This window comes from Roseovarius gahaiensis, from assembly GCF_011601345.1.
Classification (GTDB): domain Bacteria; phylum Pseudomonadota; class Alphaproteobacteria; order Rhodobacterales; family Rhodobacteraceae; genus Roseovarius; species Roseovarius gahaiensis.
Genome location: NZ_JAAORB010000003.1, coordinates 1 through 54,407, shown reverse-complemented (window position 1 = coordinate 54,407; position 54,407 = coordinate 1). Strand labels below are relative to the sequence as shown.

60 protein-coding genes (1 of these 60 running past the window's edge) are annotated in these 54,407 nt (G+C 60.1%); 32 read left to right on the top strand and 28 right to left on the bottom strand.

Features of this window, described 5'->3' with window-relative positions; genetic code table 11:
* Positions 1-568: the 5' portion of a hypothetical protein gene (locus HAT86_RS02670; protein WP_167193130.1), read on the bottom strand. The gene continues 11 nt to the left of window position 1, outside the view; only the first 568 of its 579 coding nucleotides appear in the window; the start codon lies at positions 566-568; the stop codon falls past the left edge of the window.
* Between the two features lie 128 nt (positions 569-696).
* Here HAT86_RS02670 and HAT86_RS02665 point away from each other — a divergent pair, with 128 nt between their 5' ends.
* The 4 genes from HAT86_RS02665 to HAT86_RS02650 are packed head-to-tail and all read left to right on the top strand — an operon-like array spanning position 697 to position 2,632.
* Positions 697-1,389: a hypothetical protein gene (locus HAT86_RS02665; RefSeq protein ID WP_167193128.1), complete on the top strand. Its 693-nt coding sequence runs from the start codon at positions 697-699 to the stop codon at positions 1,387-1,389.
* 30 nt (positions 1,390-1,419) lie between these two features.
* The gene (locus HAT86_RS02660) at positions 1,420-1,713 is read left to right on the top strand and encodes a DUF1330 domain-containing protein (RefSeq protein WP_167193126.1); all 294 of its coding nucleotides are present in this window, start codon (positions 1,420-1,422) and stop codon (positions 1,711-1,713) included.
* A 1-nt stretch (position 1,714) separates the two neighbouring features.
* A complete protein-coding gene (locus HAT86_RS02655; RefSeq protein ID WP_167193124.1) occupies positions 1,715-2,152 on the top strand; it encodes a tellurite resistance TerB family protein in 438 nt (145 codons plus the stop codon).
* A 39-nt stretch (positions 2,153-2,191) separates the two neighbouring features.
* Positions 2,192-2,632 carry a tellurite resistance TerB family protein gene (locus HAT86_RS02650; protein WP_167193122.1) on the top strand — a complete coding sequence of 147 codons (441 nt, stop codon included), beginning with the start codon at positions 2,192-2,194 and terminating at the stop codon, positions 2,630-2,632.
* 524 nt (positions 2,633-3,156) lie between these two features.
* On the opposite strand, the gene HAT86_RS02645 is transcribed toward HAT86_RS02650, so the two are convergent.
* From HAT86_RS02645 to HAT86_RS02630, 4 genes are all read right to left on the bottom strand, one after another.
* Positions 3,157-5,262 carry a N,N-dimethylformamidase beta subunit family domain-containing protein gene (locus HAT86_RS02645; protein ID WP_167193120.1) on the bottom strand — a complete coding sequence of 702 codons (2,106 nt, stop codon included), beginning with the start codon at positions 5,260-5,262 and terminating at the stop codon, positions 3,157-3,159.
* 4 nt (positions 5,263-5,266) lie between these two features.
* Positions 5,267-6,562 (bottom strand): TRAP transporter large permease, encoded by a 1,296-nt coding sequence (locus tag HAT86_RS02640; protein WP_167193118.1) that lies wholly within the window; start codon positions 6,560-6,562, stop codon positions 5,267-5,269.
* A complete protein-coding gene (locus HAT86_RS02635; RefSeq protein WP_167193116.1) occupies positions 6,559-7,041 on the bottom strand; it encodes a TRAP transporter small permease in 483 nt (160 codons plus the stop codon). The genes HAT86_RS02640 and HAT86_RS02635 overlap by 4 nt, the downstream gene beginning before the upstream one ends.
* Positions 7,042-7,112: 71 nt before the next feature.
* On the bottom strand, positions 7,113-8,111 hold the full coding sequence (locus HAT86_RS02630) for a TRAP transporter substrate-binding protein (RefSeq protein ID WP_167193114.1): 999 nt from the start codon (positions 8,109-8,111) through the stop codon (positions 7,113-7,115).
* 112 nt (positions 8,112-8,223) lie between these two features.
* On the opposite strand from HAT86_RS02630, the gene HAT86_RS02625 reads away from it, so the two are divergent.
* Positions 8,224-9,111, top strand: a complete 888-nt coding sequence (locus tag HAT86_RS02625) for a LysR family transcriptional regulator (RefSeq protein WP_167193111.1) — start codon at positions 8,224-8,226, stop codon at positions 9,109-9,111.
* A gap of 574 nt (positions 9,112-9,685) precedes the next feature.
* Here the strand turns inward: HAT86_RS02625 and HAT86_RS02620 are convergent.
* Genes HAT86_RS02620 through HAT86_RS02610 form a run of 3 tightly spaced genes read right to left on the bottom strand, consistent with a single transcriptional unit; the run spans position 9,686 to position 11,549 of the window.
* Complete coding sequence (locus tag HAT86_RS02620; protein ID WP_167193109.1) at positions 9,686-10,498, bottom strand: DUF4336 domain-containing protein; 813 nt, start codon at positions 10,496-10,498, stop codon at positions 9,686-9,688.
* Between the two features lie 3 nt (positions 10,499-10,501).
* Positions 10,502-11,050, bottom strand: coding sequence for a peptidylprolyl isomerase (locus tag HAT86_RS02615; RefSeq protein WP_167193107.1), 549 nt, complete (start codon positions 11,048-11,050; stop codon positions 10,502-10,504).
* Positions 11,043-11,549 carry a peptidylprolyl isomerase gene (locus tag HAT86_RS02610; RefSeq protein WP_167193105.1) on the bottom strand — a complete coding sequence of 169 codons (507 nt, stop codon included), beginning with the start codon at positions 11,547-11,549 and terminating at the stop codon, positions 11,043-11,045. Before HAT86_RS02610 ends, HAT86_RS02615 begins: the two co-directional genes overlap by 8 nt.
* A gap of 131 nt (positions 11,550-11,680) precedes the next feature.
* On the opposite strand from HAT86_RS02610, the gene HAT86_RS02605 reads away from it, so the two are divergent.
* From HAT86_RS02605 to HAT86_RS02570, 8 genes are all read left to right on the top strand, one after another.
* Positions 11,681-12,865, top strand: coding sequence for a phosphoglycerate kinase (locus HAT86_RS02605; protein ID WP_167193103.1), 1,185 nt, complete (start codon positions 11,681-11,683; stop codon positions 12,863-12,865).
* A 174-nt stretch (positions 12,866-13,039) separates the two neighbouring features.
* Entirely contained in the window at positions 13,040-13,933 is an 894-nt protein-coding gene (locus HAT86_RS02600; protein WP_167193101.1) for a fructose bisphosphate aldolase, read from the top strand.
* Positions 13,934-14,126: 193 nt separating this feature from the next.
* Positions 14,127-15,443: a glutamine synthetase family protein gene (locus HAT86_RS02595; protein WP_167193099.1), complete on the top strand. Its 1,317-nt coding sequence runs from the start codon at positions 14,127-14,129 to the stop codon at positions 15,441-15,443.
* Positions 15,444-15,528: 85 nt separating this feature from the next.
* Complete coding sequence (locus HAT86_RS02590; protein ID WP_167193097.1) at positions 15,529-16,206, top strand: type 1 glutamine amidotransferase; 678 nt, start codon at positions 15,529-15,531, stop codon at positions 16,204-16,206.
* A 1-nt stretch (position 16,207) separates the two neighbouring features.
* On the top strand, positions 16,208-17,566 hold the full coding sequence (locus tag HAT86_RS02585) for a glutamine synthetase family protein (protein ID WP_167193095.1): 1,359 nt from the start codon (positions 16,208-16,210) through the stop codon (positions 17,564-17,566).
* A gap of 14 nt (positions 17,567-17,580) precedes the next feature.
* Complete coding sequence (locus tag HAT86_RS02580; RefSeq protein WP_167193093.1) at positions 17,581-18,885, top strand: NAD(P)/FAD-dependent oxidoreductase; 1,305 nt, start codon at positions 17,581-17,583, stop codon at positions 18,883-18,885.
* A 359-nt stretch (positions 18,886-19,244) separates the two neighbouring features.
* Positions 19,245-19,607 (top strand): hypothetical protein, encoded by a 363-nt coding sequence (locus HAT86_RS02575; protein ID WP_167193091.1) that lies wholly within the window; start codon positions 19,245-19,247, stop codon positions 19,605-19,607.
* A gap of 160 nt (positions 19,608-19,767) precedes the next feature.
* Positions 19,768-20,976, top strand: coding sequence for a DegT/DnrJ/EryC1/StrS family aminotransferase (locus tag HAT86_RS02570; protein WP_167193089.1), 1,209 nt, complete (start codon positions 19,768-19,770; stop codon positions 20,974-20,976).
* A gap of 49 nt (positions 20,977-21,025) precedes the next feature.
* On the opposite strand, the gene HAT86_RS02565 is transcribed toward HAT86_RS02570, so the two are convergent.
* The 4 genes from HAT86_RS02565 to HAT86_RS02550 all read right to left on the bottom strand — a co-directional run bounded on the left by HAT86_RS02565 (position 21,026) and on the right by HAT86_RS02550 (position 25,115).
* Positions 21,026-21,991, bottom strand: a complete 966-nt coding sequence (locus HAT86_RS02565) for a LysR family transcriptional regulator (RefSeq protein WP_167193087.1) — start codon at positions 21,989-21,991, stop codon at positions 21,026-21,028.
* A gap of 12 nt (positions 21,992-22,003) precedes the next feature.
* The gene (gene phaR, locus HAT86_RS02560; RefSeq protein WP_167193085.1) at positions 22,004-22,567 is read right to left on the bottom strand and encodes a polyhydroxyalkanoate synthesis repressor PhaR; all 564 of its coding nucleotides are present in this window, start codon (positions 22,565-22,567) and stop codon (positions 22,004-22,006) included.
* Positions 22,568-22,714: 147 nt separating this feature from the next.
* Positions 22,715-23,164, bottom strand: coding sequence for a phasin family protein (locus HAT86_RS02555; RefSeq protein ID WP_167193083.1), 450 nt, complete (start codon positions 23,162-23,164; stop codon positions 22,715-22,717).
* Between the two features lie 133 nt (positions 23,165-23,297).
* The gene (locus tag HAT86_RS02550) at positions 23,298-25,115 is read right to left on the bottom strand and encodes a PHA/PHB synthase family protein (protein ID WP_167193081.1); all 1,818 of its coding nucleotides are present in this window, start codon (positions 25,113-25,115) and stop codon (positions 23,298-23,300) included.
* 104 nt (positions 25,116-25,219) lie between these two features.
* Here HAT86_RS02550 and phaZ point away from each other — a divergent pair, with 104 nt between their 5' ends.
* Complete coding sequence (gene phaZ, locus HAT86_RS02545; RefSeq protein ID WP_167193079.1) at positions 25,220-26,533, top strand: polyhydroxyalkanoate depolymerase; 1,314 nt, start codon at positions 25,220-25,222, stop codon at positions 26,531-26,533.
* Between the two features lie 105 nt (positions 26,534-26,638).
* Here the strand turns inward: phaZ and HAT86_RS02540 are convergent, their stop codons facing one another.
* From HAT86_RS02540 to HAT86_RS02520, 5 genes are all read right to left on the bottom strand, one after another.
* Positions 26,639-26,899 (bottom strand): hypothetical protein, encoded by a 261-nt coding sequence (locus tag HAT86_RS02540; RefSeq protein ID WP_167193077.1) that lies wholly within the window; start codon positions 26,897-26,899, stop codon positions 26,639-26,641.
* Positions 26,892-27,617, bottom strand: coding sequence for an alpha/beta fold hydrolase (locus HAT86_RS02535; protein ID WP_167193075.1), 726 nt, complete (start codon positions 27,615-27,617; stop codon positions 26,892-26,894). The genes HAT86_RS02540 and HAT86_RS02535 overlap by 8 nt, the downstream gene beginning before the upstream one ends.
* A 195-nt stretch (positions 27,618-27,812) precedes the next feature.
* Complete coding sequence (locus tag HAT86_RS02530; RefSeq protein ID WP_167193073.1) at positions 27,813-28,571, bottom strand: alpha/beta hydrolase; 759 nt, start codon at positions 28,569-28,571, stop codon at positions 27,813-27,815.
* A gap of 186 nt (positions 28,572-28,757) precedes the next feature.
* Positions 28,758-29,999: an MFS transporter gene (locus HAT86_RS02525; protein ID WP_167193071.1), complete on the bottom strand. Its 1,242-nt coding sequence runs from the start codon at positions 29,997-29,999 to the stop codon at positions 28,758-28,760.
* Between the two features lie 33 nt (positions 30,000-30,032).
* Entirely contained in the window at positions 30,033-30,269 is a 237-nt protein-coding gene (locus HAT86_RS02520) for a hypothetical protein (protein WP_167193069.1), read from the bottom strand.
* 370 nt (positions 30,270-30,639) lie between these two features.
* Between HAT86_RS02520 and thrS the strand changes: the two genes are divergently transcribed.
* The 5 genes from thrS (at position 30,640) to HAT86_RS02495 (ending at position 35,411) form a co-directional block, all read left to right on the top strand.
* Positions 30,640-32,586: a threonine--tRNA ligase gene (gene thrS, locus HAT86_RS02515; RefSeq protein WP_167193067.1), complete on the top strand. Its 1,947-nt coding sequence runs from the start codon at positions 30,640-30,642 to the stop codon at positions 32,584-32,586.
* Positions 32,587-32,816: 230 nt separating this feature from the next.
* Positions 32,817-33,122: a BufA1 family periplasmic bufferin-type metallophore gene (locus HAT86_RS02510; RefSeq protein WP_167193065.1), complete on the top strand. Its 306-nt coding sequence runs from the start codon at positions 32,817-32,819 to the stop codon at positions 33,120-33,122.
* A 73-nt stretch (positions 33,123-33,195) separates the two neighbouring features.
* On the top strand, positions 33,196-34,053 hold the full coding sequence (gene bufB, locus HAT86_RS02505; protein ID WP_167193063.1) for an MNIO family bufferin maturase: 858 nt from the start codon (positions 33,196-33,198) through the stop codon (positions 34,051-34,053).
* The gene (locus tag HAT86_RS02500; RefSeq protein ID WP_167193061.1) at positions 34,050-34,805 is read left to right on the top strand and encodes an HvfC/BufC N-terminal domain-containing protein; all 756 of its coding nucleotides are present in this window, start codon (positions 34,050-34,052) and stop codon (positions 34,803-34,805) included. Before bufB ends, HAT86_RS02500 begins: the two co-directional genes overlap by 4 nt.
* A gap of 3 nt (positions 34,806-34,808) precedes the next feature.
* On the top strand, positions 34,809-35,411 hold the full coding sequence (locus tag HAT86_RS02495) for a DoxX family protein (protein ID WP_167193060.1): 603 nt from the start codon (positions 34,809-34,811) through the stop codon (positions 35,409-35,411).
* Here HAT86_RS02495 and HAT86_RS02490 read toward each other — a convergent pair.
* Both HAT86_RS02490 and HAT86_RS02485 read right to left on the bottom strand, forming a co-directional pair.
* A complete protein-coding gene (locus tag HAT86_RS02490) occupies positions 35,344-35,712 on the bottom strand; it encodes a hypothetical protein (protein ID WP_167193058.1) in 369 nt (122 codons plus the stop codon). The two genes, HAT86_RS02495 and HAT86_RS02490, sit on opposite strands and share 68 nt — an antisense overlap.
* A gap of 47 nt (positions 35,713-35,759) precedes the next feature.
* On the bottom strand, positions 35,760-36,074 hold the full coding sequence (locus HAT86_RS02485) for an arsenate reductase family protein (protein WP_167193056.1): 315 nt from the start codon (positions 36,072-36,074) through the stop codon (positions 35,760-35,762).
* A gap of 216 nt (positions 36,075-36,290) precedes the next feature.
* Here HAT86_RS02485 and HAT86_RS02480 point away from each other — a divergent pair, with 216 nt between their 5' ends.
* A complete protein-coding gene (locus HAT86_RS02480; protein WP_167193054.1) occupies positions 36,291-36,497 on the top strand; it encodes a cold-shock protein in 207 nt (68 codons plus the stop codon).
* 62 nt (positions 36,498-36,559) lie between these two features.
* Here HAT86_RS02480 and HAT86_RS02475 read toward each other — a convergent pair whose 3' ends face one another.
* Both HAT86_RS02475 and thyX read right to left on the bottom strand, forming a co-directional pair.
* Positions 36,560-36,835 carry a hypothetical protein gene (locus HAT86_RS02475; RefSeq protein WP_196780486.1) on the bottom strand — a complete coding sequence of 92 codons (276 nt, stop codon included), beginning with the start codon at positions 36,833-36,835 and terminating at the stop codon, positions 36,560-36,562.
* A gap of 276 nt (positions 36,836-37,111) precedes the next feature.
* Positions 37,112-38,017 carry an FAD-dependent thymidylate synthase gene (gene thyX, locus HAT86_RS02470; RefSeq protein ID WP_167193053.1) on the bottom strand — a complete coding sequence of 302 codons (906 nt, stop codon included), beginning with the start codon at positions 38,015-38,017 and terminating at the stop codon, positions 37,112-37,114.
* 165 nt (positions 38,018-38,182) lie between these two features.
* On the opposite strand from thyX, the gene HAT86_RS02465 reads away from it, so the two are divergent.
* The 3 genes from HAT86_RS02465 to HAT86_RS02455 are packed head-to-tail and all read left to right on the top strand — an operon-like array spanning position 38,183 to position 40,043.
* On the top strand, positions 38,183-38,611 hold the full coding sequence (locus HAT86_RS02465; protein ID WP_167193051.1) for a VOC family protein: 429 nt from the start codon (positions 38,183-38,185) through the stop codon (positions 38,609-38,611).
* The gene (locus tag HAT86_RS02460) at positions 38,605-39,312 is read left to right on the top strand and encodes a DUF1194 domain-containing protein (RefSeq protein ID WP_231125794.1); all 708 of its coding nucleotides are present in this window, start codon (positions 38,605-38,607) and stop codon (positions 39,310-39,312) included. The genes HAT86_RS02465 and HAT86_RS02460 overlap by 7 nt, the downstream gene beginning before the upstream one ends.
* Positions 39,309-40,043, top strand: a complete 735-nt coding sequence (locus tag HAT86_RS02455; RefSeq protein ID WP_167193047.1) for a DUF1194 domain-containing protein — start codon at positions 39,309-39,311, stop codon at positions 40,041-40,043. The genes HAT86_RS02460 and HAT86_RS02455 overlap by 4 nt, the downstream gene beginning before the upstream one ends.
* On the opposite strand, the gene HAT86_RS02450 is transcribed toward HAT86_RS02455, so the two are convergent.
* The 3 genes from HAT86_RS02450 to HAT86_RS02440 all read right to left on the bottom strand — a co-directional run bounded on the left by HAT86_RS02450 (position 40,044) and on the right by HAT86_RS02440 (position 41,308).
* Positions 40,044-40,541 carry a MarR family winged helix-turn-helix transcriptional regulator gene (locus HAT86_RS02450; RefSeq protein WP_196780485.1) on the bottom strand — a complete coding sequence of 166 codons (498 nt, stop codon included), beginning with the start codon at positions 40,539-40,541 and terminating at the stop codon, positions 40,044-40,046. It lies immediately after the preceding gene.
* A 106-nt stretch (positions 40,542-40,647) separates the two neighbouring features.
* Positions 40,648-40,920 carry an FAD assembly factor SdhE gene (locus HAT86_RS02445; protein ID WP_167193043.1) on the bottom strand — a complete coding sequence of 91 codons (273 nt, stop codon included), beginning with the start codon at positions 40,918-40,920 and terminating at the stop codon, positions 40,648-40,650.
* Positions 40,904-41,308 carry a helix-turn-helix domain-containing protein gene (locus HAT86_RS02440; RefSeq protein WP_167193041.1) on the bottom strand — a complete coding sequence of 135 codons (405 nt, stop codon included), beginning with the start codon at positions 41,306-41,308 and terminating at the stop codon, positions 40,904-40,906. The genes HAT86_RS02445 and HAT86_RS02440 overlap by 17 nt, the downstream gene beginning before the upstream one ends.
* Before the next feature lie 95 nt (positions 41,309-41,403).
* On the opposite strand from HAT86_RS02440, the gene HAT86_RS02435 reads away from it, so the two are divergent.
* From HAT86_RS02435 to HAT86_RS02425, 3 genes are all read left to right on the top strand, one after another.
* Positions 41,404-42,606: a pyridoxal phosphate-dependent aminotransferase gene (locus HAT86_RS02435; RefSeq protein ID WP_167193039.1), complete on the top strand. Its 1,203-nt coding sequence runs from the start codon at positions 41,404-41,406 to the stop codon at positions 42,604-42,606.
* A 17-nt stretch (positions 42,607-42,623) separates the two neighbouring features.
* Positions 42,624-43,028, top strand: coding sequence for a hypothetical protein (locus HAT86_RS02430; protein ID WP_167193037.1), 405 nt, complete (start codon positions 42,624-42,626; stop codon positions 43,026-43,028).
* Positions 43,029-43,263: 235 nt separating this feature from the next.
* Positions 43,264-43,914: a helix-turn-helix domain-containing protein gene (locus tag HAT86_RS02425; RefSeq protein ID WP_167193035.1), complete on the top strand. Its 651-nt coding sequence runs from the start codon at positions 43,264-43,266 to the stop codon at positions 43,912-43,914.
* Between the two features lie 69 nt (positions 43,915-43,983).
* On the opposite strand, the gene HAT86_RS02420 is transcribed toward HAT86_RS02425, so the two are convergent.
* The 4 genes from HAT86_RS02420 to HAT86_RS02405 are packed head-to-tail and all read right to left on the bottom strand — an operon-like array spanning position 43,984 to position 47,875.
* On the bottom strand, positions 43,984-45,051 hold the full coding sequence (locus tag HAT86_RS02420; RefSeq protein ID WP_167193033.1) for a heme-dependent oxidative N-demethylase family protein: 1,068 nt from the start codon (positions 45,049-45,051) through the stop codon (positions 43,984-43,986).
* 11 nt (positions 45,052-45,062) lie between these two features.
* Positions 45,063-46,049 carry a PDR/VanB family oxidoreductase gene (locus HAT86_RS02415; RefSeq protein ID WP_167193031.1) on the bottom strand — a complete coding sequence of 329 codons (987 nt, stop codon included), beginning with the start codon at positions 46,047-46,049 and terminating at the stop codon, positions 45,063-45,065.
* Positions 46,046-46,672 (bottom strand): dimethylamine monooxygenase subunit DmmA, encoded by a 627-nt coding sequence (gene dmmA / locus HAT86_RS02410; protein ID WP_167193029.1) that lies wholly within the window; start codon positions 46,670-46,672, stop codon positions 46,046-46,048. Before dmmA ends, HAT86_RS02415 begins: the two co-directional genes overlap by 4 nt.
* Before the next feature lie 57 nt (positions 46,673-46,729).
* Complete coding sequence (locus HAT86_RS02405) at positions 46,730-47,875, bottom strand: aminomethyltransferase family protein (RefSeq protein ID WP_167193027.1); 1,146 nt, start codon at positions 47,873-47,875, stop codon at positions 46,730-46,732.
* Between the two features lie 262 nt (positions 47,876-48,137).
* Here HAT86_RS02405 and HAT86_RS02400 point away from each other — a divergent pair, with 262 nt between their 5' ends.
* From HAT86_RS02400 to glnT, 6 genes are all read left to right on the top strand, one after another.
* A complete protein-coding gene (locus HAT86_RS02400) occupies positions 48,138-49,511 on the top strand; it encodes an ammonium transporter (RefSeq protein ID WP_167193025.1) in 1,374 nt (457 codons plus the stop codon).
* Positions 49,512-49,523: 12 nt separating this feature from the next.
* Positions 49,524-49,742, top strand: coding sequence for a hypothetical protein (locus HAT86_RS02395; protein WP_167193024.1), 219 nt, complete (start codon positions 49,524-49,526; stop codon positions 49,740-49,742).
* Between the two features lie 138 nt (positions 49,743-49,880).
* A complete protein-coding gene (locus tag HAT86_RS02390; RefSeq protein ID WP_167193022.1) occupies positions 49,881-50,810 on the top strand; it encodes a class II glutamine amidotransferase in 930 nt (309 codons plus the stop codon).
* Positions 50,811-51,488 (top strand): GltB/FmdC/FwdC-like GXGXG domain-containing protein, encoded by a 678-nt coding sequence (locus HAT86_RS02385; RefSeq protein ID WP_167193020.1) that lies wholly within the window; start codon positions 50,811-50,813, stop codon positions 51,486-51,488.
* A gap of 7 nt (positions 51,489-51,495) precedes the next feature.
* On the top strand, positions 51,496-52,848 hold the full coding sequence (locus tag HAT86_RS02380) for an FMN-binding glutamate synthase family protein (RefSeq protein WP_196780484.1): 1,353 nt from the start codon (positions 51,496-51,498) through the stop codon (positions 52,846-52,848).
* A gap of 94 nt (positions 52,849-52,942) precedes the next feature.
* Complete coding sequence (glnT, locus tag HAT86_RS02375; RefSeq protein ID WP_167193017.1) at positions 52,943-54,271, top strand: type III glutamate--ammonia ligase; 1,329 nt, start codon at positions 52,943-52,945, stop codon at positions 54,269-54,271.
* Positions 54,272-54,407 lie beyond the last annotated feature (136 nt).

Genomic DNA, 54,407 nt, shown 5'->3' with positions numbered 1-54,407 from the left:
GCTTGAACCGCAACAGACGCCGCGAGACGCCCAATTCCAGCACCGGGCTGAACAAATCACGCAACAGGCTGGGCCGCGGGCTATACACCGCCGTTTCCGAACTGGGGTCCAGACGCAGCGCATCGTTGAGCAACGTCGTCAGTATGTCTTCGTTGAACGTATAGCGGCCCTGCCGTCCTTCGGCTTGATCGGCTTTCTGGTAGGTCACCCAATCAGCCAAACGCTTTCGGCTTGAAACATCGCGTTCCGGATGGGCAAGGTAAAAGCCGCTGTTCACCCGCAGACAGATATTGTCCAGCATCCGGGCAATATCACGGTAGTCTTGGGGAACGTGATGCTTGGGAATGTAGTTGAACCTTTCCGGCTCGCCGTTCAGAAAAACGGTCAGCGCGGTGCCCAGATCAACCGAGGTCTGCGCCATGACCCACCCTAGCACCGACACCGGATACATGCCCCAATCATAGCTGCGCGCCAATTGGCGCAATTGGTCGTCATTTGCCCGGCGTGCCATGGCAAGATGGTCATCCTCGGTACCGCGTGACCAATCAAATTCGTCAAAAGACTGCATGCAAGGCTCCGCCAAAGCAAATCTGCTGTTATGTTCAACTGTGTTATCGTGATTTTGATGCGGAAAACCGGAAAGAGTTAGGAACAATTGTGACCGACTTGCGGCGATTGCACAGTGCCTTGCATTTTATGTTTTTTTCACTCGCCCTTTCGGGGGCGTTGGGCGCCGGGCCAGTTTGGGCCGAGGCCGCCCTTCGGCCTGTTCCCTATGCCCACCTGCAGCATGATCTAGACGCTGTCGTAACCTTCGAAACCCTGCCACGGCGGGCCGAGCCGGGCATAAACCTTGACGCCCCGATGCGCGAGGGGCGCGTGTGGTTGGGCGAACGTCTCAGCGGGCAAACCGTTGCCACGGAAAACACGGCGCATGATGTGCTGGCGGGCCAACCCGCCGTGCCGCTTGCCGTAGCGCCCGGCGCACCGGGGGCCAACCTTTCGGTCGCATATCACCGCGGTTTTGGTTCCAACGCGGTGTTCCCGCTTGGGCGGGATGTCTTTCCCGCGCTGTCGGCGCGCGGCGAAGGCGCGCTGGCCATCCTGTTCGATCAGGACCAGCGGGCCATCGGCCTGCGCATCCACAGTGACTATGCCGCGCCGCTTGGGCAGGCGCGACCGCAGGGCAGTGTCACGCTGTCGTTCTACACCCGGCAGGGCCGCCTGATTGCCCGCCACGTGCAAAAGCTGGGGCGCGCGATCAACGAAATAGGCTTTGAGCGCAGCAATGATCTGCCCGATATTGCAGCGGTGACCGTAACCAATACTGATCCGGGTGGGATTGCGCTGGATGACATCCTCTATCAAACTGCCCCGGCCGCATTCTGAAAAATGATACAGCGATAAGGACCACTGAAAATGCCCAAAGGATACTGGGTGGCGCATGTCGATATCGACGACGCCGAAACCTATGAAAACTACAAGGCGGCCAATGCCGCGCCTTTTGCCGAATACGGGGCCCGGTTTTTGGTCCGGGGCGGGCCACGCGAAACCCGCGAAGGGGCCGCACGCGCCCGCACAGTGGTGATCGAGTTTCCCAGCTATCAGGCCGCGCTGGAGTGCTACGACTCAGCGGGTTACCAAGCCGCCAAAGCGTTGCGCGACCCGGTCTCGACCGGTGATCTGGTGATCGTCGAAGGCTACGGTGACTGACATGCTCAGCCGCATTTTGAACGCCTTGTCGTCGCCCGCCCCCGCACCATTGCCCAAGCCCGATGCCAATCTGGCCCTTGGCGCTTTGATGGTCCGGGTCGCCAAATCGGACCACCGCTATCGGTTCGAAGAGATCAGCCGCATCGACAAACTATTGGCCCGGCTGCACGGCATCGGGCCGATTGACGCCGCCAAAATGCGCGCCACCTGCGAAAAACTGGACCATCAAGCCGCCAGCACCGCCGATCTGGCGCAGCTTATCCGCGAAACGCTATCGCTTGAGGCGCGGCGCGATGCGCTTGAGGCCCTGTGGGAGGTGGTGCTGGCCGACGGTCAACGCCACCCCGAGGAAGTCGCGGTTGTCGATGCCGCGCAAGAGGCGCTTGGCCTGAGCAATCACGACAATGATTCCGCCCGTGCGCGCGCCCAAGCGCAATAGGGCTTTGCCCTGACACCGCGAACGACTATATCTGTCACCATGTTTGCTGATCTTCTAAAAAACCTGTTCCAGCCTCAACCCGACCCGCTGGACGAACTGGACGTCAAGCGCGCCCTGACCGCATTGCTTGTGCGCTTGGCGCGCTCGGACAACCATTATGCCGCCACCGAGATTATCCGCATCGACCGGATCATCAAGGCGCGCTTTGGGCTTGACGACGACGCTGCCGCAGATCTGCGCACCGAGGCCGAAACGCTTGAGGCCGAAGCCCCCGACACGGTGCGCTTTACCCGCGCGATCAAGGATGCCGTGCCCTACGAGGACCGGATCGGCGTGATCGAAGCGCTGTGGCAAGTGGCACTGGCCGACGGTGCGCGCGATCAGGACGAAGATGCACTGGTGCGACTGGTGGCCAACCTTCTGGGCGTCAATGATCGCGACAGCGCGCTGGCCCGTCAGCGCGTCGATATCCGATCCTAACGCCTCTGCGTCGCGGCTCTGAAGGATGCACTGGCCAAATATGGCCCGCCGGAGATCTTCAACACCGATAGTCATACGATTGGAGCCAGTTCTCGGATGGTTTGACTCAAACACTGATCGACCGTTCGCTGGGTTGGTGCCGCTTGGCGGTCGCTGAACCGCAGGTCCGCGAAGCGAAATACGAATGCGTTTACCTGCGCGCCTTCGAGACCGGGTCACAGGCCCGAGAAGGTATCGGCCAATAGCTGGCCTATTACAACGCCGAGCGGCCCCACTTGACCCACGGCATCTTGCCCCCTGACGAAGTCCATGCCAGCAGAATCGAACCCATGAGAATGGCAGCCTGATGTGAAACCCTGATCCACCTTAACTGGGCTGCATTCTGGTCGAAAAAGCAGGACCACCTCTCTTTACCGCAACCAAGCGCATGCGCGGGCGCTGGCCGTTTCGGCCATCGCCTCAGCCCAGCACGATCATTCTTCTGGCGCGCCCCGAACTGCCCCCGGTCGACAGGGTCATTTCGATCACACCCCCCTAGATAGTTTACGGCTCAGGTAATTTTCCAACAACCGCGAGACATCGTTGTCGAAATCATTCCACGGCAGGCTGCCGCAAAAGGTGATCGAACCAACCGAAAAGACCGAACCACCGTTTGGCAAATCGAAATAGATCAGATCCGCGTGTTTGGCGTCTTCCTCCGGCCCGCCGGTCAGGTTCGTCAGGTGGGTTAGCTGCTCTTCGGGGACCAGCATGAAGGCCCGGTTGTCGCCTGCCGAGCGCGCCAGCAAGACGTAATCCTGCGGCGAGCCGATGCGGTGATCGACATGATCAAGCTCGAACCCTGCCGCGCCGTTGCCGCTGAACCCGTAATCGCCAAAAAGATCTTCGGTCACCCCCTCGAAAAGCCAATCGAAGGCCGGATCAAAGCACATCCGCTGATACGGCGCGCCGTGAAACTCGCCCTGCGCGGCAAACCCAATCCCGACCAGCGCCTGCGGTGCCCGCCCGCTGCGCCGCCACAAACCGCCATAGGTGCCGTCAAAGGCGTTGTAATACTCGCCCGGCTCTGCCGCCCATGCGCGGATGCCGTCTTCGGCCCGGCGAATTTCAAGCAAGCTGTCATTCTCTGTGTGCCGGGCGATGCGCCAATAGAACCCGTTGCCCCCCAGATAGAGCAGATTGCCCCCCGCATCACGATAATCGCGCAGCGCGTCTAGCGTCTCGGCGGTGTGGTATTCCGGGTGGGTGGTTGTGGTAACGGCCTTGTATCCGGCCAGAACCTCGGCCCCTTCGGCATGCAACTCGTGGTCGGTGATGATGTCATAGTCGATGCCCTTGGCATGCAGCCAGCTGATCAGGTGGCTGTCAGCCGGAAAATGTCGCAGCCCCGAACAGCCCGTCGCCCCGAAGGTCAGAAATCCGGGCCGCAGATTGAACAAAGGCCGCCGGTGCGAGGCATGACAGATGCCCGACCCGTCGGAATGCGTGTTGTAGGTCGACAGGCCATAATCGCGGTAATCGGCCGGATTATACGGATAGGCCCCCCAGTCGCGCATACGGCCCTGCCAGGCCGGATCATAATCGGGGCGAGCATGGTTGCCATAGACCACGTAGGTGAAGGTTGGGATCAACACGCAAAGATCGGCGCGCCGCGTGCCACGGGGCGGGCAAACATAGAACGGCAGCGCGTCGCGGCCATCTTCGCCCTCGATATGCATGACATAGACGCCCGATGGCATGTCCTCAGGCACGGTCAGGGTAAAATCGGTCTGCCAGCCGAAATCGTAGATATCGTCCTCGTGGAAATGAATCGCGCCGTAATGCGCGGGTTTGTGTTGCCAGCACATTTCGGAGGCATCCCACTCTGAGCCGGTCATCGCGCGGGTGGGAAAGTTGACAAGTTGCAGAGCCGGTCCGATCTGGGCGGGTACGCTGGCCGTCGACATCGCGGTCGCCAGATCCCAGGCTGCAATCATCCCATCTGTGCCAGCGATGGACGGTGCCTCGATCTTGCCATTGAAGAAGTCCACCGCCCGGGCGCCTGCCAGACGTGCGGCAAGCGCGACGGGGGCCGTGATCGGGGCGCACTGCACCGCACCGCTTGTTTCATGTATCTCGCGGCGGTGGTGCCCCAGAACCGTCTGCATAAGCGTTGCACGGTCACCATTCAAACACAGCTCAATCTGCGTCCACCGATGGGGCGGCAGCGGCACAGGTGACGTGATGCGCGCCTCTTCCACGGTGACGAAAAGACAGCCCCTCGCATCCAGCCCCATGGTCAGCGGCCCGCACGACAAAACCGCCTGATCACAGCCATTAAAATGCGTGGGCAGGATCGTCGCGCCAAGGGTGACGGTCTTATGCGCGGGGAGCGTGATCGCGGCGTCGCTGTAACCATACGATCCGGGAAAGAACGGTTGATGCCGGGCAGGCAACTCGCGCGGTGTGAACCAAGCGCTTGCATCCTCTTCTGTGATGCCCATGCCCGACGGATTTGGATCGGCACAGATCGACCGGGCCAGCCGCGCGCGATAACGACCGCCACAGGTCGATGACACCTTGAAAGCGATATCTTCGCCCGGACGCGCCGACAGACGGTCAGTATAGCCGGTCAGGGGGACTTCGTTCATGTGCTTACCTCAGTTGCGGGCCATAGACGAGATCGGGGAGCCAAGTGACCCATCCCGAGAAAAAGACAAGAAGCAGGATCATCAGCATGTAGGGGATCAGCAGCGGCAGCACCCCGACCGAGATATCCTCGATGGTGATCCGGCTGATCCGGGCCGCAACGAAAAGGTTCACGCCGATGGGCGGGGTCAAAAAGCCAATCTCGCAGGTCATCACGGTGAAGATGCCGAACACCACCGGATCGACTCCGAGGCTGGTGACCAGCGGAAAGAACACGGCGGTAAAGATGATGATCTGTGGAATGCTTTCCAGCCACATGCCGACGAGGATGTAGAACATACCGATGAACAGCATGATCAGCCAGGGATAGGCGGCCAGCCCCTGAAAAAGCGCCAGGACGTCACTGGGAATGTCGAAGATCGTGACAAGCTGGCCGAACGCCTTGGTAGAGCCGAGGATGAACAGCACCGAGCCGATGACGATGGCGGTGAACTTGAACGCATGCAGAAGCTTGGCCCATGTCAGCCCCTTGTAGATGAACAGCCCGACGAAAAGACCATATGCCACCGCGACCGCCGCCGCCTCGGACGGGGTGAAAATGCCGGCATAGATGCCGCCAAGGATCAGGATCGGCGCGAAAACCGCCCATTTCCCGTCCAATAACGCCCAAAGTAGCGGGCCCCAGCGAAACCGATCCGCTGTGCCGCCATAGCCGTTCCTCCAAGAGATGACAAAAACCACGATCATCAACATCACCCCCAGAACAAGGCCCGGCAGGATGCCCGCCAGAAAGAGCCGCGGGATCGAGACATCGGTGACCAGCGCAAAGATGATCAACAGGTTGGACGGCGGGATCATGCTGCCGAGCGCGCCCGCCGAGGCCGCGATGGCCCCGGCAAAGCGCGAGCGATAGCCCTCTTTTTGCATGGCGGGGATGGTGATCGAGCCGATCGCGGCAGTGGTGGCGGGGCCCGAGCCCGAGAGCGCGGCAAAGAACATGCAAGCCACCACCGTCACCAGCCCCATGCCACCTTTGTAGGCACCCACGAGGCGTTTCGCGATTGTGACCAGTTTTTCGGACATGCCGCCCTGTTCCATCAACTGCCCGGCAAGGATGAACAGCGGGATGGTCACCAGCGGAAACGGCTCGAACGCCGTCCAAGCCGCTTGCGCCATCAGGGTCAGCGGGATGTCAGCGATCAAGAGGCCCGCGACCGTGGCCAGCCCGGCGGCGAAAGGAATGGGCACGCCGATGGCCATCGCAAAGACGAAGGCCGCGGCCATGACAAGAGGACCGTTCATAGTGGTAAATCCTTCCAGCCGTCCCGTCCCCACCGCCAATAGACCTGCAGGATGCGAAAGAGCATCAGCGAAAACGCCATGGGGATGATCATCTGAACCCATCGCTGCTCGATCCCCAGACCGGGGGTCATGTAGGTGACATTGAACAAAAGCTGCGTGTAGATCGTGGTCTGCACGATCATGAAGATCACGAACCCGGCCCAGAGTGCGTCGGCCAGCATCACGGCACCGACTTGCAAGACACGTGGCAGACGTCTGACAAGTAGCGTGATGCGGATATGTGCGCGCTCGCGCACCGCCATCGTGGCCCCGAGATAGACCGCGAAGATCATCCCGTAGACGGCCGTTTCCTCGGCCCAAGCGGCGGCGGTAGAGAAGAAGTAGCGCAGAATGACCTGCAGAAGCACGGAGCCCACGACGACCGTCAGGCAGATCGTGCAGATCACCTCTTCAAAGTATCTGTCGATTTTGGACAACATTTCCCTGCCTCTGCCCTGAAGGTGCCGATCGGCATGGGGGCGCTTTGCCCCCATGCGGTGTGCCGGAAGAGTTACTCGGCTTCGGCCCGGATCGCCTCGACCAAGGTGATGAACGCGTCGCCCTTGTCGGCGGCGTAGCGGTCCTGCACCCTCAGCCCTGCCTCGATAAAGCCAGAGCGGTCGAACTCCGCCGTCTCCATGCCGCCCTCTGCGGTCAGGAAGCTGCGGATGTCGTCGATCCGGGCGGCCATTTCCTCACGGTGATAGATGCCTGCCTCGGCGGCGGCGCGCATCACCGCGTCGCGCTGCGTCTCATCCAGCTTGCTCATCACGCGGTCGCTTGCGAAAAGCGGTGAGAAATAGCTGAAATGTTCAAGCACCGTGAAATAGGGCATGATCTCGTAGAATTTCTGCGACTTGATGAAGGAGGTGCCATTGTCCGCGCCTTCGACCGTGCCGGTCTGGAGCGCCGTGGGCGTATCGGCCCATGGCAGCGGGATGGGGGCAGCGCCGAATTCCTCGTAAGTGTCGATCATCACCTGGTTCTTGGGGACACGGACCTTGAGACCATCCATATCCTCGACCGAGGTGATCGGGCTTCTGGAATTATAGAAATCACGGTCGCCGACAAAGCCGTAGGTCAGCAGATGCACGTTTGTCGCCGCCTGAAGCTGAGCGGCAAAGTCACGACCGACCTCGCCTTCCAACACGCGGTAGGCATGGTCCTTGTTCTGGAAGATATAAGGAAGCACGAACGCATCCATGAGCGGGAAATGCGGCGAGACGTTGTTGCCGGTGATGACAAACATGTCCACCGTGCCCAGTTGCATGGCCTTGAACGCCTCGTCCTCGCCCATCAGTTGCCCGCAGCAGCGCACCTTCACATCGACGCTGCCGTCGGTATAGTCCTCGACCAGTTCCTCGAACTTGTCGGCAAGCACGGCATAGGTGCTGGTCTCAGAGGCCGCATACCCGAGGTTAATGGTGACGTCCTGTGCCGAGGCCGTACCCGCGGCAAGGGTCAGGGCCGCAAGAGGCCCGGCGAAATACTGAAATTTTGAGTGTGACATGATTGCTCCCGGCTGTGTGTTGGATTTCTTTTTTTGTTATCGGGCCAGGGTAGCCAGGCGCGACCTGCAAGTATAATATCAATTGATTGGTTTCCGATGCATAAAAGGTATCATGAAAGTAGGTCTTCGCCATATCCGCTACTTTCTGGTCCTCGCTGAGGATTTGAATTTTCGGCGTGCCTCGGAACATCTGCACATCTCGCAACCGGCGCTGACCCGCACGATTCAACAGCTTGAGGCGGAGTTGCAGGTTACGCTTTTCGACCGCGCGCAGAACTTCGTGCGCCTGACCGATGCGGGCCGTGCCTTTCGCGAGGGCGGTCAACGCGTGCTCAACGGCATGGAGGCCACAATCGACCTGACGCGCCGGGTCAGCATTGGCGAGGCCGGTGCGCTGCGGGTAGGGTATACTGATTTCGCGATCGCCGATGTGCTGCCAGAATTGCTCAAGCAGTTTCACCAAAGGCATCCCGGCATCACCGTGCGTCCGCATCACGGGGTGACAACGTCACAGCTGCAGGAGTTGCGGGACGACAAGCTTGATATCGGATTTGTCACCGGGCCAGTGCGCCAGCCGGGGTTTCACAGCCGGGTCGTTCAGACCGACCGTCCGATCTGCATCGTGCCGGAAGGCCATCGGCTGGCATCACGACGCGCGGTTGCGCTGGCCGATCTGGCCGATGAGGATTTCGTGCACGGGCCCGCCGAGGCATGGGCACATTTCTACGATTACCTTTTTCCAATGTGCCGAAAGGCCGGCTTTCAGCCACGCATCGTGCAGGAGGCGTTCAATTCCGTCGGCATTCTTGGTCTGGTTTCCTGTGGCATGGGCATCACCATCCTGACCGAAAGCATCTACAATTTCGCCACAGGTCGGCTGGTGCCCTTGCCGATCAGCGACATCGGCGAGGACATGGTGACAGAGGCGGTCTGGGCCTCCGAGAACCTACGCCTCCCAACACAACATTTCGTCGATTTTCTGGACGGCAGACACCTATGACACGGCGATGACCAGCCATCAGAGGTTTTGCACGTTGGCAACTGCGCGCGAGTGCCTAGAAAAGCGTGCAGGCCCGGTTTTTCTGATCAAGCGTTGATGTCGGGCTGAGGTGAACGCCAAATGGCGTGCGGCATCCAGATGCCGGCAGGCGGGCGATTGACCTTACAAAAAATTTTAGTTGCAGAGTAGGATTTGAACCTACGACCGTCCGGCTATGAGGCGGATAGGAGTAGGGAAACCACGGCGTTGTGCGTTTGAAAGTTAGACGTGGACAGAAAGCAGGATGTATTAGGCTGTTTCAATCTATGCATCTGGCACAAAATACTGTTTTCGCTTGATATTATTCCCGCCGAAGGCGACCCACCCCAACCACAAGATGCTAGCGCCTTTATCCGCAATCCCCCCAAGGCGCAAATGCCCGAGACGGCGGCCAAAGGCCGACGACGAGATATCCAGCACGCGCGATAGCGCGTTCCTTTGGGTCGGTGGACCAACCTCAATCGCCGGGCACACCAGACTAGGCCAACGCAAAACGGCTGCGCAAATTGCTGTCAGTGGCAAGCCCGGATGCGTTTTACGCGTTTCGGTCGCCCCCCGCCGCCCGCGACTTGCGCGCCTTCATGTCGCCCAATGCCCGGTCCCACAAACGCGGCTGCAACAGTTTTCGAAAGGCGCGTTCCAGTTCGGCCACGCCGTTGGCCCGATACCACCGTCCATGGGCCAAGATGATACGTTCGGGGGCCCAGTCGATCATTCGTTCCACGTCTTCGGCCAGCGCGACCTTGTCCCGAAAGGTCCAGCGCATGTCAGGCGGCATCTTGCCGTCACTGTCGTCAATCCCGGCAAGCCAGACGATGGGCCGCATCCAGACGGGCAGTTTTTCCGTCTCGAACGCCTCGATCAGATCGGTCAGGATCAACGTATTGCTGGCGCGGTGGAAAAACACCGCCTCACGATGCGTTTTGCTTCCGCGCACGATCATCTGGTCGATCTGGCCGTCCCAAGGGGCGTCTGCCGTGTCCCATTGCAAATCATGGTCAATGGGCAGGGTCAGGCCCTTTTTTGCCGCCCGTTCGGCCACACCCGGCGCGGCCCAGACAGTGGCCTCGGGCCATGCGGCCTGCCAATCGGCGATATGCGCGTAATGTATCCAGTTGGGCGCGATCAGATGCCGAACCGGGCCCAATGCCTGCACCTCCAAGCGCAGGCTGTCGGTCAACCGCGTGGGCGAATGCACCCAAAGATCGCCATTGGCCAACCGCACAACCGTCGCGCGGGTTGAAAATGGCAGCCCCATGAACCGGATCGCCGGCCCATCGACCAACCATAGCCCATCGGCCACGGGTTTGAGCGCATTAAGCGGCTCGTATCCCGTGGCCTCTGGCATCGCTTACTCGGTGACCGTGACGCTGGTCATGACATCGGGCTGGCCGACGACTTCGCCATTGCGGCCCGAACCGCGCTTGATTGCGTCAACCACGTCCATCCCCTCGGTCACTTCGCCGACAACGGTGTATTGGCCGTTCAGATTGGCCGCCGAGGCGAACATGATGAAAAACTGGCTGTTGGCGCTGTCGGGGTTCTGGCTGCGCGCCATGCCCACGATCCCACGTTCAAACGGCACATCCGAAAACTCGGCCTTCAGGTTGGGCCGGTCGCTGCCGCCCATGCCCGCGCGGCGCATGTCGCCGCCCTCAAGCTTGCCGAATTCCACATCGCCGGTTTGCGCCATGAACCCGTCGATCACCCGGTGAAAGACGATCCCGTCATAGGCCCCCGATTGGGCCAGTGCGGTGATCTGCTCGACATGGCCGGGGGCCACATCTTCGAACAGGTCGATGGTGACGGTTCCATTGGCTTCGCCCGCAACCTCGATTTGCAAGCCGGTGGCCAAGGCCGGACCGGCCAGCAGGCTGAAAAGAACTGCCAGTTTACGCATCGCTTGCCACCTTCACGCTGATCATCCGGTCGGGGTTCGCAGGCGGCTCGCCGCGCGTGATGGCATCCACATGCTCCATCCCCGAGATCACCCGGCCATAAACCGTGTACTGACCGTTCAGGAAATGATTGTCGCTGAAACTGATGAAGAACTGGCTGTTGGCGCTGTCGGGGTTCTGACTGCGGGCCGCGCCGATGGTGCCGCGATCATGCGGAATGCGGCTGAACTCGGCCTTGAGGTTGGGCAGATCGCTACCGCCGGTCCCTGCAGCGCGCGGGTTGTAATCTTTTTCCATGTTGGCATTGGCCACATCGCCCGTCTGGGCCATGAAACCGTCAATCACCCGGTGGAAAGCCACGTTGTCATACTGGCCGCTGCGCGCCAGTTCCTTCATGCGCGCGCAATGATTGGGGGCGATGTCGGGCATCAACTCAATGGTAACGATGCCATCCTTCAGTTCCAGCAGAATGGTGTTCTCGGGGTCCTTGATCTCGGCCATCGGGCGCTCCTTCGTGTGATCTGTCGCCAACTACCTAAGACGCCACGCCGCGAATGCCAAGCACAGTGCTTGACGCCCTGCCCGCCAGACGCCATGACAGGCGCGCATTTGACCCAAGCGGAGACAGTGGCATGAGCTGGAAACCCCTCGATGACATGGACCTTAACGGCAAGACGGTGCTGACCCGCGTCGACATCAATGTCCCCATCGAAAACGGCCGCGTCACCGACGCCACCCGCATCACCCGCATCGTGCCGACGATCGAAGCGATTCTCGCCGCAGGCGGCAAACCGATGCTGCTCGCGCATTTCGGCCGCCCCAAGGGCAAAGTGGTTGACGAGATGTCGCTGCGCCCGGTGGTGCCCGCACTGGAACAGGCGCTTGGCCGCAAAGTCAATTTCATCGAAACGCTTGAAGGGGCCGAAAACCCGACCGCCGAGGCGGATGATGCGCAGGTTCTGCTGCTGGAAAACATCCGCTTTCACCCCGGCGAAGAGGCCAACGATCCCGCGTTCGCCAAACGTCTGGCCGGGCTTGGCGACATCTATTGCAACGATGCCTTTTCCGCCGCGCATCGCGCCCATGCCTCGACCGAAGGTGTGGCGCATCACCTGCCCTCATGCGCGGGGCGTTTGATGCAGGCCGAGCTTGAGGCGCTGGAAGCCGCGCTTGGCCAGCCCAAGCGCCCGGTCGTTGCCGTGGTGGGCGGCGCGAAGGTGTCCAGCAAGTTGGATTTGCTGGGCAACCTTGTCGAAAAGGTCGACCATCTGGTGATCGGCGGCGGCATGGCCAACACCTTTCTGGCCGCACAGGGCCTGAGCGTCGGCACATCGCTGTGCGAGCACGACATGGCCGACACCGCTCGCGCCATCCTGTCCAAGGCAGGGGCTGCGGGCTGTGAAATTTTGCTGCCGGCGGATGTGGTTGTGGCACGCGAATTTGCCGCCGGGGCCGCGCATGACACCGTGCCTGCCCATGCCTGCCCTGCCGATGCGATGATCCTTGATGCCGGGCCGCAATCCGTGGCGCGGATCACCGCCGCCATCGACGCGGCCAAGACCCTGATCTGGAACGGCCCCCTTGGTGCCTTCGAGATCGAGCCGTTTGACACCGCCACCAACGCAGCCGCCGCCCATGCCGCGGCCCGCAGCAAAGCGGGCGATCTGATCTCGGTCGCAGGCGGTGGCGATACCGTGGCCGCGCTCAACAAATCGGGCGCGGCGCAGGATTTCACCTATATCTCAACCGCTGGCGGCGCATTTCTGGAGTGGATGGAAGGCAAAACCCTACCCGGCGTGGCCGCGCTTGGCGGCTAAATTGTGGGCGTTGGCCAGTCTGCAGGTTGCGATCCAAAACCGTTGATGCGCTGTTAGCGCGACCACGATTGCAACCCTGCCGCCCCTCGCCTAGAAGCAAGCCAATCGCGCGGGTCGCACGTGGCGCCCGTCTGTGTCACCAGTCAAATCATATGTCGAAAACGGGGAATGAAGATGTCCAAGGAACGTCAGGCAGAGCAGATGCGCAACGGGCAGGGCTTTATCGCTGCTTTGGATCAATCCGGCGGTTCTACCCCCAAGGCGCTGCGTCTGTATGGTGTTGAAGAAACCCAATACGGCACCGATGCCGAGATGTTCGATCTGGTCCACGCCATGCGCACCCGTATTGCACAGGCCCCGGCCTTTGCCGGCGACAAGGTTCTGGGCGCGATCCTGTTCGAGATGACCATGGACCGCGAGATGGGCGGCAAACCCGCCGCCACTTACCTTTGGGAAGATCGCGGCGTCGTGCCTTTTCTGAAGGTCGACAAGGGTTTGGCAGACGAAGACAACGGCGTGCAGATGATGAAACCGATGCCCGATCTTGACGCGCTGCTGGAGCGCGCGGTGAAGGCCGGGATTTTCGGCACCAAGATGCGCTCGGTGATCAATGCCGCCAACCCGGCGGGGATCAAAGCGGTCGTCGCTCAGCAATTCGAGGTCGCCAAGCAAATCCTTGGCCACGGCCTGATCCCGATTATCGAACCCGAAGTGACGATTTCCATCAGCGACAAGGCCGAGGCCGAGGATATGCTGCTGGCTGAAATCACCGCCCAACTGGACGCGTTGGAGGCCGACAGTCAGGTGATGCTGAAACTGACCCTGCCGGAAACCGACAACCTGTATCAACCGCTGGTCAACCATCCCCGCGTGATGCGCGTGGTGGCCTTGTCAGGCGGCTATAGCCGGGAAGAGGCCAACGCCCGCCTGTCGCGCAACACCGGCATGATCGCCAGCTTCAGCCGGGCGCTGACCGAAGGCCTGTCAGCGCAGCAGTCAGATGATGAGTTCAACACCACGATCGCCGCCTCGATCGCCAGCATTCGCGCAGCGTCTGTCGCGGGCTGACACGCCACGCCATAGGCACGGCACCGGCACATTTGAGGCAACACGTAAGCAGGGGTCCGCGCCCCTGCTTTTTCCGTCGGGGGCTATCGGCCAACACGACTGGCGTAGGCTGAATTATTTTGATCAAATTTTTGTGGCGTCCGACCACACTTGCCGCTAGCCTTGGCGCGATCCACGATCTGGAGCCGCCGAAATGGACTTGTCACAGTTTTCTACAATCCGCGTTGCCGCCTGCGACTTGAATGGCCAGATGCGCGGCAAACGCGTGCCGGGTGACTATGCCGAAAAACTGGACCGCGGGGCCGTGCGGATGCCGCTATCGGTGCTGAACCTTGATATTTTCGGGGCCGATATCGAAGGATCGCCTTTGGTTTTCGAGTCTGGCGATGCCGATGGCATGCTACGGCCCACCGGGCGCAACCCGGCGCCACTGCCATGGCTCAGCGCGCCACAGCCGCTGGTGCCGATGGCGATGTATCACGACGACGGAACGCCGTTTGACGGGGATCCGCGCCACGCTTTGGTGGCGGTGCTTGAGCGGTATGCCGCGCGCGGCTGGCAAGTGATGGCCGCGACCGAGTTGGAATTCACGCTAGTCGATGACAGCGGCGATGCCCTTAAACCCGTGCGCAGCCCTCGGTCGGGGCGACGACTGAACGCGCCGGGGATCCTGTCGATGTGGCAGATGGATGCCTTCGACGAGTTTCTGACCGCGCTTTACGACGGCTGCGCGGCGATGGATATCCCCGCGCAGACCGCCACGATCGAGGCCGGGGTCGGCCAGTTCGAAGTCACGCTCAACCACCGCGACGCCCTGAGCGCCGCCGATGACACATGGCTTTTCAAGGCGCTGATCAAGGGATTGGCCCGGCGTCATGGCTTTGCCGCAACATTCATGGCCAAGCCGTTCGACGACGACGCGGGCAATGGCATGCATATGCATTTCTCGGTGCTGGATGCCGAGGGGCGCAACGTGTTCGACAACGGTGGCCCTGAAGGCACCGACACCCTGCGCGCCGCCGTGGCGGGATGTATCGAAGGGATGTCGCCCTCAACCCTGATCTTTGCACCCCATGCCAACAGCTATGACCGTCTGGTGCCCGGTGCCCATGCCCCAACCAGCGCGACATGGGCCTATGAAAACCGCACTGCCGCCCTGCGCATTCCCGGCGGGCCGCCGGTGGCGCGACGGATCGAACACCGGGTGCCGGGCGGCGATATCAACCCCTATCTCAGCTTTGCCGCGATCCTTGGTGCGGCGATGATCGGGATCGAGGATGACATGACACCCCCGGCCCCGATCACCGGCAACGCTTATGAACACGACGCGCCGGGCCTTGCCGCCGACTGGCGCACCGCGATCGAACGCTTTGGCGCCTCCGAGATGATGGCCCGGATTTTCCCCGAAGGACTGATCCGGAACCTGATGATGACCAAACGTCAGGAACTGGATCAGATGTCGCGCATCCCGCATGAGGCATGGTGGAAAACCTATCTTGAAACGGTATGATGCCCCCAAACATGCCTTTGCGACGGGGCTTGCCCCGTGGCAAAGGCTGCGATAGCCTTAATTTGATCAAATTATGGAGCCCCCCATGAAGATCGGTATTCTTCAAACCGGCCACGCCCCCGACGTCGTTCTCGACGAGTTGGGCGATTACGACGCCATGTTCGCCCGCCTTATTGACGGGCACGGCTTTGATTTTCAGACGTGGAACGTTGTCGATGATGACTTTCCCGGTGCCGTGGACGCCGCCGATGGCTGGCTGGTTACGGGGTCCAAACACGGGGCCTACGAAAACCACCCATGGATCCCCCCGCTGGAGGAATTCATTCGGGCCGTTTATGCAGATGGGCGGCCCATGGTCGGCGTGTGCTTTGGCCATCAGATCATCGCGCAGGCGCTTGGCGGCACGGTAGTCAAATTCCCCGGCGGCTGGTCGGTGGGGCGCACCGATTACAAGATCGGTGGCGAAAGCCTGCCGCTGAACGCATGGCATCAAGATCAGGTCGTGGCCCTGCCCGACGGCGCGCAGGTGGTTGGCCAATCTGATTTTTGCGAAAACGCCGCGCTACTTTATGACAACAGGATCTGGACGATTCAGCCACACCCCGAATTTCCGGCCCGCGTGATCGAACAGTTGATCACTCATCGCGGCCGTGGCGTGGTGCCCGATGCCCAACTTGAGGCCGCGCAACAGCGCCTGCCGGAAACCACAGCAAATCAGGCCATTGCCGATCACATGGCCGCCTTTTTCAAGCGGGAAACATAATATGTCCAACTGGATCAGCACCCTGGCCGACGCGGCCAAAACCTATCTTGAAGGCCGCCGCCTTGACGAGGTGGAATGCATCATCGCCGATCTGCCCGGCATCGCACGCGGCAAGGCCGTGCCCGCCAGCAAATTTGCTCGGCAAGAGCATTTCCACCTGCCCGATTCCATCTTTTACCAGACCATCACCGGCGATTGGGGCGAAGCCGCGGGCGAAGACGGGTTCATCGAACGCGACATGATCCTGACGCCCGATATGTCCACCACCACCGCCGCGCCGTGGACCGGCGATTGGACCTTGCAGGTGATCCATGACGCGTTTGATCGGGACGGACATCCAATTCCCTTTGCGCCGCGCAATGTGCTCAAGCGCGTGGTCGAGATGTATCATGCCCGCGGCATGACGCCCGTGGTTGCGCCCGAGATGGAGTTTTTCCTTGTCGCGCGCAATCTGGACCCGGCCAAGGAAATCGAACCGATGATGGGTCGCTCGGGCCGTCCCGCCGCTGCACGGCAGGCCTATTCTATGACCGCTGTCGATGAATTTGGCCCGGTGATCGACGATATCTACGATTTCGCCGAGGCGCAGGGCTTTGAGATCGACGGCATCACCCAAGAAGGCGGCGCCGGTCAGCTGGAAATCAACTTGCTGCATGGCGACCCGGTGAAACTGGCCGATGAGGTATTCTACTTCAAACGCCTGATCCGCGAGGCGGCGTTGAAACACGATTGCTTTGCCACCTTCATGGCCAAACCGATCGAGGACGAGCCCGGAAGCTCGATGCATATCCACCATTCGATTCTGGATGCGAAAACCGGTGAAAACCTGTTCTCCGACAGCGATGGTAACGAAACCGAGTTGTTCCAGACCTTCATCGGGGGCTTGCAAAAGCACCTGCCCGACGCGATTGCCGTGCTGGCACCTTATGTCAATTCCTATCGGCGCTATGTCAAGGATCACGCCGCCCCGATCAATCTGGCTTGGGCACGCGACAACCGCACCACCGGCATTCGGGTGCCGCTGGCCCCGCCGTCGGCGCGGCGTGTGGAAAACCGTCTGGCGGGTATGGATTGCAATCCCTATCTGGGCATCGCCGCCAGTCTGGCCTGCGGGTTGCTGGGGATGATCAACAAGGAGCATCCCGAAGCCGAATTCAAGGGTGATGCCTATGCCGGCGAAGCCGATATCCCCCGTGTTCTGGGCAATGCGCTGACCATGTTCGATGCCGCAACCGATTTGCACGATATTCTGGGCCCGGAGTTTGCCCGCGTCTACAGCATCGTCAAACGTGCGGAATACGAAGAATTCCTGCAAGTCATCAGCCCGTGGGAACGCGAACACCTGCTGATGAACGTCTAAGGCCGGGCCCCTGCATGAACCTGCTTTTCACCAATGACCGTCCGGGCCAGTATCCCGCCAGTTGGTATGCCGCCACCGCCACACCGCTGGAGCCTTTTGCGCCCCTGCGCGGGCAGGAGAGGGCCGATGTCTGCATCGTCGGCGCGGGCTATACGGGTCTGTCGGCGGCGCTGCATCTGGCGGAACGCGGCTATGACGTGGTGCTGCTTGAGGCGCATCGCGCGGGCTTTGGCGCATCGGGGCGCAATGGCGGGCAGCTTGGTTCGGGCCAACGGATGGAACAGGACGCGCTGGAACGGGTGGTGGGCCGCGACGATGCCGCAAAATTGTGGGATCTGGCCGAAGACGCCAAGGCGTTGGTCAAAGGGCTGATCGCCAAGCATTCGATCGATTGTGACCTGAAACCGGGCATCGCGCATATGTGCTTTACCCCGTCCGAGGTGTCGGCCGAGCACGCCTATGCCGATCATCTGGCCGCGCGTTATGGTTACACCGCGCTTGAAAAGCTGGATCGTGACGCAGCGCAGGCGATCTGCCCCTCGCCGCGCTATGTGGGCGGCACATTGGACATGACGGCGGGCCATCTGCACCCGCTGAACTATGCGCTTGGGCTGGCCCGCGCGGCGCGTGATGCGGGCGTGCGCATCTATGAAAACACGTTGGTGGCGCAGGTCCACAAGGGCCAGCCCGCGCGCGTTCAGACCGACAAGGGCGCTGTGACCGCAGATCATGTGATCCTTGCCTGCAACGGCTATCTGGGCGGTCTGGACAGGCGCGTGGCCGCGCGCGTCATGCCGATCAACAATTTCATCGCCGCGACCGAACCGCTTGGGCCGGAGGCCGCCAAGGTTCTGGCCCGTGACATCGCGGTGGCCGATACCAAATTCGTTGTCAATTATTTTCGCCTCAGTTCGGATAATCGCCTGCTGTTCGGCGGCGGCGAAAGCTATGGCTATCGCTTTCCGGCCGATATCGGGGCGACCGTGCGCAAACCGATGGCGCAGATTTTCCCGCATCTGGCGGACGTGCGGTTTGACTATACGTGGGGCGGCACCTTGGGCATCACCATGAAACGCATGCCCTATCTGGCGCGACTTGGCCCCAACATGCTGTCGGCCTCGGGCTATTCCGGGCACGGTGTTGGCACCGCCACCCATGCGGGCAAGCTGATGGCGGACGCTATCGCCGGTCAGGCCGAAGGCTTTGACACGCTGTCACGCGTGCCTGCGCCGCGTTTTCCGGGTGGCAGCGCGCTACGCTCGCCGCTCTTGGTGCTGGCGATGACATGGTATGCGATGCGCGACCGACTCGGCGTGTAAGCTTTTTTTGCCGCGCGGATGGTCGAACCCCCGCCAAACACCCCCCAAAACGCCCGCGGAACGTGTTAACAAAGACCTCACCGCGACGTGTCAGACATGTGATCCAAAGTCCCCCAAACCGCCTTGTGCAGCACCAAAGACGGGCCACGCCATGCGCCGGGCTGCGTAATTTTGCAGCCCCGTAAGGAGATTTGCGCAGCTCGCCCGATCACGGCCAGATCGCAGACCCTTCACGCCCCAGAGAGCGCGTTCTCGATCACGCGCCACCTCACCAGTCCGTGTAAAACTTGTGTTTTGCAACAGGTGCTTAGCGCCCGCATCTTCAGGTCATCGCAACCGAAACTGAAAGAGAAAACAACATGACCAAATCTGCAAACACCCCCGCCCGCCGCGTTCTGCCCCTTGTGATCGGTGCCGCCCTGACGGCAACCGCCCTGCCCGCCACTGCCGGAGAGCGCACCGTGATCGAGCAACTGCCGACTCAAATCAGCAAGAGCGCATTTCAATCACTCAGCGGACCAGAGCTGTATCAGATAGATATCGCCCACAAGCGCGGTCAGCGCGTTCAGATCGGCGATTACAGCCCCTCGCAAAGCCGCGCGGCTGTGGACAAGGCGCTGACCAGCGGCGAGACCAACGGCGTGTCCCGCAACACGCTTGGGACGTCCGGCAACAAGACGGGATCGCCCCATTTCCCCGGCACCACTCCTAACCCGCGGTGATCCATGGCCCTTGTGGCCAAGCATCATGCAAGATTGGCTCGGGCGCCCCCTGTGGGCGCCCGTTTTTGTGCGCGCGGCAGCCTGTCACAGAAATTTCGCTTGGGAGAACTTCTCATATCGTTTAGGTTTCCCGAAACATAACTTCAGGATTTCCGAACACATGACCCTGCCGCCTAACGTCTACGACGCCGAGCCAATCCCCGACACCGCCCGCGCCGAGATCGACCGGATGCTGCAATCCGGCGATCTGTTCCGCTATACCGCACCTGAAAACGCACCTGTTGCTTTGCTGGAGCAAGAATTTGCCGCCCATCTGGGCAGCCGCTATGCGCTGGCCGTTTCCTCCTGCTCGGCGGCGTTGTTCCTGTCGCTCAAGGCGCTTGGCCTGCCCCGCGATGCGCGGGTGCTGATCCCCGGCTTTACCTTTGCCGCTGTTCCGTCATCTGTGGTGCATGCCGATTGCGTGCCTGTCTTGTGCGAGGTCGGCGACAATTACCGCATCGACATTGCCGATTTCACCGCCAAGCTGGACAATGTGCAAGCCGTCATCATCAGCCATATGCGCGGCCATACCAGCGACATGGACGCCATCATGGAGCTGTGCACCGCCCGCGATATTCCGGTGATCGAAGATGCCGCGCATTCGCTTGGCACAACATGGGCGGGCCGCAACATCGGCACGATCGGGCGCGTGGGGTGCTTCAGCTTTCAATCCTACAAGCTGGTCAATGCCGGCGAAGGCGGGATCATGGTCACCGACGATGCCGATCTGGTCGCCCGCGCCGTCATCATGTCGGGGGCCTATGAACATAACTGGGCCAAGCATATTGATGGGGACGATACCGCCCTGCGCGATGCCTTCGCCAAATGGCAAAACCGCCTGCCGCTGTATAACCTGCGGATGAGCAACCTCAGCGCGGCCATTATCCGCCCGCAAATTGCCGAAATCCCGCGCCGCGTGCGCGATGGACGCACCAATCACGATCATGTCGCGGCGCTGTTGAACACCTCGCCCTGGATCAACGTTCCGCAACCGCTTGGCCCAGAACAGCGCGCGCCGGATTCGATCCAGTTCAACCTTGTGAACATGAGCGATGACGACACCCGCGCCTTTGCACAGGCTGCCGCCGCGCGTGGCGTCAAGGTGCAGGTATTCGGGCTGTCCGCCGACAATGCGCGCGCGTTCTGGAACTGGCAATTCCTGCCCGAAGCCCCCGGCGACTTGCCGCGCACACGCGCCATGCTGATGCGCGCCTGCGATGCCCGCCTGCCCGCGCGGCTGACACGCCCGGAACTGGATGTGATCGCCGATGCCTTGCTACAGGCCGCCACCGATGTGATGGGCGAGGCGCGCGCCTACGGCACCTGATGCCAAAACCATTGCGCGCAAAGGCCCGTTTCGCAACGGAAACGGGCCGCTACAACACCGTTAAAGACGTCGCAAGGAACGGGTGTTCGGCGATTGCTGGGGTGACGATCCGGTCTTGCAGGATCGGGCGCAAACTGGCCGCCACCTGCAAGGGCATTTCCCCCAGAATATCCTTGCGCGCCATAAGGCTGATGGTGCGCGACAGCGGCTCGAACGGCAAATTCATCACGTCGATCTGATCGGCAAACCGCCGCGCGCGCATCAAGGCCAGTGGCGGCAGAATGGTCCAGCCCGCCCCCTGCCCAACCAGCGCCAGAATGGCGTGATAGCTGTCAATCTCGAACCGGTGGCGCAGGGTCAGGTTTTGCCGGGTCAAATGTGCGCTGACCAGACGGCCCATGTAATGGCGTTGCGTGTATTGCACCAATGTCAGGCGTTTAAGCTGGCGCAGGATATCCTTGTTCGGGTCTATCGCGCCCTTGGGCGCCGCCACCACGAAGCCTTCGCGCAGCAGCGCATGCACCTCGGCCCAATCCGCGCCACCGCCCAGATCCGCTGCCACGATCACATCCAATGCGCGCTGATCCAGCAGATCGAACAGGTAATGGCTGGCCCCGGTTTCCAACAAAAACTGACAGCCGCGCAACTCATCTGCCATATGGGTCAGTAGCTGCGGTGTCACATCGGCTTCGAAATCCTCGATCATGCCAAGGCGAAACCGCGTCAACATCGACATGTCCGACATCGCCAGTTCGGCACGGGCTTGCGTGGCCTCGTTCAGGATCACTTGCGCATGGCGCTTCATGATTTCGCCTGCGGGCGTCAGCCGCACGGGCCGCGCGTTGCGTTGCAGCAGGGTCGCGCCAACCGCGCTTTCAAGATTGGTCAATTGCTGGCTTACCGCCGAAGGGCTGGCCCCAAGGCGCTTGGCCGCCGCCGAGATCGAGCGTTCGTCGGCCGCCGCCATGAACACTTCTATCCCCCATAGGGTGATGCGGCCCGGACTATCGACCACCTTGGCCCACCCCTATTTGTTCAGCTTGGAAAGTTTATCCTGCAATTCTGACAGCTGTTTGCGAATATCGTCCAGATCTTCGTCGCTGTCTTTGTCAGTGCTATCATCGGTGCTGCGAGAGGGTGTGGTCGCCATCCCCCCTAAGCCACCCGTCATCGCCTTGAGAAACGCCTCTTGCTGGACGCGCATGGCATCCATGCCCGGCATCGTGGCCAACGGGTTGCCCTTGGTCATGTTTTCAACCATGGCCGATTGGCTATCGCGCAGCATCTCGAAACTGGCGGCCAGAAATTCGGGCACCACGCTGGTGGCCTGATTGGTGTAGCTGCGCACCAAATCGTTGAGCACGTTGACCGGCAACACGTTATCACCGCGGCTTTCATGCTCGGCGATGATCTGCAACAGGTATTGTCGGGTCAGGTCGTCGCCGGATTTCAAATCAATGATCTGAACCTCGCGGCCTTTCTGGATAAACTCGGCTATATCTTCCAGCGTCACATAATCCGACGTCTCGGTATTATACAAACGTCGGCTGGCATAGCGTTTGATCAGCAACGGCTTGTCAGTTTCGGCCACGTCGCGACCCTCCCATATATCGGTGCTGCAGCGCAGTTTATGCCAGCGCAGAGCAAAAAGAAAGGGCAGACCGCAATGGGCCTGCCCTTGTCAGTCCGGCCGATCCGGGAGGATGGATCGCACCGAATGTCATCTGGCGATGCGCGCTTACTTGGCGGCGGTCGCTTTCTTGGCAGCCGCTGTCGCGTCGTCAGTGGCTTTCTTGACGGCGCTGGCTGCGTCTTCCTGCATGCCTTTGCCGGCCGCCATCATCAGTTCAACGGTGTCAGTCTGAACTTTCTTGGCGATTTCGGCAAAAGCCGCCATGTTTTCGGCAGCCACTTCGGCGTTGGCCGATGCGAAATCGGTCATCGCTTTGGCGTAATCGGCAGGCTCTGCCTTGGCTTTGCTCATGTCCGACAGTTTGGCCAGAGTCTCTTTGGTCCATTTGCTGGACAGCTCAGCCGACTTTTCAGCCGCGTCCAAGGCAACGCCCGACAGCTTTTCGCTGAGGTCGGCTTGGTTCTTGAAAACATCTTCCATCGCTTTGGTGTCGACGGGGAATGCGCCCATAACGTCTTTCATGACGGTGGTGAAATCTTGTGCTTTAGCAGCCATTGGTAAATCCTCACTTGGTTTGATCCGCGGGACGATCCCGCTGTTCTGCAACTCCAAGTAATATGAATGCTGCACTGCAGAAAATCAACTGCTTTTTCTGCGGTGCAGAAATTTTTCTCAAAGTGCTTTCAAATCAGGCACTTGCTTTTACCCGCACATAGGTGCCCGGCGCGGGCGATAGCGGCGGATGCGCCGAATCGCCGGGGTCTCTGGCGGCAACCTTCTTGCCGGACCGCTTGCGCAGCCATGCCTCCCACCGCGGCCACCATGACCCGTCATGGAACGTGGCCCCCGCGCGCCAAGTCTCGGCGTCACCGCTGAGGTCGTCATTTGTGTAATGGCCGTATTTCTTTTTGCTGGGCGGGTTCACGATCCCTGCGATATGGCCGGATTCCGACAAAACAAAAGTCCGATCCTTGGACCCTGTTTGCTGAAACCCACGATAGCAGTCTTTCCAAGCCGCGATGTGATCGGTCTCGCAGGTGACGGACATCAGCGGCACTTTGACATCGCTGATGTGCAATGTCTCGCCGCACATCTGGATGCCATCGCCGACAAACTCGTTTTTCTGGCACAGATCGCGCAGGTATTCGACCGTCATGCGCCCCGGAAGGTTGGCCCCGTCGCCGTTCCAATACAACAAATCAAATGCCGGCGGTGCCTCGCCCATCATATAGCTGCGCACGGCGGGCTGGTAAATCAAATCGTTCGAGCGCAGAAACGACATTGTTCGCGACATGATGAACGAGCGCAAGATGCCCTGCTCGGTCACCTCTTTTTCGATCCCATCGACAAAATCGTCCTGTAGAAACGGGGTGAATTCGCCCTGCTCGGAAAAATCTGTAAGCGAGGTAAAGAACGTGGCGCTTTTCACCGATGTGTCGCCCCGCTTGGCCATCAGCGCCAAGCTAAGATGCAGCGTCGTGCCCGCGATGCAATATCCTACCGCATTGACCTTCTTGACCCCGCAAATCGCCTTGGCTTCGCGAATGGCGGTCAGGAACCCGTCTTCGATGTAATCCTCCATGCCCACATCGGCATAGGACGCATCGGGGTTGACCCAGCTGACGACAAACAGGGTGTAGCCCTGCTCGGTGATCCATTTGATCAGGCTGTTTTGTTGCTTGAGGTCGAGGATGTAAAACTTGTTGATCCACGGCGGAAAGATCACCAGCGGGGTTTCGTAAACCTGATCGGTGGCAGGCGCGTATTGCACCAGCTCGAACATTTTGTTGCGAAACACCACCTCGCCCGGCGTGGTGGCGATGTTGCCGCCCAACTCGAACGCGTCCTCATCCGTCAGACGCACCAGCAATTCGCCCTTGTTGGCCTCAAGATCGTCGACAAGGTTTTCCAACCCGCGCACAAGGCTTTCGCCTTCGGTCTCCACGGCTTTTTCCAAGGCATCGGGATTGGTGCCCAGAAAATTCGTGGGGCTCATCATGTCGATGATCTGATGTGCGAAATAATCCAGCCGTTGCTTTTCCGTCCGATCCAGATCGTCCACCTGTTGTACCGCCTCTTCGATCGCGGCGGCGTTCAGGGCGTATTGGTGCTTGATGTAGCGAAAATAAGGGTGCGTGTTCCACATCGGATTGGAAAACCGTTTATCGCCTTTCAAAGGGTCGTCTTCTTCGCCCGCGTCATCTGCGGCGACCACAGCGGCGTGCCCCTGCAGCAATTGATGTTGCGCCTCCATGAAATGGCGCACGGATTTCCCCCAGTATTCGACCTGCCTTTCATAAAGACGCCCGGGATTTTCCAGAATCTCGGACCAATACGAACTGGCCGCCTTGGCGAACAAATCCTGTGAGGGGCCGCTTAAACTGGGGTTGGCGGGGTTGCGCGCCGACAAAGCCGTGATCAGCCGTTGCGACAACTCTTCGACACGCGCCAAATTCTCGGTCATTTTTTCGAGATTTTCGCCCATTGCGTCCTCTTTTGTTGCCATTGGTAGAAATTCCTCTTAAGTTTCTGCTATGCAGCATTGCGCACCCCACCCGGGAAAATTGCGCCGTATGCGACCGGAACAGCCCGGACAGCAAGGAGACGACGATGCGCTACATGATGACTTATGACTGGATGGAAACCCTCCGGAATACCAATCAATGGATGGGCGCATCGGCCCTTGCGATTGCATCTTATCCGGTTTTTTCACTGACGCCAAACCCTGCGTTGCAATGGATGGCCGCATGGGGCGAGGTGACCGAGCGCACCTTCCAACGGACCGTGACGAAACCCGATTGGGGCATCGAATCGATCACCGGCGAAGATGGCCGCGACCACCTGATCAATGTCGAAACCGTTGTCGAACGCCCGTTCGGCGACCTGATCCACTTTGATGTCATGGGCCGCGACGAAATGGACCGCCGCGTTCTGCTGGTCGCGCCGATGTCGGGCCACTATGCCACGCTGTTGCGATCAACCGTGCGATCGCTGTTGCCCGACTGCGAGGTCTATGTGACCGATTGGCACAATGCCCGCGATATCCCCGTCTCGGCCGGGAAATTCGATGTCGAGGACTACACGCTTTACCTGATGGATTTCATGCGCGAGTTGGGAAGCGACCTGCACGTGATCGCCGTTTGCCAGCCCGCGCCGCTGACACTGGCCGCTACCGCCTATCTGGCCGAGATTGAACCCGATGCGCAGCCGCGCTCCCTGACCCTGATCGGTGGCCCGATCAACCCCGACGCAACGCCCACCGACGTGACCGATTTTGGCCGCCGCGTGACCATGGGCCAGCTGGAAGAAACCATGATCCAACGTGTGGGGTTCAAACACAAAGGCGTCGGGCGCATGGTCTATCCGGGCCTGTTGCAATTGTCGTCCTTCATGTCGATGAACGCCGACCGCCACGCCAAGGCGTTTTCCGATCAGATCCTGCGCGTGTCGCGCGGCGAGGCCAGCGATCACGACCCGCATAACAAATTCTACGATGAATATCTGGCCGTTATGGACATGCCCGCCGAATTCTACCTGTCCACGGTTGAACGCATCTTCAAAGGGCTTGAAATTGCCAAGAACGAGTTTGTCGTCAATGGTCACAAGGTCGATATCGGGGCGATCACCAATGTCGCGGTCAAAACCGTCGAGGGGGCCAAGGATGATATCTCGGCCCCCGGCCAATGTGTTGCGGCCCTTGATCTGCTGACCGGCCTGCCCGATGACAAAAAAGCCAACCACCTTGAACCCGGCGCGGGCCATTACGGCATCTTCGCGGGGCGCAGTTGGCGCAACAATATCCGGCCTCTCGTGCTGGATTTCATCGATGCCAATTCCGAAGCCCCCGCCGAACGCAACCGGACCAAACCGCGCAAGGCCAAAAAGGCCCAACCGAAAGCGGCCAACAAAAACGCGGTGGCTTGAACCGGCGGTGTGGGCTGAGGCGCGGGCCGGTTTAGGGGGCGCTGCCCCCGTCGCCGCAAGCGGCGACTCCCCCGGAGTATTTGTGGAACAATGAAGGGCTTGGCGTTAGCGCTTGTCCTTAGGCGGGTTGTCTTGGCGGCCCCTGATCCAGCGGACAATCGGGACGAGGTCGAGCGCCGCCACCGCCACACCGAGCGGAAACATCCAAAATCCGATCACCGGTAGAAAGCCAAAAACACCGCCCAACATCAGCAACAGCCCGGCGACCAGACGCAAGCCCGGCGGCAAATGACGTTTCGACCAGACCTGCACCTGGCGACGCATGCGGCGCAACCGGGCGGTCCAACCGGGGCGGCGATCAGGCATCGGTTCGGGTTTGCAAGACGTAGGGTTGTTGCAACCAGCCCAGTAGCGCGTCGGTGGTGGCCTGCGGGGCCTCCAGCGTTGGCAAATGACCCGAATCCTCGATCACCTGAAGTTCTGCGTAGGGGATCAGATCGGCCATGAAGCTATGCCGCTTGACCGGGGTCAGACCGTCCTGCGCACCGCACAGGACCAAGGCTGGCACCTTGCAGCGACGCAAAACCGATTGGTAATCCCGGCGGCGCTGCAGCGCGCGAATCTGACGGATGACCGCCGTTTCCCCCAGATGGGCTGCCATATCCAGCACCATCGCCATGATTTCAGACCGTTGCGGACCGGAGGCCAAGGCATCGGGGGGCAACAGAACCTCGGCGGCCTCCTGAAACCGGCCGGCGCGCAACTTGATGATGGCAGGCTCGTATTCGGTGGCCGATTGCGGCGTTTCAGCAAGCGAATTGGTGTCCATCAGGGCAATCCGGCTGACACGCTCGGGCGCGCGGCGCAGAAGTTCCATCGCTACGATCCCCCCCATCGACAGCCCGGCAAGCGCAAACTTGCGCGGCAACAGGTCCAGCAACCCCGACGCGATCTCTTCGATCCGCTCACCTTGGGTCACGGGCGCGACTGTCACCGCGTGCTCGCGGCTGAGGGCCGCAATCTGCGGGCCAAACACCCGCGCATCGCACATCATACCCGGCAAAAACACCAACGGGTCACGCATATCACTTTTGTCCTTTACCGCACAGCGGGGCCGCCCGCCGGCGCACCTTGCCACAGCGCGGCACAGGGTCAAGCATTGCGCACCGCCAAGTGGCTGTCGGGTCACGCATTCGGCGAACAGCCGCCTTTGTGCCGCCGGGCCGCGCCTTTCCTCAGGTGTTTGCGTGGCCTTGGGGGGTCATATGGCATCCCCGAATCATGCCGTTCCACACCGCTCCAAAACCTCTTCGAGCGAGGTTTCGATCAACGCCAAACAATCGTCATCGGAAAAGCGGTGATCGGCGCCGTCCACCAAGGTCAGCCGCATATCGGGGCCCTGCGCGTGATCCAAAAGGCGCAGCGCCACGGCGGTCTCCACATCCGCGTCGGCGTTGCCCTGCAAGAACCGCACCGGACAGGGCAAATCCAGTGGGGCGCGCAGAACCAGATGATTCCGGCCATCTTCGATCAGCCTGCGGGTGATGATATAGGGCGCGCCATAGTCACTGGGCAGCGCGACTTCGCCGTTTTCCTGCAAGGCGGCGCGCTGTGCGGCGTCAAACCCGGCCCACATCGAATCTTCGGTGAAATCGGGGGCCGCGGCTATGGTGACCAAACCGGCCAGCTTGTCGGCCATGCCGCGGGCACATAATAGCGAAATCCAGCCGCCCATCGACGAGCCGACCAAGACCTGCGGGCCGTCGGTGAGCGCGCGAATTGCTGTCATTGCATCTTGGGCCCAATCCCCGATGCAGCCATCGGAAAACGCGCCCGACGATTGCCCATGCCCGGAATAGTCGAACCGCAAGAACGCCCGGCCCGTGCGCTGTGCCCATGCCTCAAGATGCACGGCCTTGGTGCCCTGCATGTCGGATTTGAACCCGCCAAGGAACACCACACCGGGGCCGGTGCCCTCGGTCTTGTGATAGGCCAAGCTGCGGCCCTGTGCGGTTGTCAGAATTTCGGCCTGCGGCATGCTTGTCTCCCGTCGATGGTCTTGCGAGGGTGAGACTTGCCAAACCGGCGCGCAGATGCAAGGCGCGATTGCGGCCAAGGCGACCGACCCGATGAACTGCCGCACTGGCCGGTTCGCTTTGCTGTAGGGACTGCGAGCATGATGGTGTCACTCTGCAGGCTGTGGCCCATATCTATGTGGCCAGCCTCAGCCCGCAGACACGTCGCGCAACCTCAGCGCCAGCAAACCACCAGCCAGCGCCATCACGGCAAAGCCGGTCAGGGCCGCCAGCGGCCCCAGCCATGTCAGCGCGCCGCCAAAGGCCCCGCTGACCAGCAAGATCCCCCCGATGGCGGTATTGGCCACCGCCGCGTTGACCGAGCGCCGATCCTCGGGCGAGATATCCACCAGATAGGTCGAGCGCGCCTGACGCACCCCGTGGTAGGCGACCATCAAAACGAACAACACGCAGGGAATGGCCCAAACCGTTCCGGCCAACCCGGCCAGATGCAACGCCATGGCCCCGGCCATCGCCAAAGCACCAAAGGTGCCAGATAGCAAAAGCATCACCCGCGCTGAGCGGTCCGCAAGCCACCCCCAAAGGTATGAACTCAGAAAGCCCGCCAAAGATGAGGCCACAACAAGCGCGCCCAAACTGCCAGTGGCCGTGGCCCCCGCCTGCGTGCCCAGCACCACCATGTAAGGCGGTGCCAGCGCGGTTGAGACCAACAGACCACGCACCACGATGAACCGCCGCAGGTTTTGATCGTCGCGTAGAATGTGCCAATACTCGATTGCGCCACTTGGGGCGTCTGGCGCGCTGTCGTCTTCGTGCAGCCCGGCCAGCGTGACCGACGCCGCCAGCCACAGCGCCCCGGCCACGGCGATGGCTGCGACCACGGCGGTTTGGGATTTCAAGACGCCGCTGACCAGTAGCAAGGCGAACACGAAAACCAATCCCGATGACACGGACCCGGCCGTGCCCGTCACCGTGCCGCGCCGCGACTGGCCCACGGTTTTGCCCAGAATGTCCTTGTAAGACACCGAACAGGCCGCCCGCGAGACGGCCAGCCCGGCCAATAGCCCACAGATGACCGCCCCGGCCCACCACCCGGCAAGGGTCCAAGCCGCTAGTGCAATCAACATAGCGGCAACGCCCTGCCCCGCACTGCCAACAACCCAGACCCAGCGGCGCTGGCGCATCTGCTGCAACCGTCCGGCCATGACCACTTGGGGCAACAACGCCCCAGCCTCGCGGATCGGCACCAGCATCCCGATAAAGGCCGCCGGAACGCCTATGGTCGCCAGCAGCCAACTGAGAACAAGTTTCGGGTCAATCAACCCATCCGACAGTTTCGACAAGCTTAATGAAACGATATGGCGCAGGCCGTTGCGCGCCTCGGTTTCATCGGTGGTCTGACCAGTCAGCCGGTCGAACAGGTAGGGCAAACCAAGCCTTTCATTGCCGGGGTGTTTTGAACGTCACCCGCTGACATAGGGCTGTTGCCGAGGACGGTAAAAGACTTTTTGGTTGTGCAAGCGGCCCAACAGATCGTGAATCTGGCGCACAGATTGATCCACGGCCCGAAGTTCGGCGTCATCCGAGGCGTCCGCCTCAACCAATTTGCCCGCCAGCTCGCGCTTGGACTGGTGCAGCGCCTCTTCGATCAGATCAATATCCTCAACCGACAATTCGAAATTTTCATTGTAACGCGGCATGTTGTCTCCTCGGATTTGGTTTGATGAGAGATTACCTCATGTGATGATAAGCGACAATACAGCTATCGTTTGCGACAGGCCATATATTTAATCGTTCTGCGTCAATATGTTACGACGCGCGCCCGCATACAATTGCACACCACGGCCATACACCTTGGGGCGCGGCAAGATAGGTGCAGGGCGTTGCGGACATGATCGGCGGAATTTTTCGCGCGCCATGTTCGTCGAACACCGGCCCCGATGATTTGTTTCGTTGCGCATAAAAGCCTGCGCTTGACTTGGGCCAAGGTGCAGGGCAGAAGGCAGGCCGAACCATATACCCGCAACCGGGCGTTCCGTGGGCGCCAAACTGACGAGGAGCGACAGGCCAATGGCCCAGATTTCCCTTACATTCCCCGATGGTAACGCACGTCACTACGCGGCTGGCATCACCGCCGCCGACATGGCTGCCGATATTTCCACATCGCTTGCCAAAAAGGCGATCTCGGCCAATGTGAACGGCCAGCACTGGGATCTCCAGTGGCCGATTGAGGCTGATTCCGCCATCGCCATCAACACAATGAAAGATGAAGGCCCGGCGCTGGAACTGATCCGGCACGATCTGGCCCATATCATGGCCCGCGCCGTGCAAGAGCTGTATCCCGGCGTCAAAGTGACCATCGGCCCGGTGATCGAAAACGGCTGGTACTACGACTTTGATCGCGCCGAACCCTTCACGCCCGAAGACCTTGGCGCGATTGAAAAAAAGATGAAAGAGATCATCAATCTGCGCGATCCCGTCCGCACCGAAATCTGGGACCGCGCCCGCGCCATCAAGCATTACGAAGACCAGAACGAGCCGTTCAAGGTTGAACTGATCGAAGCCATCCCCGGCGATGAGCCGCTGCGCATGTATTGGCACGGCCCGTGGCAAGATCTCTGCCGTGGTCCGCACCTGCAACACACCGGGCAAGTGCCCGCCGATGCCTTCAAGCTGATGTCGGTGGCGGGCGCCTATTGGCGCGGCGATTCCGACCGTCCGATGTTGCAGCGCATCTATGGCGTGGCCTTTGCGAACAAGGAAAAGCTTAAGGATTACCTGCACTTCCTTGAAGAAGCCGAAAAGCGCGATCACCGCAAACTGGGCCGCGAGATGAACCTGTTCCACATGCAAGAAGAGGCCCCGGGCCAAATCTTCTGGCATCCCAACGGCTGGAGCATCTACACCACCTTGCAAGATTACATGCGCCGCCAGCAACGCCGCGGTGGCTATGTCGAGGTGAACACCCCGCAAGTTGTTGACCGCAAACTGTGGGAGGCATCGGGCCATTGGGATAAGTATCAGGAAAACATGTTCATCGTTGAAGTCGACGAAGAGCATGCCCGCGAAAAAGCGGTTAACGCGCTGAAACCCATGAACTGCCCGTGTCACGTGCAGATTTTCAATCAGGGTCTGAAATCTTATCGTGACCTTCCGTTGCGCATGGCCGAATTCGGCAGCTGCAACCGCTATGAGCCTTCGGGCGCGCTGCATGGCATCATGCGCGTGCGCGGGTTTACGCAAGACGACGCACATATTTTCTGCCGCGAAGATCAGATTGCCGCCGAAACCGAGAAGTTCATCGGCTTCCTGTCAGAAATCTACCGCGATCTGGGGTTTGAGAAATTTGCCGTCAAATTCTCGGACCGTCCTGAGAAACGCGCCGGCAGTGACGAGGTGTGGGACAAATCCGAAGAGGCGCTGAAATCGGCCACCGAGGCCGCGGGTTGCGAGTTTGACCTCAACCCCGGCGAAGGCGCATTCTATGGCCCCAAACTGGAGTTTGTGCTGACCGACGCCATTGGCCGCGACTGGCAATGCGGCACCTTGCAGGTGGATTTCGTGCTGCCCGAGCGGCTGGACGCCACCTATATCGCTGAAGACGGCGCAAAGCATCGCCCGGTGATGCTGCACCGCGCCGTATTGGGCAGCTTTGAGCGGTTCATCGGCATTCTGATCGAAGAACATGCCGGGAAACTGCCCTTCTGGATGGCCCCACGTCAGGTTGTCGTGGCGTCGATTGTGTCGGAAGCGAATGACTACGTGCATCAAGTGGTTGATCAACTGCGCGCCGCTGGTGTGCGGGCCGAGGCCGATATCCGCAACGAAAAAATCAACTACAAAGTCCGCGAACATTCGGTCGGCAAAGTTCCGGTGATCCTGGCCTGCGGTCTGCGTGAGGTCGAAGAAAACACCGTATCCCTGCGCCGACTGGGTGAAAAACAGACCAGCGTTCAGGCCTTGGATGATGTGATCCCGGCCCTGTCGCACGAGGCAACACCGCCGGATTTACTGTAACAATCCGGCCTTTTTTGACGGGGCGGCGCATGGCAAACCAAAATGCGCCGCCCCGCAATTTTTGAATTTCCCTTCGTTTTCTTTGTCTTGTGAAACTTTCACAAAATTCACGCGCTTTAACGCCTGCGTGTTTGACGGTCTCGTGAATAGCGTGTGTTCTGACAGCCCCGCTACCCTCAACATGTCGCGAATTGACGCGACTTGATTTCAAAAGTTGAGGGAGACACCCGATGTCGAACACCATGAAGACCCTTGCCATCGCTGGCGCCATGACCGCAGCCCTTGGCGCGCATGCCACGACAGCCACGGCCGAAGGCGCCAAGGAAAAGTGCTATGGCGTATCGCTTGCTGGTCAAAACGACTGCAAAGCAGGCGCAGGCACGACATGTGCCGGTAGCTCGACCGTGGATTATCAGGGCAACGCCTGGACACTGGTCGACAAAGGCACATGCGCCGAAATCGACCTGCCCGATATGGCCGACGGCACAGCGCGTCAGGGCAGCCTTGAAGAATTGAACCGCGACCTGCCGTCCTGAGCGAAATCAGGGTGTGCGGCAGATACCGCGCATCCTGTTTCCCTGCCCGTCCCCCGAGTTCCCGAGGTTTGCTATGTTGGATATGTCCCGCCCCTTGTCGCATTTGCCCGCCGCGCCCGGCGTTGGCTACAAGCCACAGCATTTCAACGATATTCTTGCCAACGCGCAGCCTGTCGAATGGTTGGAAATTCATGCTGAAAACTACATGGGCGATGGGGGCCGCCCCTTGGCGCAACTGCGCCATCTGGCCGAACGCTTTGCCATATCGGTTCACGGCGTGGGCCTGTCGATCGGCGGTGAAGGCCGCCTTGACGCCGCTCACTTGGCGCGTCTCAAGACACTGTGCGACTGGCTGCAACCGGCTAGTTTTTCCGAACATCTGGCATGGTCCACCCATGACAGCCATTTCCTGAATGATCTTTTACCCCTGCCCTATACAGATGCCACACTGACACGCGTCGCCGACCATATCGACGAGGTCCAGAATACACTGGGTCGGCCCATGCTTTTGGAAAACCCCTCAAGCTATCTGGCCTTCGACGAAAGCACCTATTGCGAAACCGAGTTTTTGGCTGAGTTGACCCGGCGCACTGCCTGTGGGCTGTTGCTGGATGTGAACAACGTGTTCATTTCCGCCACCAATCTGCGCCTTGACCCGCGTGCCTATATTGATGCGTTCCCATTGGACCGCGTCGGTGAAATTCACCTTGGCGGCCATGACGAGGATCACGACGATCACGGCGCGCCCTTGCTGATCGACAGCCACGGGCGCGAGGTGGCCGATCCGGTCTGGGCGCTGCTGGATTATACGCTGGCGCAGACCGGCCCGCGCCCTGTGTTGATCGAATGGGATGCCAATGTGCCAAACTGGCCGCTTTTGGCCGCCGAAGCGCGGCGCGCGGCGAAGGCTTTGGCCAAGGTGCCAGCATGAGCGTGACCCAAGACAGCTTCCATGCCGCGCTTCTTGGCGCGACACAGCCGGTTCCCAAAGGCCTGAGCGACGGTGCAGGACATCCGGCAGGGCGGCGTTTCGATGTGTACCGCAACAACGTGGCCGCTAGCCTGACAGACGCGCTTGAGGTTGGCTTTCCCGCAGTGCAAAGCCTGATCGGACACGACAGGTTCAAAACCGTGGCCGGGCAGTTTTTGCGCACCCATCCGCCTGACACACCGATGCTGATGCAGTACGGCGGGGCGTTTCCTGCATTTCTGGAGGGGTTTCAACCGCTTGCGCATATCGGATATTTGGCCGATGTCGCACGGCTAGAGCAAGCACAGCGCCAAGCCTACCACGCCGCCGATGCGGCACCGGTGCGCCCCGACCAGATTGCCACCATCCCACCCAAGGCATTGGGCGACGCGATAATCACGCTGGCCCCGGCGCTGCAAGTGATCCAATCCGCATGGCCTGTGCATGCGATCTGGCGCTACGCCACCGAACAGGGCGCACCCAAGCCGCCCGCAGTCGCGCAAGACGTGCTGATCACCCGGCCCGAGTTTGACCCGGTGCTGACGGTTCTGCCCGCAGGCGGCGCGGCATTCATCGCAGCCCTGCACAGCGGGGCTCCATTTGCCACAGCCCTAGAGAAAGCCAGCTACGCGGCCCCCGGTTTTGCCCTGCAAACCATGCTGGCGGTTTTGCTGCACCAAAACGCCATCACCGACATCATCACGACGGAGTAAGCCATGACCACGATCCTATCCACATATTACAGATGGTCCGCCTATCTAGGCCACGCCGATGGCTTGCTGCCCCTAATCGCGCGGGCGATTTTTGCGGCGGTTTTCTTGGCGTATTTCTGGGTCTCGGCGCTGACAAAACTGGGCGACGGTTTGTTTGGCCTGTTCACCCCAAGTGCCGGAGCCTATGCGCAGATATTTCCTCGCGCGATGGAGGCGGCGGGCTATGATCCCTCACAACTCAACCTGTTTCACACGCTGATCGTGTTGGCGGGCACTTGGGCCGAGTTTACCTTGCCCGCGCTGATCGTAATCGGGCTGCTGACTCGCTTTGCCGCGCTTGGCATGATTGGCTTTGTCGTTGTGCAAACCCTGACCGATCTTTACGGACACGGCGCGATTGCCGAGCCTGCCACCGTGGGCGCGTGGTTTGACAAAGTGCCAGACGCGCTGATCCTTGATCAACGCGCCTTGTGGGTATTTCTTCTATTGGTGCCGATGGTGAAAGGTGCCGGCGCGCTGTCGGTGGACCGGCTGTTGGTCAGAAATGCGCCTTCGGCTCATCCGGTTTCCCCGCAGCAAGGGCAAAAACACCACCAAGCGCCGTAAACCCAATGGGAAACATGGTGAACACGCCAAAATCGAAGGCATAGAGCATGGCGGCGGCAGAAATCAGCATCAGGACACCCCCCCAAAGCGCCCGGACCTTGGCCATGCCCGCCCCGGCGATGGCCAAAAGCGGGGCCAGAAAGCTGACAGCGCGGATCAGGCCGACACGGTCCACTTGTTGGGCCAGGCCCTCTACCTCTCCAAACTCATTGATAAATTCCGTGTAGCCAAAACTGAAAAACCCGATCAGCATGGCAAACAAGCCGCCGATCAGTCCAAGGGTTAAAGCTGCGTTACGCATGACACCTCCGGGGTTGCGACAAGACCGACATAGGGATGATCGCCGCCTTATCCAAGCAAGGCCGCCTGCACATCCTTGCCCCACCCCAAATAAAGCTGGCCCTGCGATTCGATCAGCGGGCGCTTCATCAATGTTGGGTGATCCGCCAACAAATCCAACGGGTTACGCTGTCGCTGCTGCGCATCCAGACCACGCCATGTGGTTGACCGTGTGTTGAGCAGCGCCACACCGAACTGCGCATGCGCGGCCTGCAACACATCTTGCGGCACACCATCGGCGCGGACATCGACGAATGTCGCATCTGGCAGTGATTTCAAAGCCTTGCGGCAGGTGTCACAGGTTTTCAAACCATACAGAATCATGGCGCACTCCCTTTCGCGTGCTTGATTAACGGGCAGAGCGTTGGCCGTCACGGGGGTTTTGCTTGCTTTTTACATGGCCCGTGTAATCATTATTTGCGCTGCAGTGGTCAAACGCCGATCTGCCTTGGATTTTCCAACGCCGGATCAAGGACTTGAACAGGGCAGCACATGGCCCGGCATACATCCGGGGACGCGAAGTGAAGAAGGAGAAACGGCATGCCAACAGGCACCGTGAAATGGTTTAACACCACCAAGGGATATGGTTTTATCGAACCGGACCAAGGCGATAAGGACGTTTTCGTTCATATTTCGGCGGTCGAACGGTCGGGGCTGACGGGCCTCGCGGATAATCAAAAGGTCGGGTACGAATTACAAGAAGGCCGCGACGGTCGGGAAATGGCTTCAGACCTCAGGCTTTTGTAACCCAAGCACTTTTCACAAATATCCGTGGCGGCGCGATGACGCCGCCACTTTATGTGCTGCGCTCAGTAGCAGCCCTTCACACCCTCGGCGCAGGTGCCAACGCTGCGATGATGGCGCATGTGGTGACGGGCCTTGGGAACCGGGTGCTGCATCACCTGTTGATACGTCTGGCTTTGGTTGGGTTTGCCGCAGCAGATGACCCCGTTCATCGTGATCGGCTGCAACCCGGACGGGCAATAATTTGTATGCGACGGGACGGCGCAGGTTTTTGGCCCTTGGGCGGCAGCCGGAGCCGCGATGACAGCGGCCAGAAGGGCGGCGGAGAGGGGAAAACGCATAGGGAACCTCTTGAAAACACTCGGACAAAATCGGGACACTGATTATAATGGTACCCGGTCCCCCGCTTCTGTCAAACCTTTTGCGGCCGGACAGGCGCGAGGGCGAAACAATCTGAGCGTGTGGGGCTAATTGACCACGCTTACCCAAATGCGCGGACGCGAGGGCCGCAGGCCCGCCGCGCCAAAGCCGACGCGCCCCCACGCGGCGGCTTTGGCGCGGATTGTCGAGGGTGAGCGGTGCGCATGAATGCGCACCCTACGGGTCGTCGATGGGCCCTAGCCCACCAACTCCTGAAACTCGCGCCACTCGCCCTTGCTCATGCCCGAGCTTTCTTGGGTCACCTCTTCGCCCTTCAGCATCCGGCGGATGCAGTCGAGGCCCTTGGCCGACAGGTTTGCACCACCCATGCGGTAATCTTCGAAGGCGCGATAGGCGGCGGGCACCCAATCGGCGACGATTTTGCAGATTTCATCGGCATAAACGCGGATTTCGTATTGGGCGTGGGTATCGGCGCGCAGGCGCAGGAAATGCAACAGGTTGTGCAGATCGACCTTCCAATACCATTGCGTATAGATATTGGCGGGCAGGTTCATGCGGGCCAGTTCGCGCGCCAGCCCCTGTTGCCCGTCCTCGGAGATCATCGCCTCGTAATTGTCATAGCAGCGCATCGCGTCGTCTTGCAGGATGCGCAGCACGCGGTCGGCTTCCTCGCCCTCAAGCGCGGCGCCCCGCCCCTGATTGTTGGTGGTCGATTGCGCGGCCAGTGCATCGGGGGCCGGAATATAGAATTCACGATCAAGGATCGAATACCGCGCCGAGTATTCATTGACGTTGGCGGTGCGGTGGCGGATCCATTGGCGGGCCACGAATACCGGCAGTTTGACGTGCAGCTTGATCTCGCACATCTCGAACGGGGTCGAATGCCAGTGGCGCATAAGGTAGCGGATCAGCCCCTCGTCATTGCTGACCGATTTGGTGCCCTTGCCGTAACTGACGCGCGCGGCCTGACAGATGGCAGCATCGTCGCCCATGTAATCGACCACCCGCACAAACCCGTGGTCCAGCACCGGATACGCGGTGTATAGATGGCGTTCCATCCCTGGCGACACGGCGCGCAGGGTGTCTTGCGGCTGGCTGCGCAGGGTGTCGATTTCGGCCTGTTGGTCAGGGGTCAGGGGCATGGCGAATCCTTTCGATGCGACGCGAGTCGGAGGTCACTATATCTTGCGGGGCATCCGAGTGGAAACGGCAATATCGGGTGCGGCACACGCAGATTCGCGCGCGCGGCTCGACATGTGGCGGCGCGGGTCTATTGTGACAGGGAACTATATGAACGGAGGCATATAATGCGCATCAGGTATCTGCATACGATGGTCCGAGTGAAGGACCTTGACGAAAGCATGAAATTCTACGCCCTTCTGGGTCTGAAAGAGACCCGGCGCATCGACGTCGAGGCGGGGCGCTTCACTTTGGTGTTCATGGCCCCCGAGGGCCAAGAAGAATGCCCGGTGGAGCTGACATGGAACTGGGATGGCGATGAGGGGCTGCCCTCGGACAGCCGCCATTTCGGGCATCTGGCCTATGAGGTCGAGGATATCTATGCCATGTGCCAGCATTTGCAGGACAATGGCGTGACCATCAATCGCCCCCCCCGCGACGGGCGCATGGCCTTTGTGCGCAGCCCCGACAATATCTCGATCGAGCTGTTGCAACAGGGCGATGCGCAAGAGCCGCAAGAGCCATGGGCCAGCATGGAAAACACGGGCCATTGGTAAGACTGGCCGCCCTGTCCGGGCTGGTCTGGGCCGTCTGGGCGGGGTTTGCCGGGGCGGCCTGTCGTCTTGCGTTGGTATTGGCGGTGGATATGTCGTCATCGGTGGATGACGTGGAATACCGCCTGCAACGCACCGGGTTGGCGGTGGCGTTGAACGCGCCGGACGTGCGGCATGCAATTTTGCAGGGCGGTCAGGGGTATGTGGCGCTGGCCGCGTATGAATGGAGTGGGCGCTACAAGCAGCGGGTTCTGCTGGATTGGCTGGCACTGCGCGGCCCGGATGATATCGACCGGGCGGTGGCGGCACTGGCCCGGGGGGACAGGGCCGAGCGGATGCACCCGACGGCTATGGGCTATGGTTTGGGTTACGGCGCGCAGATGTTGCAGCGCGGCCCAGACTGCGCGCGCCGGGTGATTGATGTATCGGGCGACGGGGTGAACAACGAAGGGTTCGGCCCGCGTCTGGCCTACAAGCATTTCCCACTGTCGGGCGTCACGGTGAATGGCCTGGTCATTTTGGGGCATGACCCCGAGGTTCTGGATTTCTACCGCAGCCAAGTGATCCGAGGGCGCAATGCCTTTGTTGAGGTGGCCACCGGCTTTGAGGATTTCGAAGCCGCCATGGCCCGCAAATTATATCGTGAGATCAACGATATGGTTCTGGGCGCAGGTCCGAGGCCTGCAGAAGGCGCACCGGGATGACGGGGCGGGGCCTGATTGCGCTGATCGCTTTTGCGCTTGGGCTAAGCGTTTCGGCCGCGCAGGCGCAGTGCCGTCAGGCGCTGGCGCTTGGGGTGGATGTTTCAGGCTCGGTCGATGGGCGCGAATACCGGTTGCAACTGGATGGTGTGGCATCGGCGTTGCGCGATCCCGACGTCAGGCGGGCGTTTCTGGCGATGCCACAGGTGCCCGTGCGCCTGCTGGTCTACGAGTGGGCCGGACAGGGACAACAACGGATATTGGCGGGCTGGCAAGCCATTGAAAACGCCGATGATCTGGACCGGATCGCACAGCGGCTTGAGACCACGACCAGCCTGTATGATGACCCCGCCACGGCAATTGGAACGGCAATGCTGCACGGGGCCGAGCTGTTGGCGCGGCAGCCCGACTGTTGGCAAAAAACGCTGGATATCTCGGGCGATGGCCCGGCCAATCGCGGGCCGCATCCCCGCGATATCGCCGATGCCGATCTGGGCGACATCACGATCAACGCTTTGGTGATCGGGCCGAATAGCCGGGCCAACACAACTAAGGATCTGAGCAACGTGAAAACGCTTGAGGCGTATTTTCAAGCGCATGTCATCCGTGGGCGCGGCGCGTTTGTGGAAACGGCGCAGGACTTTGACGATGTCGCGCGTGCCATGCGCCGCAAGCTACTGCGCGAAGTGGCCAGCCCGGCACTATCGGATGCGGGCCGGGCCGCTGGACGATGATCAGTAGATATATCGGATTTGATCGGTCCAGTAACGTTCCACTCGGCGCAGCGCGGCGGTGATCTGATCAATTCCATCAGTGCCCAGAACCCCCTTGCCTTGCAAACCGTCGGCATGCCGCTCGAACAGATCGGCGACGACATCGCGCACCTCGCGGCCACGCGCCGTCAGCCGCACCCGCACGGACCGGCGGTCAATCTCGCAGCGCTGGTGGTGCATATACCCCATGTCCACCAGTTTCTTGAGGTTATAGCTGACGTTGCTGCCCTGATAATATCCGCGTGTCTTGAGTTCACCGGCGGTCACTTCGTTATCGCCGATATTGAACATCAACAGCGCCTGAACCGCGTTCACCTCCAGAACACCGACCCGTTCGAATTCATCCTTGATCACATCCAGCAACAGCCGGTGCAGCCGTTCCACCAGCGATAGCGCCTCAAGATACCCAGCCATGAACCCCTGAAGATCAGGGGACTTCATCGGTGTTTGCAAAGTCATTTTCATCTCCGTGCGGTGCATGTTGGCACAGACACTGAGTGAAAATGGCGAAAAATCCGTAAACCGCAGCAAAGACGGCTAAAATGCGATTTATTTTGACGCGGGATTACCGGGAGGCATCCGAGACTTCGGCGATCTCGGCGATCAGGGCCGCAAAAGGATCGGGGGCCGTCACCTGCCCCGTCACCCATTGATAAAGATCTTGATCGTTTTCCGACAACAACTGATCATAAATGTCCAATTGCGCCTCGGGCAACGCGTCAAGACGGGCGTCCGCATAGCGGCGCAGGATGATGTCCATCTCCTTGATGCCCCGCCGTATCGACCGCATATACAAACGCTTCACACGGGTCTGACGATCTTCAGCCACTGGCCTCATCCTTAAGTTTGGAGCGCAGGCTTTTTTCCAGCCGGCCCAAGCGGTCGGTATACTGGATCAGATGCGTGCGGATATCGCGGATTTCGGTGAGCATTTCTGTCACATCGCGCGACAGTTCACCCTCGTCCGAGGGGGCATCTGGGCCATTGCCCTCGCCCGACAGCAGCCACAGCAGCGACACGTTCAACAGCCCCGCCATCATCGACAGCTTGTTGGCGCGCGGCTCGCTCAGATCGTTTTCCCAACCCTTCAGCGTCTTCAGCTTGACGCCAAGGCGCTTGGCCAATTCCTGCTGCGTCATCCCGGCCTGTTCGCGCGCACCAGCAACACGGTCGCCAAATGTGGTTGCATCGGGGTCGAACCAGCCTTCGGTGGAATTCTCGTTCATCTCGGTATCCTTTCGCGTCATCCGTGCAGGGTGCTTGATCCGCCGTGCGGCAGACCCTAAGACATTCACCAACGCTATACAAACCGGAGCGCGTCATGAACCCTCTTTCCGCGACATTATCGCGCGTCAAACCGTCCCCGACAATCGCGGTCACCTCGAAAGCCGCCGAGATGCGCCGCGCGGGACATGACGTGATCGGCCTTGGCGCGGGCGAGCCGGATTTCGACACCCCCGACAATATCAAGGCCGCAGGCATTCGCGCCATCGAAGAAGGCAAGACAAAATACACGCCCCCCGATGGCATCCCCGAGTTGAAAGAGGCGATCTGCGCCAAGTTCAAGCGCGACAACGGGTTAGACTATACGCCCGCGCAAGTCAGCGTTGGCACCGGCGGCAAACAGATCTTGTACAACGCGCTGATGGCCACGCTGAACCCCGGTGACGAGGTGATCATCCCCGCGCCTTATTGGGTCAGCTACCCCGACATGGTGCTTTTGGCGGGCGGCGAACCGGTGGTGGTGCCAGCCGGGATTGAAAGCGGGTTCAAGCTGACGCCCGAGGCGTTAGAGGCCGCAATCACGCCGAAAACCCGTTGGTTCATCTTCAACTCGCCCAGCAATCCCACCGGCGCGGGATATTCATGGGATGAGTTGAAGGCGCTGACCGATGTGCTGATGCGGCATCCGCATGTCTGGGTCATGACGGACGACATGTATGAACATCTGGCCTATGACGATTTCGAATTCTGCACGCCCGCGCAGGTGGAACCCGCGCTTTACGATCGCACGCTGACCTGCAACGGTGTCAGCAAGGCCTATGCGATGACCGGCTGGCGGATCGGCTATGCCGCCGGGCCCGAGGTGCTGATTGGGGGCATGCGCAAGATACAATCGCAGAGCACCTCGAACCCCTGCACGATCAGCCAATGGGCCGCGATCGAAGCGCTAAGCGGCCCCCAAGACTTCATCACGTCCAACAACCAGATTTTCAAGCGCCGCCGCGATTTGGTGGTGGGCATGCTGAACGCCATCGACGGTATGGAATGCCCGGTGCCCGAAGGCGCGTTTTATGTCTATCCGTCGATCACAGGGCTGATCGGCAAGACCAGTGCGGGCGGCGCAAAGATCACCAATGACGAGGCGTTTGCCACCGCATTGCTTGAAGAAACCGGCGTGGCGGTGGTGTTCGGCGCGGCCTTCGGGCTTTCCCCGGCGTTCCGCGTCAGCTACGCTACGGCGGATGAGGCCCTGAAAGAGGCCTGCGGCCGAATTCAAGGGTTCTGCGCCGCAATGACGTAACAGTAAGGGCGGGGACGATGGCCGGAGACTTGCCGGATTATTATTTCAGAGTGCGCGAAAACGGCGCTTTCGTATTCCGCGTAGATACTGAAAATCGGCAGCGGCGGATCGATATGGATCAAATTGCGGTGGTCAACACGCGCAACGGCCAGATCAAGCCGCATGGCGACCGGGAATTGTCAAAAGAAGATCTGAACATCATCAAAGAATGGATGGACGAGCGCATCGAGCTGCTGGCCGCGCGCGATATCGACGACATCCACCGCGCCGTTGACTACCTGAACCAAACCACCCACTGGGCGCAATCGCGCGCCACGGACGAGCAATTGGACAACGTCACCGACGCGCTGTTGTTGGCGATGCATGACCTGCGCACCGTTTTGGTGCGCAAAAAGGCCGACCGTCTTTTGAAAGACGAGTGATCCCGCATTCCGCACGCTGTGACCACACACCACACCCCTGCCCGTCGCAGGTGGGCCTTTTGAAAACGCGCCTTCGGGCAAGATTTACAGGCCCACAAAGGGTGACGCTACGTATCAGGCCCCTGACAGCGCACAATGTTTACTCAGATGAAGAAAATATATATCTTTGCGAATATTCAAATTGCGTAACACCTTATACGCCGCTGATGGCGGCCAGACTGTTTGAGGACACTCCATGACCGCTGTCGCGCCCCCGCCTGTGACCAAACTTGATCAAGACCCGCACCGCCTGCGCGAAGAACGTGAAAAAGTGCTTGAGGTCGCCATCGGCCGAGAGGTGCGCGCCTTTCGCAAGCAACAGGGGATCACCGTGGCCGAGTTGTCGCGGCTGACGGACCTGTCCATCGGCATGTTGTCAAAGATTGAAAACGGCAACACCTCGCCGTCGCTGACCACGCTGCAAACATTGGCCGATGCCCTGTCGGTGCCGCTGACTGCTTTCTTCCGGGGATACGAAGAAAAACGCGAGGCCATTCTGACAAAGGCCGGTGAAGGCGTCGAGATTGAACGGGATGGCACCCGCGCCGGGCATCAATACAACCTGCTGGGGCATATCGGATCGAATGCCAGCGGCGTGATCGTCGAGCCGTATCTGCTGACGCTAACCAAGGAGTCCGACACGTTCAACACGTTCCAGCACAGCGGAATCGAGATGATTTATATGCTGGAAGGCAAGGTCGATTACCTGCACGGCAAGGAAATCTATCCGATGGAAGCTGGAGACACGCTGTTTTTTGATGCCGACGCGCCGCACGGGCCCGAGCGTCTGGTTGAATTGCCGATCCGGTATCTGTCGATTATCTGTTATCCACAGCAAAAAACCTGATCCTGCCCCGCGGTCACAAAAAAACCGGCCACATCCCGAAGGTGTGGCCGGTTTTGGTTTGGTCGGGTCTTATTTGCTAAGGGGTGGTTCTGTGTCCAGATCAGGCCATACGCCGGCGGATGTGGGCAGGCCATCATCGAATTTGCTCAGGTAATCCAGCATCAGTGGACGGTTGTCGATAAAGCCTTTGTAGTCGGCCAACTCCTCGGGCAGATCGCGGACCACGCGATGCAGGCGGCGGCCCCATTTCGGGATGGTGACGATATCCTGAAACGCGATCAGGTAGCAGCGGATCGGGAACAACAGCGCGTTTGAGCGCGGCAAGCGGTAGAACGTTTGCAATTCAACGCGCAAATGCTGCTTGGCCCCGATGTTGTCTGGCGTCAGCGTCGCTTTTTGCACGCCCCATTTGTGATAGTTTTCCGGGCTGGTATCCAGCAGCGGATTGACCGTCATGGTCCAGTTCAGACGACGCGCCGGGGCGCCCTGCTGGATGTTGAGCAGGAATTTCAGCGCCCGCTTGAAAATGCCCATTTCATGCGCCAGTGGCACCGGCGCGTGCCATTCAAAGAAATCCATGCCGATGTCGAAATCAAGGCTCCAATCGGCCTGTGTCGTGACCATGCCCGCATCCATATACAGCATATCATTGCGCTGATCGAGCACGGCAAAATCGCCCTGCGCCTGCCGGGTGATGTATTCCAGCGGGCCGCATGGCAGCGTGGTTTCATCAAGAAACGTAAAAGTATGGTCGATGCCCATCGGCTTGTTGATCCACCGCCAGCGGTCGCCGTCGCGGTCCAGTTCGAACAGGTCAGGGTAATCCTCGGATTTGCTGACCATGATCAGTTCCAGCGTGTCCCACCCCGCCAGCGTCATATGCGGCAGCGACTGGCAGCGCAGCGGATCGTCCGCCAGCACAAGGGCGCGGTCTTGCATTTCGGACACATAATGCTCGTCCACGTCAAAGCGTTTTTCATAAACCGAGCCTTCGGGCCCGCCGCGATGTTGTTCCATGTTGACAGAATACATGTAGCTGTCTTCGTGGAACGGGAACGGAAAGCGTTTGATCGCCCAATCCGAATTTCGGAACGAATAATCGTCGCGAAAGGTTTCCTTGTTGAATTGAATGGTCATGGCTTTCTCCTTTACCGGTCCAGCACAAGGGTTTTGCCGACAAAGCGGCTGACGCAGGGCATGATTTTCTTGCCGCTGGCGTGTTCTTCATCGTCCAGCCAGTGATCGCGGTGGTCGAATGTGCCATCGGCCTCGACAACATCGGTTTCGCATTGCCCGCAGGCCCCACCCCGGCACAGGAACGGTGCCTCGACGCCGCAGCGCTCGATCGCTTCAAGCAGGCTTTCGTTTTCGCCCACCTGAATGGTGATGTCGGATTTGCACAGCCGCACTTCGAAGGGTTTGCCGGGTTGCGGGGCCAGAAACTCTTCGGAGTGCACGTGCTCCTCCGGCCAACCATGCGCGGCGGCTGTGCTATGGACCCAATTGATCATCCCCTTGGGCCCGCAGACATACACATGCGTGCCAAGCGGCTGACCATCCAGCAAATCCTCAAGCGGGAGTTTCTGGTCTTGGTCATCGAAATAGACATGCACCTTGCTGGGGTATTTGCCTGTCAGCTCGTCAACATAGCTGCCCAACTCCTTGCTACGGCAGGCATAGTGCATTTCCCACGGGGCGCTGATCCGCTCTAGATGGGCGATCATCGCCATGAACGGGGTGATCCCGATCCCGCCCGCAAGAAAGACATGCTTGCGCCCGCGCAAGTCCAGCGGGAACAGGTTGACCGGATAGCTAAGCGTCATGCGGTCGCCGACATTGACGTTGTTATGCATGAACAACGATCCGCCCCGGCCTGCGTCATCGCGGCGGACGGAAATGGCATAGATCGTCGGATCCGCCGGATCGGACATCAGCGAATAGGGGTTCAGGCGCGTGCGACCATCGTCATTCATTTCGACAACTGTATGCGCGCCTGCAGAAAACGGCGGAAACTCCTTGCCGTCGGTGCGGGTAAATTCAAACCGGGTGACAAGCGCGTTCAGCTTGACCACTGCGCTGACCGTCACGTCGATCTTCTCGGCGCCGGCTTTGGTTTTTTGGGGGGCAGCACTCATTTGTACAACTCCACGGGTTCGGGGACATTGCCGGGGTCTTCGGCATCGACGCAGACACCTTGAAACGCGGCCAGCCTGCGCGAATAGTGATCGCGGACAAACAGGTTCAGCCCGCAGTGTGAACACACGAAAGGGTCGGTCATCACGTCTTCGGTGATACCCTTGCAATGCACGCACTGCATCCGCCGCGCGACCGAGCCGCGGTGTTCGGTCTGCACCGCACTATGCGGAATGCCGGCGTGCATCGCCTCGTTCATGGCTTGGCCCATCAGGCCTTCGGTGCCCGCCAGATAGATTTGCAGGCCCATATGCGCATCCGACAGCACCCGGCGGATACGGGGCACCGATGCCTCGTAACTGGGGCCGACATACAGCTGCGCAGGCGCAAGCGCGCGCAGTTTCTCGACATAGGTCTCGCCAGTGTTTTTCGGGATGTAAATGATATGCGCCGCGTGGATCAGATCGGCGTCTTGGGCGGCCAGATCAATCAGCGCCTCGGCGCCTTCGGCATCGGCAATCATCAGATGCGCTTTGCCCGGTCGCGGCTCTAGCGTGCCATAGACAGGACGGCTGCGGATGCTTTCAGGGAACTGGAATTTGGACATTCGGTCAGTCACTCCCATTGGGTCTTAAGGAAAAAAGGCACCGCCGTGGGGCGGTGCCTATTACATGCTGCGGTGTCAGCCCTTGGCGGTGCGGATTTTTTTGTCCTTGTCGTAGAAGGGCATTTCCTCGGCAACACAAGGAATTTCGGTGCCATCCGAGTTGCGCACCGTCATCTTGGTGCCCGGCACGGCGCACTCCACCGGCATCCGGGCGATACCGACATTGTGGTCGTTCAACTCGGAATGCATGCCAAAGGTCACGACGCCGACCACCTCGCCGTCTTTCAACAGCTCGGCCCCCTCACTTGCGGGTGTGGTGCCTTCCAGTTTGACGCCGTAAATCTTGAAGCGTTCCTTGCCCTTCAGCGCATAGTGATTTTCCGCGCCGCGGAAACCGGTTTTGCCGGGCGATACGGTGAAATCCAGCCCCAATTCCCACAGCGAGTCGCCACAGGGCTGATCGGGGAACGGGTAGGTTTCCGAGTTGTCGCCGGGGAAGAACAACAGGTAGCTTTCGGTGCGCAGCAGATCGAGCGTGGAGAACTGGACCGGGACGATCCCCATATCCTTGCCATCCTCAAGAATGGCATCCCACAAATCCATCGCGTGGCGCGCTTCGCAGAAAATCTCGTAGCCGCGTTCACCGGTATAGCCGGTGCGCGAGATCATCACCGGTTTGCCAAAGAGCTTGGTCTGGATGATGCCGAAATAGGCCAGATCGCGAATGCCGGGGATGTGCTTGGCCAGAAAATCAACCGCCACCGGCCCCTGCAACGACATGTCGTGCAGATCATCATCGAACAGCATCGAAACGTTTTTGCCATAAGCGGCCATCGCAAGGCTTTCATGGCCCGTTCCGGTGCCATGGACCACCAGCCAGTTGTTGACCGACAGGCGATAGATCACGCAGTCGTCGATGAACAACCCGCGATCATCCAGCATCGCGGCATAGCTGGCCCGGCCCGGCATCAATTTGTCGACATTGCGGGTTGTGGCGCGGTCGATCACGGCGGCGGCATGCGGCCCGCTGAGGTGCACTTTCTTGAGGCCCGACACATCCATCAGCCCGGCTTTGGTGCGCACCGCCTCGTAATCGGCTTTGGCCCGCTCATCGGAATGGTCGTAGAACCACGCGGTTCCCATGCCGTTCCAATCTTCCAGCTCTGCGCCGATTTCCACGTGGCGCTGCGCCAAAGCGGATGTTCTGTAGATGATCGCCATTCCATGTCTCCCTGTTATTTTGAATTTTCCGATATTGAGACCGAACTGCCCCTAAAAATCAATACCCAAGGTCAGATTTTTTTCCTACCGGGAAAACCTTTGTCGGCATAAAATCGCTTTTCCTGTAGCGCCCAAAATCTGGTCGTAGCGCCCAATTTGCGCGCGGAGAGCTCCAAAAAAATTTGACACACTTCGAAAAACTCCGTCACACTTCAGGAAAAAAACTTTCATTATAATAAAACAACCAAACAGGGAGCCGAAAATGGATGGCAATCTAAATGCGCTAACGACGGTGTTTACCGAGTTTTACTACTGGGTCACCGTCGTCTTCATGTTTTTGATTCATGTGGGATTCTGCATGTATGAGGTCGGCGCAAGCCGTCGACGTAACCATATGCATACACTTATGAAAAACGTCATGGTGATCCCATTGGTCACCGTGACTTTCTTTTTCTTCGGGTGGTGGATTTACTGGGCCTTTCCGATGTTCCCGTTCTTTGGCGGGCTCGACCTTGAGGCGGGGGCGGCGAATCTACCTTGGGCTGAAACGATGGGCCCGAACGCAGCGGATCGAATCACAGGCGTGTTCTGGGCCGCGTTCCTGCTTTTCTCGTGGACGGCGGCCTCAATCGTGTCCGGTTCGGTGATCGAGCGCATCCGCTCGTCGGCGCTGTGGGTTCATGCGGTGTTGATCGGCTCGGTGTGGTGGATCATCGACGCGGCATGGGGCTGGCACTATGGCGGCTGGATGGTGAAATACCTTGGCTACCACGACGCCTATGCGTCGGGTGTCATTCACGCGATTGCCGGGGGCTATGCGCTTGGCGTGATCGCGGTGCTTGGGCCACGGATTGGGAAATTTGCCAAAGACGGCAGCCCGCGCGATATCCCGCCGCATAACCCATGGATGCTGACAATCGGGATTTTCCTGATCTACACCGGCTTTTGGGGCTTTTACGCGGCATGCAATGTGCCCGTCATCTCGCCCGAGGGAATCGGCGGCGAAATCACCGGCACAACATGGACGGCCACCAACATCTATCTGGCGCCAACCTCGCTTTCGGGGATCACCTTCAACTTCCTGATGTCGCTGTCGGGTGGCCTGATGGCCGCTTATGTCGTGTCCAAAGGCGATGCGTTCTGGACCTTCTCGGGCGGATTGGCCGGGATCATCACCGCATCGGCGGGCAACGACCTGTATCATCCGGTGCAAGCGATGCTGATTGCCGCAGTGGGCGTTGTGATTGTCTACAACCTGCACTTCTGGGTCGAGCGCAAGTTCAAGCTGGATGACGCCGTGGGTGCCGTGGCCGTGCATGGCTATGCCGGTGTCGTCGGTCTGGTGATTGCCGGGTTCGTCCTGTGGGGTGCGCCATCATCGCCTTATGAGGGCTATGCCAGCATCAACCCGCTGGGCCAGACTCTGGGTGCGATCATCATGTTCTTTGGCCTTGGCTTCTTGCCCGCGTTCATCGTGGCCAAGCTGCAAAAGGCGGCAGGTGTGCTGCGCATCCCCGAAGAGGTTGAGCTTGAAGGGCTCGATTACGCCGAGCACCACGCCTACGAGGACGCCAAACAGGCGATCATCGAAGCCGACAAAGAGCATCTTTCGAAAAAGCTGACAGCCGCAGAATAAGGAGACTTCACTATGTCTACGATTGGTTATGAATCCTGGGCCGTGGATATGGCCGATGTCGGCCCCATCTACCCCCTACAGGGATGGGAATTCCCGATGGTGGTGATTGGCGTGCTGTTCTGGATCGGCTGGCACCGCATTCAGTTCGTGCGCGAACACAAACATCTTGAGCAGGCCAAGCAACGCGCGCTTGACCATGAGCGGATCGAACAAAGCGTCGAACGGTATTGAAATGCGGGGGCGGGCCACCATGCCCGCCCTTGCACCTTAGGAAATTTTTTTTCATCTGAGTTGCAGCGGCAAATTTTCGATGCTAGCCTCAACGCAGACCCCATGACGGGTAGAATCACTAAAGCGGAGACTCGCCTAATGTGCGGAATTGTTGGACTTTTCTTGAAGGACAAAGCGCTTGAGCCCCGGTTGGGCGCTATGTTGACGGACATGCTGATCACCATGACCGACCGGGGACCGGACAGCGCAGGCATTGCCATCTACGGCGAAGGCGCTGCGGGCGTTTCAAAGGTCACGGTGCAATCCGAGACCCCGGATCAGGATTTTGCCGATCTGGCGGACAAGGTAAAGGCGCTGGTGGGCGGCCCTGTATCGCTGACCCGCCGCGACACCCATGCGGTGCTCAGCGTCCCGGCGGGCAAGGCTGAAGAGTTGCGCAAGCAACTCAAAGAGGTCGCCCCCACCGTGCGGGTGATGTCGTTTGGCGACACGCTGGAAATCTACAAAGAGGTCGGCCTGCCCAAGGATGTTGCGGCGCGCTTTGATATTGCCTCGATGTCGGGATCGCACGGCATTGGCCATACCCGCATGGCGACGGAATCCGCCGTGACCACCATGGGCGCACATCCGTTCAACACCGGCAGCGACCAGTGCCTTGTGCATAACGGATCGTTGTCCAATCACAACTCGTTGCGCCGCAAGCTAAACCGCGAAGGCATCCACGTCGAAACGAAGAACGACAGCGAAGTCGCCGCCGCCTACCTGACATGGAAAATGCAGAACGGCGCAACGCTGGGCGAAGCGCTGGAAAACTCGCTGGACGATCTGGACGGGTTCTTTAACTTCGTGGTCGGCACCAAGGACGGCTTTGGCGTGGTCCGCGACCCGATTGCATGCAAACCCGCTGTGATGGCCGAAACCGATCAATACGTGGCCTTCGGGTCCGAATACCGCGCGCTGGTCAACCTGCCGGGAATCGAAGACGCCCGCGTCTGGGAGCCCGAGCCCGCCACGGTGTATTTCTGGCGCCACGGCGAAACCACAACCCCCAACAAGAAGGCCGCGTAAATGCAGACCTATGACCTTGAAGCCGACGGGCTGCGCGGTTTGAACGCCGCGCTGCATGCCCAGTCCTCCGAGACGAACCAGACCCATTGGGAAATCGTGAACCCGCGCGGCAGCCATGCCATCGCGGTGGGCCTAGACGCGCCGATCGAGGTGAATGTCAAAGGCTCCACCGGCTATTATTGCGGTGGCATGAACAAACAGGCGACCGTTCATGTGTATGGCTCGGCTGGGCCGGGTGTGGCTGAAAACATGATGTCGGGCACCGTGGTGATCGACGGCGACGCCTCGCAATACGCAGGTGCCACTGGCAACGGCGGAACGCTTGTCATCAAGGGCAATGCCAGCTCGCGCTGCGGTATTTCTATGAAAGGCATCGACATCGTGGTGCATGGCAATGTCGGCCATATGTCCGCTTTCATGGGCCAATCCGGAAACCTTGTAGTGTGTGGCGATGCTGGCGAAGCGCTTGGCGACTCGATCTACGAGGCGCGCCTGTTCGTGCGCGGGTCGGTCAAATCGTTGGGGGCCGACTGCGTCGAGAAAGAGATGCGGCCTGAACATCTGGACCTGCTGCGCGATCTGCTAGAGCGTGGCGGCTGTGACGCCAAGCCAGAAGAATTCAAGCGCTACGGCTCGGCCCGCCAGCTTTATAACTTCAAAGTCGACAACGCATATTGAGGGAGCCATGACTGTGAAAGACATAGATAAAAACGGTCCTCCGCGGACAACACCGATCCAGTCGGCGACCTTTTCCAACCCGATCAACGCCGAAATCCGCCGTGCGGCGGCCACCGGCATCTACGACATCCGGGGCGGTGGCGCCAAACGCCGGGTGCCGCATTTCGACGACCTGCTGTTTCTGGGGGCGTCGGTGTCACGCTATCCGTTGGAAGGCTACCGCGAACGCTGCGACACCAAGGTGACACTGGGCACACGTTTCGCCAAGAACCCGATCGAGCTGGATATTCCAATCACCATTGCCGGCATGTCCTTTGGGGCGCTGTCAGGGCGTGCGAAAGAGGCCTTGGGCCGTGGCGCATCAGAGGCCGGCACATCGACCACAACCGGTGATGGCGGCATGACCCCCGAAGAACGCGGCCATTCCACCAAGCTGGTCTATCAATACCTGCCCTCGCGCTATGGCATGAACCCCGACGACCTGCGCAAGGCCGACGCAATTGAGGTTGTGGTTGGCCAAGGTGCCAAGCCCGGTGGCGGCGGCATGCTGTTGGGTCAGAAAATCAGCGACCGCGTGGCCGACATGCGCAACCTGCCCAAGGGGATCGACCAACGCTCGGCCTGCCGCCACCCGGACTGGACCGGGCCGGACGATCTGGAAATCAAGATCCTTGAGCTGCGCGAGATCACGGCATGGGAAAAACCGATCTACGTCAAGGTCGGCGGCACCCGCCCCTATTACGACGTCGCGCTGGCGGTGAAGGCCGGGGCGGACGTGGTCGTGCTGGACGGGATGCAAGGTGGCACCGCCGCCACCCAAGACGTGTTCATCGAACATGTCGGCCTGCCGACGCTGGCCTGTATCCGCCCTGCCGTGCAGGCCCTGCAGGATCTGGGCGTGCACCGCGAAGTGCAGCTGATCGTGTCGGGCGGCATCCGCACCGGGGCCGATGTGGCCAAGGCGATGGCGCTTGGCGCGGATGCGGTCAGCATTGGCACGGCGGCGATGGTCGCCATTGGCGACAACGACCCGAAATGGGAGGCCGAGTATCAAAAGCTGGGCACCACCACCGGTGCCTATGACGATTGGCACGAGGGTCTGGACCCTGCGGGCATCACCACGCAAGACCCCGAGTTGCAACAGCGGCTTGATCCGGTGGATGCCGGGCGGCGGTTGCGCAATTACCTGAACGTCATGACGCTTGAGGCGCAAACCATCGCGCGGGCGTGCGGGCATAACGACCTGCACAACCTTGAACCCGAGGATCTGTGCGCGCTAACGATGGAGGCGGCGGCCATGGCGCAGGTGCCACTGGCCGGCACCACTTGGTGGCCCGGCAAAAGCGGCGCAGGGTTCTGACGACACCGGACTCGCATATCAAAGGGGGGCGACGCGCAATCGCCCCCCTCTTCGATCACAACGAAAAAGACCAACGAACAGGGATACACTCATAATGACAGTTGATCTGGCTAAATTCGCCCAAGAAAAAGGCGTCAAGTATTTCATGATCTCCTTCACCGATCTGTTTGGCGGCCAACGCGCCAAGCTGGTCCCGGCGCAGGCCATCGCCGACATGCAGGAAGACGGGGCTGGCTTTGCCGGGTTCGCCACATGGCTGGATATGACGCCTGCGCATCCCGACATGCTGGCCGTGCCCGACCCCGACTCGGTGATCCAACTGCCTTGGAAACCCGAGGTGGCGTGGGTTGCGGGCAATTGCGTGATGGAAGACGAAGACGTCGCACAAGCGCCGCGCAACGTGCTGCGCCGCCTGATTGACGAGGCCGCCGAAGAAGGCCTGCATGTCAAAACCGGGATCGAGGCCGAGTTTTTCTTGCTGACGCCCGAAGGCGACCAGATCAGCGACCCTTTCGATACCGCCGCCAAGCCCTGCTATGATCAACAGGCGGTGATGCGCCGCTACGAGGTGGTCCGCGAAATCTGCGATTACATGCTGGAACTGGGCTGGGGCCCCTACCAGAACGACCATGAGGATGCGAATGGCCAGTTTGAAATGAACTGGGAATACGATGACGTTCTCAAGACCGCTGATCGGCATTCGTTCTTCAAGTTCATGACCAAGTCCATCGCCGAAAAGCATGGCTTCCGCGCCACTTTCATGCCCAAGCCCATCGAAGGGCTGACCGGCAATGGCTGCCACGCGCATATCTCGGTCTGGGATGCGCCGGGCGATGCATCCAAGGTCAATGTCTTTGCTGGCGATGGCGACGGCCCCACCGGCGAGGTCGGCCTGTCAGAGCGTGGCAAGCATTTTCTTGGCGGGATCATGAAACACGCAAGCGCATTGGCCGCGATCACCAACCCGACGGTGAACAGCTACAAGCGGATCAACGCACCGCGCACCATGTCAGGGGCCACATGGGCGCCCAACACGGTGACTTGGACCGGCAACAACCGCACCCATATGGTCCGCGTCCCCGGACCGGGTCGGTTTGAATTGCGCCTGCCCGACGGGGCGGTGAACCCCTATCTGTTGCAGGCGGTCATCATCGCGGCCGGTCTGTCGGGCATCCGCAGCAAGGCCGACCCCGGCAAACGCTATGACATCGACATGTATGCCGAGGGCCACAAGGTGCGCGGCGCGCCCAAGCTGCCGTTGAACATGCTGGATGCGATCCGCGAATACGACAAGGACAAAGAGCTGAAGAAAACCATGGGATCGGACTTCTCGGCCAGCTTCATCAAGATGAAATTGCAGGAGTGGAACTCGTTCGTGACCCATTTCAGCAATTGGGAACGCGAGCACACGCTGGATATCTGACCTCAGGCAAATCCAAAAGACAGGCCGCGGCAACCATCTGCCGCGGCCTTTTTTCATGCCCAACCGCTTACAGGTTGGGATACATCGGGAAGCGTGCGCACATGGCTTCGACCTCGGCCTTGACCTTGGCTTCAAC

Excerpts from the sequence above, each read along its gene's own strand:
- HAT86_RS02615 (WP_167193107.1), bottom strand. The coding sequence starts at position 11,050 with ATGCGTAAACTGGCAGTTCTTTTCAGCCTGCTGGCCGGTCCGGCCTTG.
- HAT86_RS02555 (WP_167193083.1), bottom strand. The coding sequence starts at position 23,164 with ATGGCTGCTAAAGCACAAGATTTCACCACCGTCATGAAAGACGTTATG.
- HAT86_RS02465 (WP_167193051.1), top strand. The coding sequence starts at position 38,183 with ATGCGCATCAGGTATCTGCATACGATGGTCCGAGTGAAGGACCTTGAC.
- HAT86_RS02575 (WP_167193091.1), top strand. The coding sequence starts at position 19,245 with ATGACCAAATCTGCAAACACCCCCGCCCGCCGCGTTCTGCCCCTTGTG.
- HAT86_RS02570 (WP_167193089.1), top strand. The coding sequence starts at position 19,768 with ATGACCCTGCCGCCTAACGTCTACGACGCCGAGCCAATCCCCGACACC.
- HAT86_RS02550 (WP_167193081.1), bottom strand. The coding sequence starts at position 25,115 with ATGGCAACAAAAGAGGACGCAATGGGCGAAAATCTCGAAAAAATGACC.
- HAT86_RS02540 (WP_167193077.1), bottom strand. The coding sequence starts at position 26,899 with ATGCCTGATCGCCGCCCCGGTTGGACCGCCCGGTTGCGCCGCATGCGT.
- HAT86_RS02645 (WP_167193120.1), bottom strand. The coding sequence starts at position 5,262 with ATGAACGAAGTCCCCCTGACCGGCTATACTGACCGTCTGTCGGCGCGT.
- HAT86_RS02600 (WP_167193101.1), top strand. The coding sequence starts at position 13,040 with ATGTCCAAGGAACGTCAGGCAGAGCAGATGCGCAACGGGCAGGGCTTT.
- HAT86_RS02520 (WP_167193069.1), bottom strand. The coding sequence starts at position 30,269 with ATGCCGCGTTACAATGAAAATTTCGAATTGTCGGTTGAGGATATTGAT.
- thyX (WP_167193053.1), bottom strand. The coding sequence starts at position 38,017 with ATGCCCCTGACCCCTGACCAACAGGCCGAAATCGACACCCTGCGCAGC.
- HAT86_RS02380 (WP_196780484.1), top strand. The coding sequence starts at position 51,496 with ATGACTGTGAAAGACATAGATAAAAACGGTCCTCCGCGGACAACACCG.
- HAT86_RS02610 (WP_167193105.1), bottom strand. The coding sequence starts at position 11,549 with ATGGCCGAGATCAAGGACCCCGAGAACACCATTCTGCTGGAACTGAAG.
- HAT86_RS02445 (WP_167193043.1), bottom strand. The coding sequence starts at position 40,920 with ATGAGGCCAGTGGCTGAAGATCGTCAGACCCGTGTGAAGCGTTTGTAT.
- HAT86_RS02605 (WP_167193103.1), top strand. The coding sequence starts at position 11,681 with ATGAGCTGGAAACCCCTCGATGACATGGACCTTAACGGCAAGACGGTG.
- HAT86_RS02655 (WP_167193124.1), top strand. The coding sequence starts at position 1,715 with ATGCTCAGCCGCATTTTGAACGCCTTGTCGTCGCCCGCCCCCGCACCA.
- HAT86_RS02585 (WP_167193095.1), top strand. The coding sequence starts at position 16,208 with ATGTCCAACTGGATCAGCACCCTGGCCGACGCGGCCAAAACCTATCTT.
- HAT86_RS02500 (WP_167193061.1), top strand. The coding sequence starts at position 34,050 with ATGAGCGTGACCCAAGACAGCTTCCATGCCGCGCTTCTTGGCGCGACA.
- HAT86_RS02480 (WP_167193054.1), top strand. The coding sequence starts at position 36,291 with ATGCCAACAGGCACCGTGAAATGGTTTAACACCACCAAGGGATATGGT.
- HAT86_RS02660 (WP_167193126.1), top strand. The coding sequence starts at position 1,420 with ATGCCCAAAGGATACTGGGTGGCGCATGTCGATATCGACGACGCCGAA.
- HAT86_RS02510 (WP_167193065.1), top strand. The coding sequence starts at position 32,817 with ATGTCGAACACCATGAAGACCCTTGCCATCGCTGGCGCCATGACCGCA.
- HAT86_RS02490 (WP_167193058.1), bottom strand. The coding sequence starts at position 35,712 with ATGCGTAACGCAGCTTTAACCCTTGGACTGATCGGCGGCTTGTTTGCC.
- HAT86_RS02495 (WP_167193060.1), top strand. The coding sequence starts at position 34,809 with ATGACCACGATCCTATCCACATATTACAGATGGTCCGCCTATCTAGGC.
- HAT86_RS02665 (WP_167193128.1), top strand. The coding sequence starts at position 697 with ATGTTTTTTTCACTCGCCCTTTCGGGGGCGTTGGGCGCCGGGCCAGTT.
- HAT86_RS02650 (WP_167193122.1), top strand. The coding sequence starts at position 2,192 with ATGTTTGCTGATCTTCTAAAAAACCTGTTCCAGCCTCAACCCGACCCG.
- HAT86_RS02485 (WP_167193056.1), bottom strand. The coding sequence starts at position 36,074 with ATGATTCTGTATGGTTTGAAAACCTGTGACACCTGCCGCAAGGCTTTG.
- HAT86_RS02390 (WP_167193022.1), top strand. The coding sequence starts at position 49,881 with ATGTGCGGAATTGTTGGACTTTTCTTGAAGGACAAAGCGCTTGAGCCC.
- phaZ (WP_167193079.1), top strand. The coding sequence starts at position 25,220 with ATGCGCTACATGATGACTTATGACTGGATGGAAACCCTCCGGAATACC.
- HAT86_RS02395 (WP_167193024.1), top strand. The coding sequence starts at position 49,524 with ATGTCTACGATTGGTTATGAATCCTGGGCCGTGGATATGGCCGATGTC.
- HAT86_RS02405 (WP_167193027.1), bottom strand. The coding sequence starts at position 47,875 with ATGGCGATCATCTACAGAACATCCGCTTTGGCGCAGCGCCACGTGGAA.
- HAT86_RS02400 (WP_167193025.1), top strand. The coding sequence starts at position 48,138 with ATGGATGGCAATCTAAATGCGCTAACGACGGTGTTTACCGAGTTTTAC.
- HAT86_RS02430 (WP_167193037.1), top strand. The coding sequence starts at position 42,624 with ATGGCCGGAGACTTGCCGGATTATTATTTCAGAGTGCGCGAAAACGGC.
- HAT86_RS02415 (WP_167193031.1), bottom strand. The coding sequence starts at position 46,049 with ATGAGTGCTGCCCCCCAAAAAACCAAAGCCGGCGCCGAGAAGATCGAC.
- HAT86_RS02475 (WP_196780486.1), bottom strand. The coding sequence starts at position 36,835 with ATGCGTTTTCCCCTCTCCGCCGCCCTTCTGGCCGCTGTCATCGCGGCT.
- bufB (WP_167193063.1), top strand. The coding sequence starts at position 33,196 with ATGTTGGATATGTCCCGCCCCTTGTCGCATTTGCCCGCCGCGCCCGGC.
- HAT86_RS02595 (WP_167193099.1), top strand. The coding sequence starts at position 14,127 with ATGGACTTGTCACAGTTTTCTACAATCCGCGTTGCCGCCTGCGACTTG.
- HAT86_RS02590 (WP_167193097.1), top strand. The coding sequence starts at position 15,529 with ATGAAGATCGGTATTCTTCAAACCGGCCACGCCCCCGACGTCGTTCTC.
- HAT86_RS02535 (WP_167193075.1), bottom strand. The coding sequence starts at position 27,617 with ATGCGTGACCCGTTGGTGTTTTTGCCGGGTATGATGTGCGATGCGCGG.
- HAT86_RS02455 (WP_167193047.1), top strand. The coding sequence starts at position 39,309 with ATGACGGGGCGGGGCCTGATTGCGCTGATCGCTTTTGCGCTTGGGCTA.
- thrS (WP_167193067.1), top strand. The coding sequence starts at position 30,640 with ATGGCCCAGATTTCCCTTACATTCCCCGATGGTAACGCACGTCACTAC.
- HAT86_RS02435 (WP_167193039.1), top strand. The coding sequence starts at position 41,404 with ATGAACCCTCTTTCCGCGACATTATCGCGCGTCAAACCGTCCCCGACA.
- HAT86_RS02425 (WP_167193035.1), top strand. The coding sequence starts at position 43,264 with ATGACCGCTGTCGCGCCCCCGCCTGTGACCAAACTTGATCAAGACCCG.
- HAT86_RS02635 (WP_167193116.1), bottom strand. The coding sequence starts at position 7,041 with ATGTTGTCCAAAATCGACAGATACTTTGAAGAGGTGATCTGCACGATC.
- HAT86_RS02625 (WP_167193111.1), top strand. The coding sequence starts at position 8,224 with ATGAAAGTAGGTCTTCGCCATATCCGCTACTTTCTGGTCCTCGCTGAG.
- dmmA (WP_167193029.1), bottom strand. The coding sequence starts at position 46,672 with ATGGGAGTGACTGACCGAATGTCCAAATTCCAGTTCCCTGAAAGCATC.
- HAT86_RS02640 (WP_167193118.1), bottom strand. The coding sequence starts at position 6,562 with ATGAACGGTCCTCTTGTCATGGCCGCGGCCTTCGTCTTTGCGATGGCC.
- HAT86_RS02450 (WP_196780485.1), bottom strand. The coding sequence starts at position 40,541 with ATGACTTTGCAAACACCGATGAAGTCCCCTGATCTTCAGGGGTTCATG.
- HAT86_RS02620 (WP_167193109.1), bottom strand. The coding sequence starts at position 10,498 with ATGCCAGAGGCCACGGGATACGAGCCGCTTAATGCGCTCAAACCCGTG.
- HAT86_RS02530 (WP_167193073.1), bottom strand. The coding sequence starts at position 28,571 with ATGCCGCAGGCCGAAATTCTGACAACCGCACAGGGCCGCAGCTTGGCC.
- HAT86_RS02440 (WP_167193041.1), bottom strand. The coding sequence starts at position 41,308 with ATGAACGAGAATTCCACCGAAGGCTGGTTCGACCCCGATGCAACCACA.
- HAT86_RS02385 (WP_167193020.1), top strand. The coding sequence starts at position 50,811 with ATGCAGACCTATGACCTTGAAGCCGACGGGCTGCGCGGTTTGAACGCC.
- glnT (WP_167193017.1), top strand. The coding sequence starts at position 52,943 with ATGACAGTTGATCTGGCTAAATTCGCCCAAGAAAAAGGCGTCAAGTAT.
- HAT86_RS02630 (WP_167193114.1), bottom strand. The coding sequence starts at position 8,111 with ATGTCACACTCAAAATTTCAGTATTTCGCCGGGCCTCTTGCGGCCCTG.
- HAT86_RS02420 (WP_167193033.1), bottom strand. The coding sequence starts at position 45,051 with ATGACCATTCAATTCAACAAGGAAACCTTTCGCGACGATTATTCGTTC.
- HAT86_RS02580 (WP_167193093.1), top strand. The coding sequence starts at position 17,581 with ATGAACCTGCTTTTCACCAATGACCGTCCGGGCCAGTATCCCGCCAGT.